Raw genomic sequence first — 54,883 nt, 5'->3', positions numbered from 1 at the left:
TGAGCATGCCGTGCGCGACCACGTTGTCCAGGCCGACCCGCTTCACCATCTCGTCGCTCCAGTGAATCGGGTTGGGGTCGCCGGAGACTCCCGCGTAGTTCACCAGGTCGCCGCGGGTGAGCTGCACGATCCGCGTCGGCAGCTCGTCGCCCTCGGAGACGTCCTCGAAGCGGAGGGCGTGCTTGCTCGGCGCGACCGCCGGGGCGGTGGCGGCGGGAAGGGACTCGCTCACCGGGGCGACCGTGCGCGGGCGGTGGTCCGGCGGCGCGATGCCGCCCTGCATCAGCACGTTGCGCGCGATGTCGCGCAGGTTCGGGTCGATGTCGACGCCGCTGCGACCGGCCAGCGTGGTGTAGGTGGTGAGGACCAGCTCGTCGCGCGAGGTGACGATGTTCTTGGTGACGATCATGTCGGCGCCGCCCGGGGCCTGCCGGAACGAGTGCAGGTAGACGTCGCAGACCAGCTGATCGCCGACCTGGATCGGGCGGTGGAATTCCAGCGTCTGGTCGGCCTGCATGATCTGGCTCAGGTCGTAGCCGGTGACGACCTTCTCGAAAAGCTTGGTCTGGGCCAGGATTCCGACCAGGGAGATGAAGGTCAGCGGCGCCAGCAGGCCGTTGTAGCCGTACTGCTGGGCGAGGTTCTCGTCCCAGTGCACGGGGTGGTAGTCCTGCACGGCGCGGGCGTACTCGCGCACCTTCTCGCGGCCGACCTCGTAGTAGTCGTCCACGCGGTAGTGATGGCCGACCATGGCCGCGGCGTGGGCGGCGGGGTCGAAGGCTTCGTCCGTTTCGATCGCTTCGGCTTCGGTGTTGATTGTCACGGAAGGCTGTCCCTATCTGACCCCGCTACCGGAGTCGGCGGAGCGCTCACTACCGCACTTACACCAAGTGCCGGAGCGGGTGATACCTGCTCCGGCACGATCCCTACGCGGCAGCTTGCACGCGAGGAGAAGTTAGCGAGATTCGCGGTGCGCCCGGTGCGTGCCGCAGTTCGGGCAGAACTTCTTCAGCTCCAGCCGATCCGGGTCGTTCCGGCGGTTCTTCTTGGTGATGTAGTTGCGGTGCTTGCACTGCTCGCAGGCCAAGGTGATCTTTGGCCGGACATCGGTGGACTTCGCGGCCACGATATGCCTTCTTTCCGGTCAACCTAGAGGGTCAATCAGTATGGGTAGCGATGGCCGGACTCGAACCGGCGACACAACGATTATGAGTCGTTTGCTCTACCGCCTGAGCTACACCGCCTTACATGCGCGGTATGCGGAGGCAACGGCCCCGGTCTTGGAGTGCCGAGTCGGTCACCACCGGCAATCCGGCGAGCCCCCTAACGGAATCGAACCGTTGACCTTTTCCTTACCATGGAAACGCTCTGCCGACTGAGCTAAGGGGGCATGACTACAACCGCTCCGAGTCACGATCGCTCGCACCCGGGGCGCCGAAGCCTTGAACGAGGTTACACATACACCCGGCGTTGCTCCAAACCGGCTGTTCAGAGCCGGTTTTCAGAACCGACGGCGGTAGTGGGCCGGAAGCGACGACCCGCAACCCGGAAGCAACTGCCCCCTGCGGACCCCTTGCAAACAAATGACCCCTGTGGACGAAGTCCACAGGGGCCGTGAGGTGGCACGTGAAGGATTCGAACCTCCGAAGCTTTCGCGGCTGATTTACAGTCAGCTCCCTTTGGCCACTCGGGCAACGTGCCGTACCCGCGCTGTTCGAGCGCGCTGAGAAGGATACAACGAACCCGGGTGCGAGATGCAAACCAGCTGGCTACCGGGGTGCCGGGCGACTAACGTCGGCCCGCCGGGGTAGAACTGCTGCGATAGCAACCCAGCCCGTCAGACAGGAGCGCAGTGTGGCCGATTCGTCATTCGATGTCGTCAGCAAGGTCGATCGTCAGGAGGTCGACAACGCGCTGAACCAGGCGGCCAAGGAGCTGAACACCCGCTACGACTTCCGCGGTACCGGCGCGAGTATCGAATGGTCCGGCGAGGAGAAGATCGTGTTGTCGGCCGAGTCGGAGGACCGGGTCAAGGCGGCGCTGGAGGTCTTCAAGGAGAAGCTGATTCGCCGCGACATCTCGCTGAAGGCCTTCGACGCCGGCGACCCGCAGGCGTCCGGAAAGGTGTACAAGATCACAGGAAATCTGGTGCAGGGCATCTCCCCGGACAATGCGAAGAAGATCGCCAAGAAGATTCGCGACGAGGGTCCCAAGGGCGTGAAGGCCCAGATCCAGGGCGAGGAGCTGCGCGTCAGCGGCAAGAAGCGCGACGATCTGCAGGCCGTCATCGCGCTGCTGAAGAACGGCGATTTCGACGTCGCCCTGCAGTTCGTGAACTACCGGTAGTTCCGGGGACCCCCGGCCATCTGCTCCAGGCGGGCGATCCGGTCCGCCATCGGCGGGTGGGTGGAGTACCACCGCGCCATCCGGTCGCCGGTGCGGAACGGGTTGGCGATCATCAGGTGTGACTGGGCGGTGAGCTGCGGCTCCGGCGGCAGGGGGGCCGCCTGGGTGCCGCGCTCGAGCTTGCGCAGGGCCGAGGCCAGCGCGAGCGGGTCACCGGTGAGGGTCGCCCCGTCCTGATCGGCCTGATATTCGCGGGAGCGGGACACGGCCAGCTTGATGAGCGTGGCGGCGATCGGGCCGAGCAGCGAGACCAGCAGCACGCCGATGATGTTGGGGCCCTCCCCGTTACGGTTGCCGCCACCGAAGGCGGTCGCGAAGAAGGCCAGGTTGGCCAGGCCGGAGATGACCGCGGCCAGCGCACCGGCGACCGAGGAGATCAGGATGTCGCGGTTGTAGACGTGCGAGAGCTCGTGCCCGAGCACCGCCCGCAGCTCCCGCTCGTCGAGGATCTGCAGGATGCCGCTGGTGCAGCAGACCGCCGCGTGTCGCGGACTGCGGCCGGTGGCGAAGGCGTTGGGGGCGTTGGTCGGGCTGATGTACAGCCGGGGCATGGGTTGGCGGGCGGCGGTCGCGAGTTCGCGCACGATCCGGTACATGACCGGCGCCTCCAGCTCGGAGACCGGCTGCGCGTGCATGGCCCGCAGCGCGAGCCTGTCGCTGTTGAAGTAGGCGTAGGCATTCATGCCGACGGCCAGCAGAATCGCGAGCAGCAGAATGGCCGGACTGCGGAACATCGCCCCGGCGACCACGATCAGCGCCGACAGACCCACCATCAGCCCGAAGGTTTTCAGTCCGTTCGCATACCCCTGCCCGTGCATCGCACCTGCCTCGCTCGGTTGCATTACACCAGGTCAACGAAGGAAGCGAGACCTGAGTTCCGAGGACTATCCCACGCGTTCGATGGTGTAGCGGACCAGCTGTTCGAGGGCGTCGTTGGCCGGGCCGGGGGGGAGGGCGGACAGTTCGGCGTGGGCGATGTCGGCGTAGCCGTGCAGTTTTTCCTTGGCCAGCACCATGCCGCGGGAGCGGGACAGCAGGTCCAGGGCCTCGGTGACCTCGGCGTCGGTTTGCAGGGGGTGGGCCAGCAGCTTGCGCAGTCGGTCGCCCTCGGCGCCCTCGTCGCGCAGCGCGTACAGCACCGGCAGGGTGTGTACGCCCTCGCGCAGATCGGTGCCGGGGGTCTTGCCCGACTGCTCGGAGACCGAGGAGATATCGATGATGTCGTCGGAGATCTGGAAGGCGGTGCCGACCGCGTCGCCGAGGCGGGCCAGCCGCTCCACGTGCTCGGGGTCCGCGCCGGAGAAGGTGCCGCCGAACCGGCCCGCGGCGGCGATCAGCGAACCGGTCTTCTCCCACACCACCCGCAGGTAGTGCTCGACCGGATCCTGGGATTGCTTGGCGCCCAAGGTCTCTCGCATCTGGCCGGTGACCAGCTCGGCGAAGGTCTCGGCGATGGTGCGCACCGCCTCGTGGCCGAGGGTGGACACCAGGCGGGAGGCGTGCGCGAACAGGTAGTCCCCGGCGAGGATGGCGACGCTGTTGCTCCAGCGCGAGTTCACGCTGACCGCGCCGCGCCGCATCGACGCCTCGTCCATCACGTCGTCGTGGTACAGCGTGGCCAGGTGCACCAGCTCCACCACGGTGCCGGCGGTGACCAGATCGGGGTCGGTCGGGCGCGGGCCGAGCTGTCCGGTGAGGATGGTGAACAGCGGGCGAAATCGCTTGCCTCCGGCCTTCGCCAGGTGCAGCGCCGCCTCCTGCAGGAACTCCTCGCCCTCGGAAAGCTCACTGACCAGCAGCTTCTCGACGTCTTCGAGGCCGTTGCGGACGGTCGCCGCCAGCTCGGGGTCGCCGAGATCCACCCCGGCGACCACCGTGTCGCTGTCGCTCACAGCCGATATGCTCATACCGTCTCCCAATGCCGCGTCCGTCCCCACACCGAAGAACCTAGCGTGTCGACTCCGCGGCTCCCATGAACACCATCACTCTGGGACGAATCAGACACTCGGCGGATGGGGGAATCGACACCCCTCGGACGGGGCTGCCAGTATTGATCTCATGGTTGCATCGGATGGCACCGCGGCGACGGACGCGCTGCCCGCGCGAGTGGACGTGCTGGTGGTGGGCGCGGGACCCGCGGGTTCGGCGGCGGCCGCCTGGGCGGCGCGAGCGGGCCGCGACGTGCTGCTCGTCGATGCGGCGGTCTTCCCCCGCGACAAGACCTGCGGCGACGGGCTGACCCCGCGCGCCACGGCGGAACTGGAACAGCTCGGCCTCGCCGAGTGGGTGCGGGCGCACACGGTCAATCGCGGGCTGCGCATGTGCGGTTTCGGGCGGGAGGTCGAACTGCCCTGGCCCGGGGGTTCGTTCCCCACCTACGGAAGTGCCGTCCCCCGTACCGAACTCGACGACAAGCTGCGCGAGACCGCGATCAAGTCGGGGGCGCGGGCCATCGATGGCGTCCGGGTGCTGGACGTGCTGCGCGACGGCGACCGGGTCACCGGGGTGACCGTACGCACCGACGCCGGGGTGCGCGAGATCGGTTGCCGCGTCCTGATCGTCGCCGACGGGGTGCGCTCGCCGATCGGAAAGCTGCTGGGGCGCACCTGGCATCGCCGCTTCGCCTACGGCGTGGCCGCGCGCGCCTACATCACCTCGGCGCGCAGCGACGACGAGTGGATCACCTCGCACCTGGAGCTGCGCGACGCCGACGGCGGCATGGTGCCGGGCTACGGCTGGGTGTTCCCGCTCGGCAACGGCGAGGTGAACATCGGCGTCGGCTCGCTGGCGACCGAGCGGCGCCCCTCCCATGTCGCGCTGAAACCGCTACTGCAACACTATGTTTCGCTGCGGCGGCCGGAGTGGCAGCTCGAGGGCGAGGCGCGCGCGATCACCTCGGCGCTGCTGCCGATGGGCGGTGCGGTCTCGAATGTGGCCGGGCGCAACTGGGCGCTGGTCGGCGACGCCGCGGGGTGTGTGAATCCGCTCAACGGCGAGGGCATCGACTACGGGCTCGAGGGCGGGCATCTGCTGGCGGACCTGCTCGACGAGCCGGATCTGACCGCGGTGTGGCCGGATCTGCTGCGCGCCCGCTACGGCCGCACCTTCTCGGTCGCGCGCCGGATCGCCGCGCTGGCCACCCATCCGCGCATGGTGCCCACCGGCGGTCCGCCGGTGATGCGGTCGAAGTTCTTGCAGCACACCGCCGTTCGGGTAATGGGCAATCTGGTGACCGACGACGACGCCGATCTGGTCGCCCGCACCTGGCGGGCCGCGGGCCGGACGTCGCTGCGGTTCGACGCGCCGCGGCCGTTCTCCTGATGGACGCGCGGTCGGTGCCCGAGGACCTGCTGCCGCATCTGCGCCGGGCCCGGGATCTGGCCGACCGCCACTACGCCGAACCGCTCGATCTGGACGGGCTGGCCGCCGCGGCGGGGGTGTCGAAGTATCACTTCCTGCGCTGTTTCGCGGCGACCTACGGCCGCACGCCCGCGCTGTATCTGGCCGAGCGCCGCATCGAGCGCGCGCAGGATCTGTTGCGCGCCACCAACATCACGGTCACCGAGGCGTGCGTGCTGGTCGGCTACAGCAGCCTGGGGTCGTTCAGCCGCAAGTTCACCGAGCTGGTGGGCATGTCGCCGTCGGCCTACCAGGCCAAGTTCGCCGCGGACGGGGCGCCGCGGATCCCCGGGTGCTACGTGTTCATGCACGGGCTGTCGGACCGCAGGCGTGCCGAGTAGTTTCGCAATTTTCGAGAAGCACGGCCGGGTCGCCGAGAATTAGCCTCTGCGCATGGCAATCACCAACGTTTCCCTGGTCACCATCTACGTGAACGACCAGGACGAGGCGAAGAACTGGTACATCGACAAGCTCGGGTTCGTGGAGACCACGGACATCACCATGGGCGACAACGGTTTCCGATGGGTAACCGTCGCGCATCCCGAGCATCCGGAACTGGAGGTGACGCTGATGGTGCCGGGCCCGCCGCTGGACGCGCACCTGGCCGAGGCCATCCGGCGCTCGATGGCGAACGGCACGCACGGGGCGCTCGGCCTGGCCACCGACGACTGCCACAAGACCTTCGAGGAACTGACCGCCAAGGGCGTGGAATTCGTGCAGCCGCCCGCGGAACGCCCCTACGGGGTGGAGGCGATCATCCGGGACAACTCCGGGAACTGGCTCGTGATCGTCGAGCAGCACGAGTACGACGGCGGGGCGTTCGGCCCCGGTGCGGATTCGGCCCGCGGGTAGGGCACGCGGAAGCGAGCCCGGGTAGGGCTCGCTTCCGCGGTGCGGTCGGATCAGGCGTCGGCGGTGGCCAGCCAGCTTTCGATGAACTTGCGCTCGCTGTTCACCACGCGGTGCTGCAGTTGCTCGGCGAGCGGTTCGATGGCGGCGCCGACCAGCGGCACCTTGACCTCCACGGTGCCCGCGACCTCGATCTCCGAGCCTTCGGCGGTGGAACGCATCTCGTAGGTGCCGCTCATCTCGGTCGTGATGCCCGTGGTGTTGCCCACGAAGGTGCCGCGGGCGGTGTCGTCCCGCAGCGGACCCCAGTCGTCGGTGCGCTCGAGCACGAGTTCGTTCTTGAGCACCTTGCTCACGACCGCGGGAATCTTGTCCTGGCTGGCCCGTTCGGTCATCCGGATGCGGATGGTGTCGGGGCCTTCGGGGTGCGACAGGTCCAGGGTCGCGGTCTCCGCGCCGGAGAACCTGGCCTGCCAGAGTTCGTCGTTGGTGATCGCCCGGTGAAGCTCTTCTACCGAGACGCTGTATGACACGGTGAAGCTGAATTTTCGGGACATGGGCGCACACGCTATCGGAGCCGTGTCCTAGCCTGGAGCAGTGTCGGAAACCACGCAGTCTGATCGCCGGTCCGGGCGTGCCGGAGACCGCCGCTCGACTCGCTTGCGGCGCACCAGGATCGGGGTCGTGATCGCCGCGGCGACGGTGAGCGTGCTGGCGGTGCTGCTGGTGCTGGCTGCCTGGCGCGACGACCTGCTCATCAGCTCGAACAAGGGCGTGACCAGTGCCGAGGTGCTGTCGGCGGGCCGATTGCGCTCGGCGGTCACCTATGTCACGCCCGATGGTGTCACGCACAATCCGAAGGTGGGCGTGCTCTATCCCACCCGGCTCACCGCCGGCGAACGCATCAATGTCGAGTACAGCAAGAAGGATCCGGAGTTGGTGCGGGTCGCCGGTCGCGACGCCCGGGTGGCGATCATCCCGGCGCTGTCGGTGATCGTGGTGGCGTGGGGGGTGGCGCTACCGGCGCTGTGGCTGATCCGGAGGTTCGAGCGGCGCAGGTGACGCGTCGTGGAGTGTTCGCCGGATCTTCGCGTGGGTGTTACACGGGCTTGGCGGCTCGGCGTGCCGTGGTGCGCACACTCGAATTGTGCGAGTAGCGATAGTCGCGGAGTCGTTTCTGCCGAATATGAACGGCGTCGTGAACTCCGTGCTGCAGGTGCTCGATCACCTGGAGCGGCACGGACACGAGGCACTGGTCATCGCGCCGGATACCCCGCGTGGACTGCCGCCGGCGCCGCGCGAGCACGGACGCTTCCCGGTGGTGCGGGTGCCCGCGGTGATGGTGCCCAGGATCAGTTCGCTGCCGGTGGGGTTGCCGCAGCCGGGCATCACCGCGGCGATCGACGACTTCGATGCCGACGTGGTGCATCTGGCCTCGCCGTTCCTGCTGGGCGCGGGCGGGGTGGCGGCGGCGGTGCGGCTGGATCTGCCCGCGGTGGCGATCTATCAGACCGATGTGGCCGGATTCGCCAAGAGCTACGGGCTGGGCCCGGCGCGCCGGGCCGCGTGGGCCTGGACGCGCCGCATCCACGAGCGCGCCGCGCGCACCCTGGCGCCGTCCACGGCCGCCGCGGAAGACCTTGCGCAGCACGGCATTCCGCGGGTGCACCGGTGGGCGCGCGGGGTCGACATCGGCCGCTTCACCCCGTCCGAGCGGCAGGCCGGGCTGCGGGCGGACTGGTCGCCGCAGGAGAAGCTGATCGTCGGATTCGTCGGGCGGTTGGCCCCGGAGAAGCATGTGGAGCGGCTGGCGGCGCTCGCCGACGATCCGGACATCCAGCTGGTGGTGGTCGGCGACGGCCCGGATCGGGCGCGGCTGGCCCGGCTGCTGCCGACGGCGGTATTCACCGGCGAGCTCGGCGGGGCCGAGCTGGCGCGGGCGTACGCGAGCCTCGACGTGATGGTGCATCCCGGCGAGCACGAGACGTTCTGCCAGGGCGTGCAGGAGGCGCTGGCCTCCGGGCTGCCGGTGATCGGCCCGGACGCCGGTGGTCCGCGCGATCTGATCGCCCACTGCCGCAACGGCTATCTGCTGCCGGTGGATCGCTTCACCGAGCTGCTTCCCAGTGCCGTTGCGGCGCTGCGTGATCCGCAGCTTCGGGCCCGATTCGCCACCGCCGCACGCAAATCCGTGCTGCATCGCACCTGGCCCGCCATCTGCACCGAACTGCTCGGGCACTACGCGGAGGTCATCGGCACCGACCGGGAGAGCCTGTACCGCACCGCATAACCCCCGGCGTCGGATCCCGGCGCGGGGTCAGCGCAGCCCCTGATCGCGGTCGCGATCGAAGTTGTGGTCGAGGCTGCGACCGTTGCCGGGCTGGTCGTCGGGGTCGTTGTCGGGCGGCGGCATGTGGCAGAAGATGCTGCTGGGGTCGTAGATCGGGCACATCGGTGTGCCGGGTTGGGCGGCCGCCGCGCCGGCGCCGATCACGGAACCGGCGAGGACGGTGGCGGCCGATAACGCTGCGAGTCTTTTCATCCGCATGGCGAGACTCCTCTGCCGTGGGCGAATACTCTGCTGCTACCTCATTTTATTCGACCTCGGCCAGGAATTTCGTCATCAGGGTCGCCCATTCGTCGGGCCGTTCGGCGAAGGGGAGGTGGCCGGTGGGGAGTTCGGCGGTGCGGGCGGTGGGGATGCCGGTGGCCACCTCGTATTGGACCGACGGGGGGACGAGCAGGTCGGCGGTGGTGACGACGACCAGGGCGGGCACCTGGATTCGGGCGAGTTCGGCGCGGGTGTCGACGCGGCCGCCGAGGTCGGCCTGGTCGGCGGTGCCGGTGGGGAAGGTGCGCTCGGCCTCCTGGAGCATGGCCGACAGTTCCTGCGGCGCAAAGGTTTCCAGCCGCTCGGCGCTCCAGGCCACGGTTTGCATGAACCGGGCGAGCAGGTCGTGGCGGCCGGAGCGGTACAGCTCGCGCCACAGTTGCAGCAACAGCAGCATGCGGTTGTCGGGGCGGGCGAAGGGCGCGGTCAGGATCAGCGCCCTCACCCGCTCCGGGTAGCGCGTGGCGATGCGCACCGCGACGGAGGTGCCCAGCGAATAGCCGATGACCGCGAAGCGCTCGTGCCCCTCGGCGGCCGCGGCGGCGACCAGTTCGTCGGCCAGCGCGTCGAGTTCCAGGGGCGCGAGCGCCGGGGCGGACTCCCCCGCGCCCGGGTAGTCCGCGCCGATGACGGTGTGCCCTTCGGCCAGCGCGTCCAGGACGGGGCCGTAATTGGGGCGGACGCCGCCGCCCGCGCCGTGTGCGAGCAGGACGGCCGGGCCGCTGCCGAGCACGGTGCGGGCCAGGGTGGGGCGAACAGGCGTGGGGCTCACGGGCACTCCTCGTTTGTTTAGCGGTCGCTACAGAACAGACCATAACACGCTCTGTAGCGATCGCTATACAATCGGTCGGGTGAGCAGAACCGCAGGCAGGCCGCGTGGCTTCGATCGGCAGCAGGCGCTGGAGCAGGCGCTGCGGCTGTTCTGGCGGCACGGCTACGAGGCGACGCCGATCTCGACGCTGGTCGAGACCATCGGCGTGAAGCCGCCGAGCCTGTACGCGGCGTTCGGGGACAAGCGGGCGCTGTTCTCGGCCGCGGTGCGGCACTATCAGCAGACCTACGGCGCGTTCACCGAACGGGCGCTCGCCGAGGAGCCGACCGCCCATGCCGCGCTGCGCAGGCTGCTGTTCGACGCCGCCGCCGATTACGCCGACCCGAGCCATCCGCCCGGCTGCATGATCATTACCGCGGCCACCAACTGCACCCCGGCCGCCGACGACGTGCGGGCCGAACTGCGGGCACTCCGCGAGGCCACCAAAACGGCCTTCCGCGAAAAGATTTCGGCCGATATCGACGCCGGGCGACTGCCCGCGGACACCGACGCCGACGGGCTGGCGAGCTTCTACGCGGCCACCGTGCAGGGCATGTCGGTGCAGGCGTGCGACGGGGCCGACCGGTCCGAACTGAAGCGCATTGCCGAGCACGCCCTGGCCGCCTGGCCGAGATAGTGTCTGGGACGTGGCGAAGACAGAGTCGTTCCGGGCCTCCCTGGACAAGCAACCGCACGAGGTGGCGTCGATGTTCGACGGGGTCGCCGAGCGGTACGACCTCACCAATACCGTGATCTCCGCAGGGCAGGACCGGTACTGGCGCTGGGCGACCCGGCGGGCGCTGGGGCTGCGGCCGGGCGAGCGGGTGCTGGACCTGGCCGCCGGGACCGGGGTGTCGACGCTGGAATTCGGCAAGTCCGGCGCCTACTGCGTCGCCTCCGACTTCTCCAAGGGCATGCTCGAGGCCGGGCGGCACCGCAGGGTGCCGATGGTGGCCGGGGACGCCACCGCGCTGCCGTTCGCGGACGAGGTGTTCGACGCGGTCACCATCTCCTACGGGCTGCGCAATGTCTCCGAATCGGACGCGGCGCTGCGCGAGATGCTCCGGGTGACCAAGCCCGGCGGGCGGCTCGTGGTCGCGGAGTTCTCCACACCGGTGTTCGGGCCGTTCCGCACCGTCTACATGGAGTATCTGATGCGGGCGCTGCCGCGGGTGGCGCGCGCCGTGAGCAGCAATCCGGACGCCTACGTCTATCTGGCCGAATCCATTCGGGCGTGGCCGAATCAGCGGCAGCTGGCGCTGCGCATCGCCGACGCCGGATGGTCGGCGGTGCAGTGGCGCAATCTCACCGGCGGGATCGTCGCGCTGCATCGGGCGTACAAGCTGCAGTAGCGTCCGGTGATATCGATCACTCCTCACAACCGCCGGTCACGGCTGTGCGGAGCTTCGTCACCTGGCGATAACGTTCGGTAAATCCGGTGCAATCGCGGGTCGAGATGATCGGCTCATGCCGGAAACAGTTTCGGGTCGCGGTTCCACGACCACCGCCACGACGTGCTCGTACTGCGGTGTCGGCTGCGGGATCACGGTCGAGACCGGCATCGGCGAGCACGGCGCACCGGTCATCGCGAAGGTGCGCGGCGACAAGCTGCACCCGGTCAATGCCGGACGCCTGTGCACCAAGGGCGCCACCCACGCCGAGCTGATGCGCGCACCCGGCCGGATGACCACCGCCCACCTGCGCCCCGCCCGCGGCCAGGCCCCCACCCCGGTCCCGGTCGACGACGCCGTCCGCGCCGCCGCCGAGCGGTTGCGCGCGATCGTCGAGGAGCACGGACCCGACGCCGTCGCCCTCTACGTTTCGGGGCAGATGTCGCTGGAGTCGCAGTATCTGGCGACCAAGCTGGCCAAGGGCTATCTGCGCACCATCCACATCGAGGCCAACTCCCGGCTGTGCATGGCCAGCGCGGGCACCGGATACAAGCAGTCGCTGGGCGCGGACGGCCCGCCCGGCTCCTACGACGACATCGACCACGCCGACCTGTTCTTCGTGATCGGCGCGAATATGGCCGACTGTCATCCGATCCTGTTCCTGCGCATGGCCGATCGCCGCAAGGCGGGCGCGCGACTGATCGTGGTGGACCCGCGGCGCACCGAAACCGCCACGCACGCCGACCTTTTCCTACAGATCGCGCCCGGCACCGATCTGGCGCTGCTGAACGGGCTGCTGCACCTGCTGCTCGAAAACGGGGACATCGACAAGGATTTCATCGCCGAGCACACCGAGGGCTGGGCGGCCATGCCGGAGTTTTTGGCCGACTATCCCCCGGCCCGGGTCGCCGAGCTCACCGGCCTCGCCGAGGCCGACATCCGCACCGCGGCACGCTGGATCGGCGAGGCGGGCGAGTGGATGTCGCTGTGGACGATGGGTCTCAACCAGTCCACGCACGGCACCTGGAACACCAACGCGCTCTGCAATCTTCATCTGGCGACGGGCGCGATCTGCCGCACCGGCAGCGGGCCGTTCTCGCTGACCGGGCAGCCGAATGCCATGGGCGGCAGGGAGATGGGCTACATGGGGCCGGGCCTGCCCGGGCAGCGCAGCACGCTCTCCCCCGCCGACCGCGCCTTCGTCGAGACCGCCTGGGGCCTCGAGCCCGGCACCATCCGCGCCGAGGCCGGGCCGGGCACCATCGAGATGTTCCGCGGCCTGGCCGAGGGCCGGATCAAGGCGTGCTGGATCATCTGCAGCAATCCCGTTGCCACCGTGGCGAATCGCAAGACGGTCATCGCCGGGCTGGAGGCGGCCGAGCTGGTGATCGTGCAGGACGTCTACACCGAGACCGCCACCACCGCCTACGCCGACGTGCTGCTGCCCGCCACGCTGTGGACGGAATCGGAAGGGGTGATGGTGAATTCGGAGCGCACGGTCTCGCTGCTGGGGCGCGCGGTGGACCCGGTCGGCGAGGCCCGGCCGGACTGGCGGCTGATCGCCGACGTCGCCACCGCCATGGGCTTCGACGGCTTCGACTTCGCCTCCAGCGCCGAGGTTTTCGACGAGATCCGCGGTTTCGCCAATCCGGCCACGGGTTACGACCTGCGCGGCATCGACTACGACGCGTTGCGCGCGGGACCGATGCAGTGGCCGTGCCCCGATTCGGACCGGCGGCGCAACCCGATTCGCTATCGCAACGACGGCGTGAGCCAACACCCGTTCGTCGACGCGGACGGCCATCGGCCCGCACTGGCATTCGCCACTCCCAGTCGACGCGCGGTGTTCTGGCCGCGCCCGCACCTGGCGCCGGACGAGATGCCGGACGACGATTACCCGTTCGTGCTCAATACCGGCCGCCTGCAGCATCAGTGGCACACCATGACCAAGACGGGCCGGATCGACAAGCTCACTCGGCTGGACGGGAAACCGTTCCTGGAGATCCATCCGGGCGATGCCGAGCGGTTGGCGGTGCGCGACGGCGATCAGATCGAGATCGCCTCGCGCCGCGGGCGGGCGGTGCTGCCGGTGCTGGTCAGCGATCGGGTCCTGGTCGGCAACACGTTCGCGCCGTTCCACTGGAACGACGAGCAGGGCGAGTACCTGACCGTGAACGCCGTGACCAACGACGCCGTCGACGCGGATTCGCTGCAGCCGGAATTCAAGGTGTGCGCGGTGGCGCTGCGCCGGGTGGCGGCGGTCCCGGAACCGGAGACCGCGCCGGGCATCGCCCTGCCCACCCGCGCACCCGCGCATCCGTTGGCCACCGTCCTCGGCCTCGATACAGCGACGACACCGACGCTCGGCGAGAGCGAGCGGGTCTACCTCGCCGGATATCTCGCGGCGTTGCAGGCGATTCCGGTGCAGGGCCAGCCGGTGCTGCCGGAGTCGGCCCCGCTGTCGGACCGGGCCCGGTCCTGGGTGAACGGGCTGCTGGCGGGCATGTACTCCCGCGCCGCCGAAACACCCACGGCCCCTGCCGATTCCGGCGCCCGCGCGATCACGGTGCTGTGGGCGTCGCAGACCGGGACCGCCGAGGAGCTGGCCACCACGGTGACCACCCGGCTGGCCGAGGCGGGGTACACGCCGCGGCTGCTGGAGATGAATTCCTGTGAGCTGACCGATCTCATCGGCGACGCCCTGGTCATCACCAGCACGTTCGGCGACGGCGGCCCGCCGGACAACGGCGCGGATTTCTGGGATCGGCTGCACGAGAGCGCGATTCGGCTGGCCGAACTGCGCTACGCGGTCTTCGCCCTCGGCGACTCCTCCTACGACGACTTCTGCGGGTACGGCCGCAAGGTCGACACCGCGCTCGCCGGGCACGGCGCGACTCGGCTGCTGCCGCGGGTGGACAGCGAACCCGATCACGATCCGCTGTCGTCGCACTGGGTCGAGGAGGTGCTGGCGGCGCTCGGCTCCGAATCCGATAGCACCGTCCCGCAATCGTTTTCGCCGCCCCCGCGCCCGCAGGCCGCGGGCCGGACCATGACGCTGTCGCGCCCGTCGGTGCGCGAGCGCACCCGGCAGCAGGCCGCGCAGTTCACCCGGAGCGCACCGCTGGCCGCGCCGCTGATCCGCAACGAACTGCTGACCCGGCCGGGCGCGGCGAAGGAGGTGCGGCAGTTCGGTTTCGACCTGTCCGACAGCGATGCCAGCTACGAGGTCGGCGACTCGCTGGGCGTCTGGCCCACCAATTCCGAAGAGCTGGTGGCGGAATGGCTCGCCGTCACCGGACTGGACGGACAGCGCCTGATCGAAATCGACGATCGCGAGCCGACCTTCGAGCAGGCCCTGCGCACCCACTACGACATCACCAGGGTCAGCCACGATCTGCTGAATTTCATCGCGGCGCACAACCCCAGCCCGCAGCTGGCCAAGCTGCTGCGCCACGACAACAACAACGAGCTGGACCAGTACCTGTGGGACCGGCAGGCCGTCGACGTGCTGCGCGACTTCCCGGTGCGCGCCGATCTCGTCGAATGGCTGGGCGCGCTGAAAAAGCTGCAGCCGCGCCAATACTCGATCTCCTCCAGTCCGCTGGTGAGCCCGCGCGAGGTGCAGCTGACGGTGGGCGTGGTGCGCTACGGCGACCCGGCCGCCCGGCGCGGCGGGGTCTGTTCGACCTATCTCGCCGACCGGGGCCGGGCGGCGGCGGTGCCGGTATTCCTGCAGCGCGCACCGCATTTCCGACCGCCGCTGGACCGGAACGCCCCGATGATCATGGTGGGGCCAGGCACCGGCATCGCGCCGTTTCGCGGCTTCCTGCAGGAGCGGCGCGCGCTGGGCTGCGGCGGCCGCAACTGGCTGTTCTTCGGCGATCAGCACGCCGCCGACAACTTCTACTACCGCGACGAGATCGAGGACATGTTCCGCTCCGGCTTCCTCACCCGGCTGGACCTGGCCTTCTCCCGCGATCAGCGGGAGCGGATCTACGTGCAGCACAAGATGATCGAGCACGGGGCGGAGCTGTGGGCCTGGCTATCGGACGGCGGTCACCTCTACGTCTGCGGCGACGCCACCCGCATGGCCGTCGACGTCGACGATGCCCTGCTGCGGATCGCCCGGGTGCACGGCAGGCTCGACGACGACGGCGCCCGCGCGTTCAAGAAGCAGCTCGTCGCCGAGAAGCGCTACGTCCGCGACGTGTACTGACCTATACCAGCGGCGGATTCAGCCGCGCGAAGTCGGGCAGGCGGTGGTACGGGTAGTGGGGATAGGGCGGGGTGACGGCGCTGGCCCGGTCCAGGCGGGCGATCTGGTCGGCATCCAGGCGCCAGCCCACCGCGCCCAGGTTCTGGCGCAGCTGGTCCTCGTTGCGGGCGCCGACGATGACCGAGGACACCGTGGGGCGCGCGAGCAGCCAGTTGAGGGCGATCTGCGGCACCGATCGCCCGGTCTCGGCGGCGATCTCGTCGAGCACGTCGACCACGTCGTAGAGCAGGTCGTCGGCGACGGGCGGCCCGGCCTCGGCGGTCCGGTGCAGGCGGCTGTCGGCCGGAGGCGGTTGGCCGCGACGGATTCTGCCGGTGAGCCTGCCCCAGCCGAGCGGGCTCCAGACCAGCGCGCCCACGCCCTGATCGTTGCCCAGCGGCATGAGCTCCCACTCGTAGTCGCGGCCGACGAGCGAGTAGTACACCTGATGGGCGACGTAGCGGGGGAAGCCGTATCGGTCCGCCGCCGCCAGCGATTTCATCAGCTGCCAGCCCGCGAAGTTGGAGGCGCCGACGTAGCGGATCTTGCCCGCGCGCACCAGATCGTGCAGGGCCGACAGCACCTCCTCCACCGGGGTGCCCGCGTCGAACGCGTGTAGCTGGAACAGGTCGAGGTAGTCGGTGCCCAGGCGGCGCAGCGACGATTCCACCGCGCCGATCAACCGGCCACGACCCGACCCGGCCTGTTGCGGCCCGGGCCCGGTGGGCAGGGATGCCTTGGTGGACAGCAGGACTCGGTCGCGGCGGCCCCGGATCGCCTCGCCCAGCACCTCTTCCGAGGCGCCGTCCGAATAGACGTCCGCGGTGTCGAACAGGGTGACCCCGGCCTCCAGGGCGATGTCGACCAGCCTGCGGGCCTGCCGCGCATCGGTGTCGCCCCAGGCCGAGAACAGTTCGCCGCGCCCGCCGAAGGTGCCCGCGCCGAAGCTCAGCGCCGGAACCAGCAGACCCGACGAACCCACGCGCCGATACTCCATGACTTACTCCTAATGGGACTGTCGTTTCATTAATAACGCCGAATGTACACTCACGGCACGGTTAACGGAACTGGAGGACCGTTATGGCATCGGACACACCCCCACCGGGCTCGCTGCGGCCGGGCGGCCGGACCGCGCGCGTGCGCGAATCGGTGCTGCGCGTCGCGGGCGACCTGCTGGCCGCGCACGGCGTCGCGCGACTGGACCTGGCCGAGGTGGCGGCGCGGGCCGGGGTCGGCAAGACCACCGTGTACCGCCGCTGGCGCACCCCGGCCGGACTCGTCGCCGACCTGCTGACCGAGATGGCGGAAACCTCACTGCCGCACGCGGATACCGGCTCGCTGCGCGGCGACCTGCGCGCCAACGCCCGCCTGGTCGCCGCGACGCTGACCGATCCCCGGCAGGGTCCGCTGTTCACATCCCTTGTCGCCGCGGCAACCTCGGACCCCGAGGCCGCCGCGGCCCTGCACCGCTTCTACGACACCCGCCTCGCCGAATGGACCCCGTGCATCGAGGCCGCCGCCACCCGCGGCGAAATACCACCCGAAACCGACCCCCGCGCAGTACTTTCCGCGGTCTCCGCACCGCTGTACTACCGCCTGCTGGCCAGCGGCGACCCCATCGACGACGACACCGCCGTCACCGCCGCCGACTCGGCCGTTCTCGCGGCCCGGGCGGGACTGTTCGCGCGGGCCGCGCGCTCCGGTTCGGATCACGCCCGGTGAGACCTGCCGCGGCCCGAGATCGACAATGCACGTGCACCGCCGCGTCGCAACCTACTCGTTAGCGGCGAAAATGGCTGGTGGGGACGAGAATTGGGAGATGAAGGGTGATCGAGTCGAGATTGTCGTGGATACCGGCGGCGCCTGCCGCAGCTATGAGATAGCCGCGACGCGGGCGGGGCGGCGGGTCGAGGTCCGGATCGTGCGCGGCGTGGTGGAGGTCAGCGAGGACACGTGAAGATAACCGGGTAACGTTCGCCGGGGTGCACCTCACCAGATCAAGCTGCAAACGAACTCCGGCACTGCGCACACTACTCAGCTCACCGGAGCAACCATGACGCTCAGCCTCGTCACACAACATCCCGACAATGTCTGCAACTTCCCGCTCAGCCGCGACCGGCGATGCGCGGCGCAAGCCGTACGTGGCGGATTCTGTGCCGACCCAAAGCATTCGGCACGTAACGCATACAACCGACGGCTGAAATGGGCCAAGGATGACAAGGCGAAGGCCGCGCAGGATTCGCGGCCCGCGAGTCGTCCGGTCACTGACGGCACCGCCGAACTTGCCGCACTCCTCACCCAGTTGCATGAGATGGCCGGAGCGGTCGCTGCCTTGATGCAGGACGCACAGACGCTAGCCGCGTCAATCTCCGATCCCGATGCGATCACCCGCGAGATCGCCGACGCCGATATGCGTGTCGCGGAGGCGAAGCTGGCGCAGGCGGCAGCAGAGAGTGCAGCAACAGTTGCGAACAACGAGCGAGACCAGGCGGTAAAGCTTTGTTCAGTCGCAACTGTCGCGGCCGATGAAGCGATCGCCGAACGCGACGCCGCAATGCGCCGTGTCGACGAAATTGCCGCCGACGCCGAGCAGCGCATCGCCGAGCTCACCACCAGCGCCGAGCAGCGCATCGCCGAGGCGTGCGCCCAGCGCGACGCCGCTCGCGAGGAGTCGGTTCAAGCGCTGCACCGCTTGCGGCAAGATGCTGCTGCCGAAGAGGCCCGGATGCGTGATGAGCTGGATACAGCTGTAGCAGCTCGTACTCGCGCAGAAGCGGAGCGCGACAACGCGAACCACCGCGCTGACAAGCTGCATACCGCGCAGATGAACGTGATCACGACCGTGCACGAACAGCGCGCTGCCGACATGGCTGCTCAACGTGAAGACGCCGCGCGTATCCGCACCGAGATGCGCAAAGACCTTGACGCCGCGCGGGCGGAGTTGGCCGAGTTGCGGAAACGTATCCGGTGAGGAGGAGATCGCCGAGCGAGTCATGTCAGGCAGCTACGGAAGACCTCGGATCAAGACATCGAACTGCGGCGCGCTGGGCCAGGGCGGGACCATAGTTCCGGCACGTCGCCATCCCCATCGTGTATATGCACGATATGCGCGAGTGTTTTTCGATTCGACAAGCAACGTTGCCCGCTGCTCCCTCCGGCCCTGTAACAATTCATCGTGCAAGGCCCGCGCGATGCCTCGGCCCTGGTGTTCGAGGCACACCATGATCTCGCTAAGCGCGAATGTGCGAGAACCGGTTTCGACTGTGAATTCGGCTAGGTCGCCGTTCTCCTCCAGCTGCGATATTTCCCACCAGGGCGTATCCGGAGCCAGCGGCCACCCCCATGCCTGACCGGCGGGTTGGCCGTTGACTCGGGCCAATACCAGTTCGAATCCATTCCCGCGGGCCGGGTCGGTGTATGCGTCGAATCTATGCATGAATTCGGTCGGCGAGTCGAACGGGTCGCCGGATGCGATGGCCTCGACGTACGACCGCCTGTAGATGTCCTCGACGACCTCGCGCAACTCACGCGCTTGCGGCGCCGTGTAGTGCTCGAACGCCAGGCTTTCGGAGAGGTGCGCGGTCACGCAGTAATGGCTTTCTGTGTGAGTGCGTCGAATTGGTCGCGGAAATCGCTCCCGGCAGCGAGTTGGTCGACAGCGATTCGGATCGGCTCGAGGACTCGCAGCGTGCGTGTGGAAGCGACCTCTGCCAGGTCGTCCAGGACCGGCAACCCCTCCTCCAATGCGCCGCTGATGTCGCCCGCCTGAGCTCTCGTGGCCGCTGACCAGGCACGTAGGTTCGTGGCGTTGCGGGCACTGCTCAGCTCGTCGGCCGTAGCGCCGTAAAGCTCGACCGAACGGGTCAGGTCTCCGATGTCTCCATAGCCACGAGCTTCGTGGCTACCAACTTCGGAATCGTTCATGAAGCGTAGCCATAGTGGGCATTCATCGATGGGCTCGAATCGAACGGCATGGTCCATCTCACGCCACGCTGTTGCGATTGCGCGAGCGAACGCCGTCCGGTCGCCGAGGACGCCATATGCTTGCGCCTCGCGTACCGCGACAAGGGCGTGGATCCGGCCTGGTGGTCGTCCCCGGAGGAGATCGCGGGCGCGGCTGACGAGTTTGAGAGCGTGGAACGGACTTCCGGTTCCATCGCGGCTGAGAGCGACGGATTGGTTTGCTGAGTTGAGGCAGGCGTGCGCAATAAGATTGTTGTCATCGGCCTCGGTTCCGAGCGCCAGCGCATCGGCATAGCAGCGGCGTGCCAACGGATGTCGGTCGGCGTCGTAGGCAAGCCATCCGGCCAGAACCGCGAGCTCTCCGGCGGCGGAGGTAAAGGCGTTACCGATGGTGGTGTCGTATGCGCAGGTGTCAAGCATAGCCTTCGCTCGGGCCAGTTGATCAACGGCGAAGTTGACGAGCGACGCCCCACCGATACGCCAATCTTCTTGATAGAGCACGTCAACGCCGTTGAGCAACCTTTGGACGTCGGACGTGCCGATCCGCCCCACGTTCCCAGCCAATAATGCTATGGCCGTGCCTGCTGCCAGCTTGCCAAAATCTCGCCGCTTCACGTTCTCGTCGACTTCCCATGAGTATTGGCCGAGCATCGCCGCGCCCGGTCTCAGATCGAGGCCAACGTCGCGAGTCGCCCCGCGCGAACCGATGTGCCCCACCGCCCTTGTGGTGAGGACTGTCTGAAACCGGATCACCGTGTCCGCGTCGGCGGCGGCGAGTACGTCGTAGAGCAACCGGCGACTGGAGGCGTGCATCCTCGTCGTCTGCCCGCACTCCCACCCTCGGAGAGTCCGTGTCGTGACCCCGATCAGGCGTGCAAACTCCGGCCGGCTCAGCCTCATTGCTTCTCGGAGCGCGACAACGTTGTGAGCAGTCCACTCAAGCTCCACCATAGGTCGGCTCTCCTGAGCATGGTCGATGTGACGCTGAAATTACCTGCTTTTACCAGCTTCGGCACTGTTATCGCCCAACCTGCGTCCCGCAGGATCTAAGCAGCTCCCGATACCGGGCAGACACCCCCTACATGGAGAGCACCGCTGACCGGTGGCAATGTCCACCTGTCTCGTCGGCGGCACCCCTGGCATCCCGGAGACTCCACCCAAGAACACAAGACATCCCGAGGTTCCGATGACGAATTGGATCCTGATCGATCTCGCAGCGGTGCTCATCGCCTTCGTGTTGGTCGAGTTGCGCTGGCCACTACAACGACCCCGGCTCAGCCGCCCGACACCTCAATCCCCAGTCGACGAGGCCCCGATGGACAACACCGTTTGGCCGACCGGATACCCGCATGACGCGCCCGACCAGCCGTTCACGATCACGGGCGCACTAATGGCCATGCGACTCCACGACAAATGCCCGGACACCTGCCCGCGGAAAAGCGCAGCAACACAAGCGCTTCGGGACGCACACGTCTCGCCGTCGTTGGGGGTTCGATGACGACTGCCGCAGTGGTGTTCTTGTTCGTGATCGGCATCGGCGCGGCGGGGATCGGCGCAATTCACACCCACATCGCCAGTCACGTTCCGGGCGCACATGCGTGCGACACGCGAACCGGTGTGTCGGTCGCGCAGTTGCAGCGACGGCTTGCCGCTGACAGTCGGCGCGCGCCGATCGGCCACGCCGCTCCGCTTGTGCCGTTCACGGTGCCGCAGGCGCATCGCGCGATGCTCGCCCACCTGGACTGCGATTTCCGGCGCTGCCCGTGCAAGGCGGCGGCGTGGGAGATTGTGCGGCCGAGGATTCGGTCGGCGGTGCCGGGGGTGACGCGGTGAACGCGGCGACGGTCGGTCTGTGGCGGCTGCGTCACCAGTACTGCCGGGACGAGCCACCGCCGATCACCGAACTCGACGAAGCGCGGTTCGTCCTCGGTGAGCACGCGGGCCACGGGCCGGACTGCCGCCAGTATTTCGCGGCGCTGGCTCGCGCGTCGGAGCCGGTCGCGTGAACGACACCGAGCCGCGCGGCCCGATCCGGCCCGAAGACGCTACCGGCGGATGGCAGTTGGTCGCCGATGTCGGCGAGTACTGGCTCGTGCGCCTGCACGGCGTCTACAACCTCGAAATCCGTGCCACCGCCGCATCCTCGTGCGCCCTGCGCGTGCGCCGCGACGACGCGACAGTACGCGAAGCATCCGCGACCGATATCGGCTATCTGAAAGACGTTGCCCAGCAATGGATTCACGAACACTAGATAGTCCAGGAAGGGACGATTGTGGGCTCTCGCTACTTCTTCGACGAGCAAGCCGCCGTCTTGGCCGCGCTGGCCAACTCCCCCGACCCCTGCACCGCCGCCGAACTCGCCCACCTCACCGGCCTACCGGTCGACGGGCGCGCCCGACCATCGGTACCGGCGATCTTGGCCCTCTTGGAGCAGGACAACATGGTGCGCCGAGGACGACCGGCGTGGATGCTCACCAAGGCTGCCCCCGCGAATCCTGCCGCTGGGAAGCATCAGCTTACCGGCACCGAGATCCGTGCGTTGCTGACGATGCGCGACGTGCCGTGGCCGCGTACGTCCCACGGCCTGGCGCGCGCCACCGGCGGCCCGTATGCCCCGATGACCAGGGCCGTGCACTGGCTCGCACGCCACAGACCGCAGTGGGTCGAATCGGTGCCGACATGGCACCTCGACGCGGGCATCCCGATGCCCGGTAAGCCCGCGGCGCGGGAGGGGACATGATGCCCGAGATCGAGTATCCACGACCGAGCTTCGTGCGCTCGATGCTGGTGGGTATGGCGGGAAACCGTGCCCGCGTGGTCCCCGACGATCCCGCCGACACGAGCATGTATCTGTGGGGGTGCGGGGCCACCGGCGAGCACAACATCAATGACCTGCGTACCCGCCGTGTCACCTCCCCAGAAGCCGTGCTCGACATGGCTGATCGGTTCGAGGCGCAGCTGCCCAACCTGTGGGGGTACGGGCTGAGCATCTTCGCCAGCGGCAGCGACTTCGCCGACACCGCGAACATGCCACCCGACGCCATCCGCGCCGCACCGGGTGGTCGTCGCACGTTTCGGATACGCGATCTCGTCTGCGGCGCAGTCGTGTTCGATGCTCGCGGCATGACCCGCGGAGTCGTCATCTGCCCGCCCGACCCTTCCCTGATCGAATGGGACTACGACACCCTCACCCCCGAACCGAGACAGCGGCTGCTGCGCCGATTCTTCGACGGAGCCATCTCGGCGAGCGTCTGGGCCGCCGCGCTCAGCCTGGAGCCAATCATCAACGCAGACATTCTTTCCCAGCTGACACCCAGCGCCTCGGCGTACCGCTACTGGCGCAAGCAACAGCTGCCCGCCGAACACGAGTGATCATGTTCACCACCGCCGTTCTCGGATATGTCGCGCTCACCACCGAAGCACACACCCGCGCTGAAATCGCCGCGATCACCGGCCTCCCGGTCACCGAGGTGGACACCGCCCTGGAGGCGCTCGCGCGGCGCGGTCTGGTCGAGCCGGTCGAGGCATGGGAGGTCACCACCGCCGCCCCCGAGGATCCGAAAACCGCGCGGCCACCAGCGACCGACCTGCAAGCCGACACACTCCGGGTCATGCGGGCCGCGGTCTGGCCGCGCAGTCTCGACGACCTCGCCCGGCGCAGTAACCGGACCCGGGCGTCGATGCTGATCGTCACCCGGGGGTTCGAGCGGCGTCGGCCGCCGTGGGCGCAGCCCGTGCAAGCATGGCAGCGCACGACCATCACCGCACTATCCGCCGACACAGTGACATCCAACCGCACGCAGAGGGGAGTTCAATGTGAGTGACGACCAGCTCGGTTTCGACATCGAGTACGACGAGAAAACGCAAGCGTGGCTGGATTGGGTTGCGCCTGACCACATGGAATCACGGGTGCGGGCATTCCTTGCCGAGGCCGCTCCGGAGGTGGATGCCGATTCGCTATGGTGGAAGCCGCCGCAGTCAACTCAGGCCATGGAAGCGGCACATAAACTGTTCGGCGACTGGGCCGGATTCATCGCACCGGAAAACCGTGAACTCGCCGACGGGTTCATCCGATTCCTGGGTGAATGCTACGTGCGACGTACCGGCATGACATGGACGAACCGCCCCGAATGGGGCGCTCCACTGTATGTCGATTTCGGCCCGGCCGTTCAATACGGCGACGACATCCGGAGCGTAGTGGCCATGTCGGACACTCTCTTTAAAGAGAATTATGGACCGCGCATGGTCGAGTACAACATGACCGATGCTGGCCCGAAGGGGTGACTATGCGCCCCGCGGTCGATGTCGCACCGCGTTTCAACTGATCTAATTTTCTCGTAAACGGGGGTGGGCGCTACCGTGCCCGACGAATACGACGACTTCAGGCGAAATCTGACCAGATATGAACTGGGCCTGTATTTCGAGCTCGGCCGCGCACGCGAGCAGGGTGAAACTCCCGAGCGCGGCTGGGTGCGTCAGTTTACGATAAACACCAGCAAAGGTCCACGTGTGCTGGATTCGGCGCGGACCGAAGGCCGGGGCGCGAAAGGTATAGAGCGGAAATCGGGAAGAGTTAACGAACGGGACTCATTGCGGCAGTTGGAGCGAGAGCGCGCCGGGCTCGAATCCGGCCAAATCGCCTATTCCCGATGGGAATCGGTGGAGGGCGAGAAAGTGCCTCCTGCAGTAGCCAAAGAAATGCAGGACCTGGCCCGCGATTTTCCCGGTCGGTTTCATCACGAGATCGTCTCTCGCGCCGACGCGCTCCGCGCCATGCAACTCGGCCAGTCCCTGGCATCCAAGCAACTCGAACTGGTCCGAGCGTACGAGCTGGATCGCGCCAACCGTGCCCGTCAGCGACTGGAAAATATCCGTGCGATTGTGCAAGCACGGGAGGCCAAGGCACGCGAGGAACGAGGGCAGACGCCGCAGCAGACACGTGAGAAACGGCAGCAGAAGGAACGAGAGGCGGCGCAGCGGGTAGCGCAGGAGTTCACGCCGCCCGGTCAGTCACCGGCGCGGGAGGCCACCGACGCCGCCGACCGCGCGGCGCAGGCCGAACGGGTAGCGCAGCAGGCGCGAGACCTCGCGGCGCAGTGGCAGCAATCCCAGATCCAAGCCTTCAAGGCGAAAGGCATGTCACCCGACCTCATTCGAATCATGGAGCTGATCCACAAAGGTATGCCCGCCCCCGGCGTCCCGCTGCCCGGCGCACCGGAACTGACATCGGAGGTTACGCGGGGTGGGCGGGCAGCCGAGCGCGACCGGATACGAGACCGTGGGCTGGAAAAGGGTGGTCGTTGACCGTCCCGCGTCCGGTCTCGACACGCCGATCGCGTGCGACTCGTAACGGTGGCGGTGCACGGCCGGATGACAGCTGCGACGTGGTTCGCGGACGTTGTATTTACACATTCCAAGGGGGAATCTCTATGCGCCGCACCGTAATAGCAGTATCCGCAACTATCATCGCGCTCTCGATCTCGGCGTGTGCAAGCGCGACCGACTCGACGCCAGCGGTTGCCGCTCCGCGCTACAGCCCGGATGAGCAGGCGGCGCTGACCTCGTTGCACGGCGCTTGCCGCGAGGACGACGACAAGCTGTACGCCGAGGCGAAGAAGGCGAACGAGCTGATGATCGACAGCGGCGTCCGGGACGAGACGACACTCAGCGTGCTTCAGCACCTCCGGCAGTCGATTCCACAAGACTCGCCCGTCATGGGCTGTTCGGAGGTGCTCGCGACGTACGTCACCGTGCGCGCGCACGGGGGCGGCTAGGCGTTGGCCGATCCGCTGAGCAGGATGAGGGCGAGAATTCGCCACAGGAAGTCGGGCATGGTGTCACCTCCTCGAATGAAGGCCGAAATAGCTTGAGGCTCGGGATATTCGCCGTAACCGCGTCGTGAGGGCTTGGCGGCGTGGTCACGGGTGTCCGCGGTTTTCGTAGGCGGCGCGCAGGGCGGCCGACATCTGCGGGGTGGGTTTGGTCGGGTCGAGGAGTTCGTCGATCAGGTGCAACGACTCACGCAGTAGACCCGCTTGCGTTGCGAGGCGGGTGTCTTGGTCGCTGAGTGTGGTTTTCAACGCGGCGATTTCGGCGTCTTGGGCGTCGATCTTGTGTTGCTGTTGCTCGAGCCGCGCCTCGAGCCTCAATGCCATGTTCATGAATCGCTCGGCGGCCGAGGCGTCGTCGCGGCGCTCGGTGGCGCGGTGGCGGCGGCGCGACCGGAGCCATCGCAGGCCCTCGGCCGCGCCGCTGCCGCTGAGCACCATCGCGGCGTCCTGCCAGAGCGCTTGTGGATTCACTCGCTCAACCCCACCTGTGCGGGGCCGGAGTCGGTGTTGGGTTCGAGGGTCGCACCGGCGTGTGTGGCGGGTTCGGCGGCCAGCCAGGGGAGCCACAGGCGCAGTGCGGCGTCGACGGCCGGGATCGCCATGATTCGGGTGATCGCGGCCGAGATCGCCAGCGCCGCACCGGTACCGGCCGCGGTCGCCGGTATGCCCGAGGCGGAGACGATGATCGGCATCGCGGCGGCGATCCCGATCGCCAGTTGGAACACGGTCCGCGCGACCGCGTGCCACGGGTGGCGGACTTGGCTCGGGGCTGCGGGGGTCTGTCGTGGGCTGGTCACTGCCGGGCTCCGGTGTTCGAGGCGGCGTCGGTGTCGGCGGCGTGGGTGCGGGCCAGGGCGGTGACCGTCGTGTGTAGGTCGGCTAGGTTGGCGAGTACTGCGGCGAGTCCGTCGACGATGGTGCGGTGGGTGCCGTCGGGGTTTTGGCCGAGTTGCGGCCATCCGGGGTAGCTCGCGGTGATGTCTACCCCGGTGGGGGTGTCGACACGATCTCGGCCGCCGGTCAGTTGCTGGCGGATGTCTTTGATGTCGGAGACGACGTTGCTCATGTAGGCGGTGAAGTCGTTCATATCCATCGGGGTTTCTCCTGAATCGTGTTGTGGGACAACTGGTGTCGACCATTGGCCGAAGTCGTCGGTCAGTGCTTCGTTGACGTCGCAGGTGATGCCGTCGACGGTGACCTGCTGGATGCGTTGGTGTAGGTGGGCGCGAGGGTCGCGGTTGCTGCCCGACCATGCGTCGGTCTGCCACGCCCACCGCGCGGTGGCGTTGTCGAGGGCGCGGCTGACCGGCCAGTAGCCGCCGTAGATGCCGACATTGCCGGGCCCGAGGACGGAGGCGGCGCCGCGGAGGTAGTCGTCGATCGGGCCCTGTTGGTCGGGGGTGGCGTCGAAGTCGGCGGAGAAGTAGATGGGCCGATCGCCTCGGCCGCCGCACGCGATCACCTGGGCGAGGGCGAGGGTGGCGTCGTAGACCCCGGCCGGGTAGCCGTCGAGCATGCGGTCGGCGGTGGTTTCCCAGTTCGCGACGATGTCGATCCCGGTCGCGCGCAGGGCGTCGGCCTCGGCGGGGGTGAGGAGTTTGCCGGGCAGGCCGGGGCCGCCGTCGGACAGATACCGGACGACGAAGTCGTAGCCTGCGGCCTTGATCGCGTCCGGTGAGGGCCGACCGGCCGCGTAGTCGAGTCCGAGCGTCATGAGGGGGCTGCCTTTCAAACAGGGGTGGGCGTGGTGGTGGGGTGGGGTTATTGGCCGAGGACGAACCACGGGATCCAGGTGCCGACTTTCAGCTGCGAGGCGGGAATCGTTGTCGGGGCCGGGTAGCTGCTGGTCGCGTTGTAGTAGGCGTAGATGTTGCGCGGATAGACACCGGCGGGTTGCGCGGGTTGGCTTTGACGCACGCAGGCCAGGGGCCGCACGGCGGTGCCGATCGTGGGTGCATGCTGCTGGACACCGACGGCGAAGATGTCGCCTTGTGCGGCGGTCACGGTCGGCATGGTGAGCCGCAATTGCGTTCCGGCCGTGCTGATCTGCGATGTCACGTCACCGGAGTTCCACAGCTGCGTGAGATCGCCGGTGGTGGGATCCATTTTGTAGAGGTAGACGTAGAACAGCAGCGGCGCGAGTCCCCATGCGGCGTTGCCGGTGACCATGCCGATCGTGGTGTAGTGCCGGTTGCGGGTCGCCCGGATGAATCCGAGTTCGAGCACATCGGTCGCCGGGGCGTAGGACGGATCGTCGGTTTCCGAACCGGTGGCGGGATTGCCGTTGGTGCCGCCGGAGACATCGGTCCATTCGACGAGTTGCGTGATCGGGAACGTCGGGTCGTCCCCCGGATTGACGTTGACCCACAGCGGAATGTTGGTCGGGATATCGGAATAGTTCGGCTTCGAGTTGACCTGTCCCTGCAACTGGCTGACGGCGGCGTGCACGGCGTTCGGGTCGCTGCTGGCGGTGCCGGTGATCGGGCCCGTCACGCCCTGGGCAACGGTCTTGACACCGGACTGTGCCGCCGCGGCCTGATTGATCGCAGCATTGGCCTGCGTACGCAGGTCGTCGGACCACTGTTGCAGGAATGCGAACGGGTGCACGTCGACGCCGAACACGTTGATGTCGACACCGGCTAGGGCGCTGGCAACGTGGGCGAGCAGCAAGTCTTTCATGGCGGTGCCGACACCGGCCATGAATTGCGGGCTCAACGCCACCGGACTAGACGGGGTCCAGGGTGATGCGGAGCTCGCCGAGGGCTTGCGAGGTGGTCCAGGCGGCCGACCCGTATTGGCGGACCGCGGTGAGCACGATCCGGGCTGCGGTGCCCGGCGGTATCGCTGCGGCGGGGTTGGTGTCGGTCGGGGACATCGCGGCCCCGAAGAACGGGGAAATGCCCAGGTGCACAGGTGATGCCGAGTCTTGGCCGCGGCCGTAGCCGATCAGGGTGCCGGTGGTGGAGATGGTCGCGTCCGGCGTGGCTTGGGGGCCCATGCGGACCTCGGCGTCGATGCGCATCCCGGCCGCGCCGGTCACCTCGAGGTCACCGGAGACCCGCGGCCGGTACCGGTAGGACTGGGCGGGGATGGTGAGCGCGGCGACGATATCGCGTGCGCCCGACGCGGATTCCGACAATGCGGTGAACGCGGTCCCCGGCAGCACATAGGAGGGCGTCACCGGATGGATCGTCGCCCACACGACTTGTTTCCCGGCCGCGGCGTAGACCGGGACCTGACCGTCGGCCGGTGTATTGGCGAAATCGGCGCTGCCGAGGATGTGCCCGGCCGCACCCGTCGCCCCGGCCGCACCCTTGAGCAGGTTCAGGGTCAGGGTGTAGTGCGCGGCTTGGCCGGGGCCGCCGGGGTCGACGAGCGTCAGCTGCGCCGATTGCGTGGGCGGCGGTGTGGCGGCGGGGTCCAGGGTGGTGACCGAGACCGAGTCGATGACCGCGGGCAGGCCGGGCGCGCCTTGGGCCAGCACGGGCAGATTCGCCCACCCGCCTGCGGGGGTGAGGGTGATGGTGCCGACGCCGGTGTTGGCGAGATCGAAGATGTTGGGAATCCACAGGGTTCCGGTCCATGTCGCCGACCCATCCGGGTTCAAAACCAGTGCGGAAGAAGTCAATTCACGATTCCTCAGTTCTGCGCGAGGCTGGCGGCCTTCACGATGTCGAACAGGCTCGACACCCGGCGCATCAGCCGCGCCCACGGTGATTCGAGCGCGGACTGATCGCCGATCTTGGGCAGGATCTGCACCCGGTGCGTGCGGTCGTCGATGAGGGGCGCCTCGGTGCAATAGTCGGTGTAGATCTTGCCTTTACGCACCCACGACACCGGGAACCCGATACCGAAATCCCCGAACTGCCGCCCGAACAGCACCCCACCGAACCGGTACGGATATCCGTCCATGACGACGAGTTGGAAGCTGTGGTAGCCGCGGGTGTCGAACAGGGCGGATTCGAGGATGGTGAGTGCGTCGAGGGTGTAGGCGGCGCTGCCGCCCTGCGCGAAATATTCTGGGCGCCCGAACTTTCCGAGCTTGATCCGCCGCGGCTCGTCCTCGATCTGCATGTAGGCGAGAAACACGTTGTCCAGCAGCCCATCCAGGAGGGTGCTGGAAATCCCGGATGCACCGAACGCCGCCAGCAGCTCCGACAACGCCCATTCGAGTAACAGGTCGATGCCCTTGTTCACCCAGTCCGGGCTTTTGCCGCCGGTGATCACTCGGTAGGCGAGTGGGTGGTGCGCGGCGATGTGGCTTTCCTGGATGCCCGAGCGGGGCCCGTCCTCGTACACCACCCACGGCGGTTTCGCGTCCAGCCCGAGCAGCTGCGCGATGATTCCGGACCCGTACGGGTTGGTGGCGTCGGTGGAATCGCCGTCGGCGAGGTGCTCGCGGCCGAGGAGGGTGAGGATTTCGCCGAGGACGGTGTCGAGCAGGTCGACCGCGGTGCCGATGAGCCCGTCCAGCGCGGTGCCGGTGATCCCGGTGACGGTGCTGTAGTCGCGGACATCGACCACGATGCAGGGCTCGGTGAGGGTGATGCCCCACTCGGCGAGCCCGACCGGCTGCGGATCGGTGGGTAGCCATAGGTCGGCGGTGAGCAACAGCCCGCAGTCTTTGAGGGTCTGGTCGACCGCCGCGGCGACCGTGGTCATCTTGGCGGTAATCGCCGTCCACTTGCTCGTATCCGTGAGCGGGTTCGTCGGCACCACCACAATCGGCACCGCCAACGGGCCCGCATCCAGCAACGACCCGAGGTAGGCGGGCGGGTTGAGGATGTTTCCGGCGAATTCCAGGATCGCGCCGAGCAGCCCGGACTGCCGCAGCACGCACTCGGCGACCATCTCCTTGATATTGGTGACCGCGGGGCCTACGAAAACAGCTTCCTTCGGGATCTGTGCCTCGATCGGCATCCACCACGCCGGGAACACGATCAGCGAATGGAACCAGCAGTAATCGCTGATCAGCTGGATAGTGGTGGTGGCGACGCCGTGCACGAAGTCGTCGGTCGGCACGTCCACGCGCCCGGACCACCGCCACCCCGACGCGAGTTCGATGGTCACCGGGACCACCGTGTAATAGCAGGTCGCCGCCACCTCGGCGAACGGGTCGGAATCCTTGACCACGATCGTCGCCGCGGCGATGGCGTTCTTCTTCGGGGTCAGGGTGACCGAGATGTAGTCGCCGCACTCACCGAGCGGAGAACCGGTGTTGTCGTAGTAGGTAACAAGGAACTGCCGCCCCGCCGGTTCGGCCTGGTCGGCGGCGCGGGCGGCGGCGGCCCGGAACGCCTGCCAGGGGTCGACCCGGGTGAGGTCGATCGGCGGCCCGGTCATTCCGGCCACCGCCGCCACGGAGTCAGCGACGACACCGCCGAAGTGACCCCGGGCGTCGCGCCGGTCACGGTCACCGGGATCCGCACACTCGCCCCCGCCGGTACCGGGGTGGAGAACCTGCCCCGCACCCGCGGATAGATGTTCGCGCCGGTGTTGACCTCCACCACGGTCCGCCGGTTCGGCAACGTCGTGACCCGGGCGAGCTCACCAATGTTGAGCGGCACCGTGATTCGCCGCGGCCCCCCGTTGTCGCCGACGCTGAACACTCCCGGGCCCTGCAGCAGATGCACCGGCCAACCATCCTGGTCACCGCGATTCCACACCGGCAGGAAGTTCGGGGCGGCTTTGCCGGCGGGGTCGGCCAATGTGGTTGTGTCCGAGGCGATGAGCGTGGTCGAGATCGAATCGAACGACACCCAGAACGGGCGGTCGCCGCGGGCCGACCATGCCATCTGCACCGCGGCGGCGTCACCGGCCTTGAGGACATCGCGCGGTTCTTGCAGCAGCCGCAGATTCATCCACCAATGCCCAGTCTCGGCGGTGAACCACCACAGCCGCCCGGTCCGCTTGGGCTCCCAACCCGCCAGCCACCGCCGGAACACGCGACGCCGCGCGATCTGGTCGCGGCCGAAGAACACGAGCGTCATGTCGATCTCGGCGGCGTCGTAGACGGTATCGAGATAGGTCACCCCATCCTCGTGCGCGCCTTGCTGATCCACGTGTTTGAGCGGCCCGTGCAGGCCCTTGATGTCGAGCAACTGCACCCCCTCGGCGACCGGCGGCCGCGGGGCCAGGCCCCCGGAGATCGGCCACCGCGAACCATCGGTGCCGACCCAGGTCACCAGTGAATCTCGGCCCGACAGCAACGATTCCAGTGCGAGCGCGCCAGGCGGATCCGCTGGGGTGAGCACGCGGCCGGTCACCGCGCCAGCGCCCCCGAATAGACATTGAGCTCCCGCACGATCGCCCGGGCATCGGCCTGCCCACCGTCGCTGTGCTGATGCCAGTGCTCGATAGTCAACAGCGGCGCCGAGCGACCGAGATCGGGTGCGACGCGGGGCTGCTCGGCCGGGGCGAGCTTGCCCTGCTGCGGGCTCAACACCGCCAGCTCGGCCGCCCCGGTCTTGTTGTTCACGATCGACAGCCCGGGCGGGATCAAACCACCACCATCGTGCGTGGCGGGCAACTCGCCGGACAATTCCCCGGGGTCGGTGACCTTCAGCTGTTGCGGGATCGCGGTCGCTTGCGGCGGGGCGAGCGGATTCACGAACACCGGGCGGCCCTGCAGTTGCAGGCTCCCCAGCTGTCCCGCGATCTTCAGCAACGGCGACGTGTTCGGGTCCGCCAGCAGAGTGTCTTTCAGCCCGAACGTTTCCAGGAACGCACCGGCGGCGAGACCGCCCGCACGCTCGCCGAGCTGTTCGAACGTCAGCAGACCGCCGGTCGTACTCGCCGAGTGGCTCGCCGCGCCGCGCGGCGACAGCTCGCTGCCGGTCGTGGCCGGTTGGCTGGTGCCCTGTTGCGCTTTCTGTTGATCGTCGGCGGCCTTGGCGCGGTGCGCGGCGGCGGCCTGGCGCGCCTTGTCGGCCGCGTCGTGCGCGGCCTTCGCCTTGGCCTCGTAATCTCTGGCCGCGGCGAGATGCTTGTCGCGCGCTGTGCCCTGCGCGTGGTCGGCGAGTTGCTGGGCGTGGGTGGCCTTGGCCTCGTAGTCGGCCGCGGCTTGGTCGTGCTTGGCCGCGGCGTCATCGGAAGCCTTTGCCGCGGCGAGCGCCTTGCGCGCGCCGTCGGTGTACGCCTGCGCCTTCTCCTGCGGCGTCTTCGTACCCGAGCCGGTCGGGCGCGCCGTGTATGGCGGGTTGAAAACCGTTGGGTCGAGGTGGAATTGAGCGGTGAATTGCGGATCGAACGCCCCTACGGCGTCGGTGCCGTAGCGGATGCGCTCACCGGATTGTCGCGCTTCGATACTGGTGCCGAGGATCGTCGCGGCTATATGGTCGGCGTTCGCGCCGATCGCGAACACGTCGGCCGGGCTCGCGCCCGCCACGACATGCGGCCATTGTCCGGCGAGCATTGATGTCGTATTGCCGAGGCGCGCAGTCGGATTCGTGATGCCTTCGGCGATCTGGATGGCCGCGCTCACCAGGCCCGAGCAGTCGACACCGGTCGCGAGATCGCTGCCGCCCCAGGCGTACATGGTCGCCGCATGCTCACGCACCTGCTGCAGCGCGATCTCGGGGCCGCTGACCGCCTTCTGCATGGTGGTGACACCGGGCACGATGCCGCCGGTCGCGTAGCCGTGCGGCGGCCGGGACGGGTCGGCCTGCTGCACACGGGCCGCGAGGTTCGCGCCGTCGTCACTGACCTGGTAGACATCGCGCAGGTAGCCGATCGCGGCGACGAGATCCGCGACCGGATCGAAAGGGTTGTCCGGCAACGACTTCGACCGATAGCGCTCGAACGTGGTGTCGATGGTCTGCATGAGCCCCTTCGACGGGTGCCCGGCCGCGGCGTTGCTGTCCCATAGATTGACTGCGTTGGGATTCCCACCGCTCTCACGCCCGATGATCGTTTTCAGGCCCGGCGCCCAGCCCGCGCCGACACCGGCGATCCGGATCGCCTGAGCGATCCACCCGTCGACGTCCGGGCTACCGGTGAACGGCACCCCGCCCCCGCCGCCGGTGCTGCTGGTGCTGCGGCCGGTCGACAGCCAGGATTTCGCCTGCCCGATCACGGCCTCGACGAGCTGTCCCGGAATGCCGATCAGCATGTCTCGCCACGGCGAGGTTCCCCCGTCACTGCCGCCGTCGGGTGCGTGCAGCGCCCGGTCGATGACCGGCGTGAACAGAGCACGCACCGCGCCCTCGGGGTCGGTGAACATGCGGGCGGTAAACGTGGCGACGTCGATCGCGTCCCCAACGACGTTCTTCGCCCAGCCGACGATATCGCCGACGATGCCGCCGGAATCGAAATGCGGTACACCCGACAGGAATTGCCGCACCCCCGATACGCCACCCGCGCGGGCTGCGGCGTTGGCGGCGTGGACGTAGTCCGGGCCGACCGCGCGCGTCCATTCCGGCCGCATGATCGCCTCACCCCCGCCGACCGCGACGAGCCGGTCGTCGACCCCGGGCGACCACCCGGACATGACACCGTGCACACCGCCGAGCGCGTAGTGCGGAATCTTGCTCGTATCAACAGCATTCAGGTGACCGAGGTGGAACACGTCGGCAATCCCGTTCCACAGGCGGACGATTCCGTCGTTGTAGACGAGATCGATGATCGCGACCGCGGGCGTGCCGACGATCTTCTCGACGCGACCCCACTGGTCGCCGATCCAGTCGACCGTGTTCTTGAACGCATCCTTGACCAGGCCGAGCGCGTCGCCGATCTTCTGACCGGTCGGCGCGATCACGTGCTCGTGCAACCACACGTAGACCTCGGCCCAGGCACGGACCTCGGTCTTGATCAGCTCGACGACCGGCTTGATCACCGTGTCGTGGAGCCAGGTCGTCACCGCGCCGATGCCGTCCATCGCGGGCTTGATGCCCTTCTCGTAGGCCCACACCGCGATCTCGACCCACGTGCGGTAGTAGTCCACGATGTAGCCGACGATCGGGTGTATCACGTCGTCCCAGATGACATGCCAGACCTCTTTCACGCCGTCGCGGAACCAGGTGAAGTGATTCCAGGCGTAGACCACGGCCGCGACGACCGCAGTAAGCCCGGCAACCACCAGGCCCACCGGATTCGCGTCCATCGCCGCGTCCAGCAACCACGCCGCGGCAGCGGCCCCCTTCTGCGCGACGGTGGTCGCGATGACCGCACCCTCGACCGCGACGAAACTCGCGACGACCCGCGCGTTCTGCGCCACCCACAGCCCCGCGGTTTCGACCGCCGCCGCGGCGGCACCGGCCTTGGTCGCGACGAACGCGCGGATCGCCTGTGCCCGCATGAGCGTCCACGCTCCGGCCGACCGCGCCCCTTGCGCGGCCCACGCCGCCGCCGACTCGGCCGCTTCGGTGACCGCCGAAATCTTCGTGGCGGCACAGTCTTTCGCGGCTTGCACGCGGAACTGCCCCGTCCAGTTCCAATAGTCGCGGGTCAGTGACGCCGCGGCCGACGCGCCGTCGCTGATCGCGGAGAATCCGGCACCCGCGAGTCTGGCGTCCGTGGTGATGCCCTCGACGCCGGTCTTGATCAGGGCGAAGGTGCCCGAAGCGACTTTCCAGGCGGCCCAGCCCGCGGCGATACCGCCGATGGTCATGATCAGGTCGTCGCCGAGCCGCTTGTGCGTCTGCAGCCAGCTCGCGCCCTCACGCAGCCAATCGAGCATCCTCGTAGCGGCCGGGAGCAGGTCGGTACCGATCGCGATGGCGGTCGCGCCGATACTCGCCTTGGTCTCGGCGAGCTTCTGATTGAAATTGCCCTGTACCTCGGCCCAACCCTTGACGTTTCCCGGGCCTTCCGCGTGCGCGGCGTCGACATCGCGGCGCGCAGCCTGCACGTCGGCGAAGTTACCGCCGACACGCCCGCCGGTATCGCCCTCGTCGCCGCCGACGAGATTGCCTGCGACACGGGCGGTTTCCTGGTTGCCCATCGCCGCAATAAGCATTTGGTTGTAGGTGAGATCGGTGTTCTTCGCCGAGGTCAACGTCGCGTTGAGCCCTGTCGCCTTCTTGTCCAGCGCGGCCCAGTGATCGAGCAGGTTCGCCTGTTCGGGCGCAAGCTCCTTCAGCGCCTTGTGGTAGTCGCCGACGGTCATCGACCCGTCATGGAAGCTGGTCGCGATGTCGCGCAGATTCTTCGGCATCACCGCGAACGCGCGGCCCGCGTCCTCGGCGGCGAGTTTGTCTTGGTTGAAGGCGTCGACGAGCACCTTGTGATCGGGGCCCAAGTGGCCGATGATCGCCTGCGAAATGTCGTTCATCGTGCCCGACAAACCCTCGGCCGACAGTTTGCCGCTCAGGTCTTGGGCGCTGATACCGACGTTGGCCAGGGCTTGGCGCATGGACTCCGACGGCTTCTGCAGCGTCGTGAGCGCGCGATTCAGATTCTGCGTCGCACGGTCGGCCGAGATGCCGTGCAACGTCATCGTGGCGACGTCGGCGTACAGATCCGACATCGGGATATGCGCTTGGTGGGCGGCCTCCTCGACGGATCCGATCGACGCCGAGAAATCCGCGAAGGTGGTTTTCCCGTGCGACACCGCGGCGATCATCTGCGACACCTGATCGGCCGCCGCGCTCGCGGGCAACTGAAAATCCTTCAACGAGGTGGTGAGCGCGTCGACGACATCGTGCAACGGCGCACCCTCCTGCGCCGCGCCCTGAGCGGCGGCCTTGATGACGGTGAGCCCGTCGACGCCGTGGAACGACGCCGACTCGACCGTGTACATCGCCTTCGACAGTTCGGCCGCCGAGTAGCCGGTCTGCCCGGCCAGATCCAACACGCCCCGTGACACCGCCGCGAGCGCGTCTTTCGACTCGCCCGCGGTGGTGACGAGCCGAGTCTGCGTCTCCTGGAAGTTCGCGGCCTGCTTGACCGCGTCGCCCATCGCGACCCCGAGCGCGCCGACACCGGTCACCGCGGCAGTCTTCAACGCCAGACCCAACGTCCCGGCCGAGGCGGTGGCCTGCTCGCGGCGCGCGGTGAGCGCGTCCTGTGCGCGCTGTTCGGCCGCCAACGCGGTGGTCACATCGTTGGTGGCGGCGATGGTGGCGCGTTTGGCGCGTTCGAGTTTCTCCTCGGCCACAATGTATTTCGCCGAGTCGGTCGCGTATTTCTGCCGGGCTTCGGCGAGTCGGGTCTCGGCGACGCGGGCGCGGCCCGCGGCATCGGCCTCGGCGTCTTTGGCCTTGACCACCCGCACCGACGCGGTTTCCAGGGCCGAGGTCGCCGCGTTCACCTGCGTCGTCATCGACGCCGTCACCGCGGCGCTGTCGCCGAGCACCTTACGTTTGAAAGCGTCGGCGAACCCGGTCCCCGCCTGCTCGCCCGCACGCGCCGCCTTGCCGACCACCTCAGCCGCTGCGGCTTCGAGCCCGACGATGCGGGACACGATGTCGAAATAGACCGGAGTCATGCGGGGCCGAGTGCCTCCTCAATAGGTCGGGTGGGGTCGATGTCGGTCATGCGCAGCTCGCCGCGCAGCATGCGCTCGAGCACCGCGGGGCCGAGAGCACGGTGGTGCGCGCGGCGGTGTTCGGCGGCTTCACGTGCGGTGGTTTCGTGCGGTAGTTCCGGTGGGGTGACCAGGGCGACATGGTGCTCGGCGCCGTGCGCGTTGCGGTAGTCGCGGCGATAGTCCTGCAACTCGTTGATGAGCCGGGCGGTGAGGTTTTCCTGCAACGTCCACGCGGTCGACCGCGCCCGCTTATAGCGGCTGTCGCCGGGCAGTTCGTCGACGAGCACCAGCAGCTCGCGTGGGGTCATTTCACCGGTGCGCAGCGGTGAGATGGTGCGCCAGAATTCGGCGACGCGGCGGCCGGGGTAGAAGTGCTGCAGATCGGCCTCGATCTGGCGTGGGGCCGACCGCAGCCGTGCTACGGCTTCGCCGATTTTGGGACATCCAGCCCAAGGCTCAGATGCCGCCACGCGATCATCACATCCCCGGCCTGGCCGCCGGCGGCGCGGAACCGGTAGTAGGCGTCCGGGTCGGTATCGGTGTTCAAGATGGTCTTGGCGATCTCGACGAAGTCCAACGGCTTGGCCAGCTCGGTGTTCTTGTCATCGCTCAACAGGAGCGCGTGCGGGACCGTGAACACCTCGGTCCCGGGACCGCCCGGCTGAAACGAAATCCCGCGCGCCACACCGAGACTCTCCAAGCCTTGTGCGCGGAACGCCGCTAGATCGGTGACCGTCTCCCCGAGCGCCACCGGCTCTGGCGCCGCAGGCGGTGCGGGTGCCGGTACCGGTGCGGGTGCTGGAAACTGTTCGGGCACAGGGCCGCTCGGGATCATGGCCGGAATCGGTTCAGACATTGCGGACTTCTTTCTCGGCAGGCGGGGCCGGGGTTCGTTAGGAGGTGGTCACCGAGTTGGAGGCGGCCGACTGGTTCGAGGCCGATCCGTTGGAGCCGATTGCCTGCACCTTGAACGTGTGCGCGCCGCTGGTCAGCCCGGACACGGTCAGCACCGGGGATGCCGCGGTGCCGCCGACGGCGACGCTGCCAGTCGCGACCGGGGTCACGGTGGCGTCGACGAACACGCTGTAGGTAAACGGGCCGTTCTTCGAGGCAGGTGCGGTGAACGCTAGCGTCGCGATACCGGCTGCACCCGCGGTCGCGGTCGGTGTGCCCGGGGTGGCGGTGGTGCCGCCGCGGGCCCGCCAGCCCGGGCCATCGCGCAGGGTACGCACCGCGAATCCGGAGACCGAGTCGAGCATCGCGTCGAAGGTGAGTTTGCCCTGCGCCTCGGTTTTGGCGTTCATGTTGAGTTTGTCGGGCTTGGCCATGATCGCGTCGGAGTAGATCCGCGCCCACGCCGAAATGCCTTGCGGCGTCATGTAGATGGACCCGAACACCAGCTGCCGATGAACCGGGAAGGTCACCACCGGCTTGGTGTACTGGTAGCCGATGCCGCCCATCGGCAGCATGGACGCGAAGGGGATATTCGACTCCAGCGCTTCGATATAGGGTGTCCGCTCGATCGCGGTGAACATGGCCGCTTCGCTGTCCTCGGTGAAGTCGGTGAGCAACTTCTGCCGCGTCTGCCACGCCTTGACATCGGCGGTGGTCAGGGTAGGAGTGAATTCCAGGCCGTTCTCGTCGAAATACCCCAGCCCGGTGAAGCCGTCGGTGGTGAGCAGGGTCGGCGACCAGTTGCCGTCGGACGCGAACGGGGTCCAGGTGGTCAGCGGCTTGGTCGCGTCGTAGTCACGGGCGAGGCAGAAACCGAACTGGCCCTTGAACACATTCCCCACGTCACCGCCGAACACGGTGTCCCACGTGGTACCCGCGGCCATCTTCACATCGGCCATTACTGAATCTCCTTACAGGGGTTGGGCGTCGACGGACGACTCGATCTCGTATTCGGCGATGAACCGGTGGACGGTGTCGTCCTGGTAATCGAGGTCGCCGAAACCGTGGATGGTGGCGACATCCGAGATCGGGACGCCGTCGACGTAGCTGTGCCGCAACCGCATCATGTGGTCGTGCACACGCCGGGTGAAATCGGCACCGGCCGAGTAGTCGCTGTGGAACACCTCGACATCGACCAAGTGGCGTGACCACAGGTAGTTGTCGCCGCCGGACGCGATGACGGTGATCAGCACGAACGGCCACACCGGCCGCAATTTCGTTCCCGCACTACCGATCCCGTCCACCCGCAGCAGGTACGTGGTCAGCAAAGTGCGGAGGTTGGCGAAATGCCGCCCCTCCGGCCTCACGACCGGGTGCCTCGCAGATATCCCGCGGTGCGGCGCAGGATAGCGCGCTTCGCCATGTGCGTGGTGCCGTACTCGAGCATGTGCGCTTTCCAGTCCCGCGCGATCACGCGGCCCCGCCACGCGCCGTGCTCGAACAGCACCAGGCCCTCGATGCTGTCGCGGTAGTCGCCCGGCTCGTCGACGTACCCGGCGGTGATGCGGTGTGGTTTCCCGGTTTTGTTCACCGGCGCAATGGTTTTCGCGTATTTCTCGCCGCGTTTGGCTTCGGCGAGCAATGCCTCGCGCATTATCGGTGACGCGGGCCCGGCCTGGGTGGCGAGTTTGGTCAGTTCAGCGAGTACGCCCATCACTTCCATGGCCATCGGTCAGCCTTCCTCTCTACTGGCGGGGTTGGTGCTGTCCAGCGACGAGCGGGCGGTGACCGCGATGTGATCGATGGCGCCGGTGCGGATGGCGGGTACCGGGCGCGGTGGCCCGTGCACTTCGAACTTGATGCCCTGCCAGGTGACCGCCGACAGGTAGTCGACCGGGGTGCCGGGCGGGAGCATGCCGCGGCCGTCCAGGCGCGTGATCGTCACGGCGGACTCGGTTTCCAGCGACGCGGTCACCTCGAAATCGCAACCCGCCACGGTCACCGCGATATCGGTCACCTGTTCGCGGCCGTAAGCGTCGAGCACCGGGCGGCCGGTGGCGTCGACGACCGGGATCCGCCGATGCAACACGAGCGTGTGGGTACCGAGCGCGAAAACCATTCAGCAGTCCCCCAGTTCGATGCCGAACAGACGGATCGGGTCCGGGCCTCGTGTGCGTGAGCCCATCGCGTACCGTGGGCCGGTCGGCTGGAACAGGCCGAGCAAATTCAGGTGGTACTCGGAGAACACCAGCGTGTGTGCGAGTTCCTCGACGGTCGCGGTCCGGGCGGTCGTCCACTCGTCCGAGCGGCTGCCGCGGGTGATCTTTCCCGAGGGTGCGCCCTCGAACACGTCGCGCTGCAACGCATCCCGTACCACCTCGACCGACACGATGCGCGCGGCCGGGCTCACCGGGTCGATGCCCGGCAGCTTCCCGTAGATCCACACCGCGGCGGCCTGCAGCAGCAGGCCCGCGTAGGCGGCCTGCTCCGGGGTGAGGGCGCGCCATGTCGATTGCACGTCGGCCACCGACGCGAACGGCGGCGGCCCCGCCGCAGTCACCTCGATGCCTCGTTCAGTGGCCGAGCGCCTTCAGGGCTTCTTTGGTCATCGCTTCGGCGGCGGCCCGGTCGAGACCGTGCGCAGCCACCGCGTAGTCCACCCACACGTCTTTCGGCGCCACTTGCGGCGGCCGTACCGCCTCCGCGGCCGGGGCGGCGGGCGTGGCCGGGGCGGGTGGGACGACGCCCGGGGGCACCGGTTCCTCGATCTCCTCGACCTGTTCCTGACCGAGCAGGTGCGCGCGCTCGAGGGGCGACAGCCACGAGATCACGGCCCCGTAGTAGTGGTGGTGAGTGCGGTCGGCCTCGTCGTGGGCGAGGACGAGCGGCGCGGTCACGCGGTAGCGGGTGTGCTGGCTCATGCGTCGACTCCCGTGATCGCCCACGCGGCGCGGGGTTCCAGGATGATCGGGACCGTGATGCGGCGGCAGCGGATCCGCCACGCGTCGGTGCGTTCTTCGCGCATGGTCTTGACCTGGATACCGTCCGCGCCGGGGTCGTCGCTGGCGACGTATCCGGGGGCGGGCACGCGCTCGTCGACGAACGCGCCGAACACCTTGGCGTCCAGCAGGAACGCGGTCCCGGTGGTCGGCAGATTCGGGCTTGTCACAAAGGTGAACCCGCCGATGCGGCGCATGAACGGCGAATCCCATCCGGCCGCCACGTTGCTGTCCCGCACGCCGGGGACCTCGCGCGGCAGCAGGTTGGCGAGTCTGTCGTCGGAGACGATGTTGGCGAACGTGGTCAGTCCCACGAGCACCGTGTCGGGCATGTACCCCTGCTTCAAGGCGAGGATGTTCGCGAACGCACGCATCAAGTCCCGCAGAATGGCGGGCGTAGCACCGGTTCCGGCCCACGACGCGAGCGCGGCCGTGGTCTGGGTGATCGCCGACGCCACGGCCGACAGCGCGATCGAATCCACCTTGAGCACATGCGAATTCGCGAGTTTCGTGAATTTGCGGTTGACGACGTCGTATCTCTGGCGGGAGATCGACTCGTCGGAGATCTCCGAATCCTGGCCCCACTTCACCGTATTCGCCATGCTGGCGGGCCCGGTGCCGGTCGTGGTCACCGGATACTCGCCACCCGGGGGCACCGGCTGCGGGGTGTTGTCGGCATAGATGCTCTCGGTCTGCTCGTAGCCGACGCTGCCGGACTCGGTCCACAACTGCGAGGTGAGGATCTTGTTCGACACGAACATCTGGTCACTGATGGTGCGCAGGGACCGCAGCACCCACAGCGGATCGTTGAGAAACCGGTTGATCGAGAGGACGTCACCGGACAGTGTCGGCGGTGACGGCGGGAAGGTGGTGTTTCCGGACACGGGGACTCTCTTTTCTGGAATCAGGGGCTCATGCGAGGCGCAGCGCGACGGTCACCTTGCCGCCCGCGGCGGCGGTGAGCGCCTGGCCGACGACGTGGGTGTAGTTGGTGTCCGACCCGATCGCCGACACCGCACCCGACGCCGCGGCCACCACCGGGTCACCGGCGTTGATCGTCCCGGAGGCGGCGAGTACGTGAATACCGTTGCGGTAGACCATGATCTGATTACCCCCGAGGGGGTCGTCGACGGCGGCCACACCGAACGCCATCCCCGCCGCCGACGACGCTGCCACGGTGTTGTTGCCGGACACCACGAGCAGTTGACCGGCGGTCACCGCGGCGCTCGTCACGTACGGCACCTTGGCAGCTGGGTGGTACAGGGGCAGAAAGTCGCTCATCGGTCCGAGTCCTTCCAGGGTGAGCCGGTGATCTTCGCGAACGACGTCGCGAGTTCGGCGGCCTCGTGGTCGATGTCGGGCTCACCGGCATGCCCGACCTCGGTCAGCGGCACCGCCACACCGGGCGGAAGCTCGGCGAGCAGCGCCTCGGTGCCCTCGGGGTCGGCGGCGTGCAGCTTCGCGAAATGCGGCTGCTGCGCCTTGGCGATCCGGCCTGTGCGGACCGCGTCGGCGAGCACGGTGTCGCGATGCTGTGCCTGCTGCCGCGCGAACGCTTGCGCGCCCTGGGCGGCTTGGGCGGCGAGTTGCTCGTATTGTGTGGCGTCGACCAGGCGCAGATTCAGCCGCTTCGCCGACGCGGCGATCTGCTGCAGGGTCGGCTCGGCCGGGGCGTCCGGCGCTGCGTCTTCTGCAGGGGCGGTGGTGCTGTCGAGTTCGGCGGTCACTGCCGCCAGGATCGTTGCCTCGTCGGCGTCGTCGGGGAGCCCGAAACGCTCGCGGAGGCCCTCCATCAGGGTGGACATAGGTCCTTCCTTTCGTGTGACCTCCGCCCGTGCGAAGGGACGGCGGTGCAGCCGCGGCGCGGGCGCCGCACCACGGCCGTGGTAGTTGAAGACGCTGAGGTCGAACACGCGGGCTTTCCCGGTCCCGGCGGCGGTGGTGTCTTTGCGGGGTGCTTCGACGCGGTCGGCGAGCCCTGCGGTGACGGCTTCGTTGGCGCTGTACCAGGTTTCGGCGCGCATGAGGTCGCGCCACTCGCCGGCCGCGCCTCCGGCCTTGGCGGCGTAGATGTCCGCGAGGGTGCTGCTGGTGCGGTCGAGTTGCTCGGCGAGGGCCCGCAGGTCCTCGGCGGTGCCGACCGCGAGTCCCCATGCGTCGTGGATCATGAGTTCGGCGCCGGGCCGCATCACCACCTCGTCGCCTGCGAGGGCGATGAACGAGGCGGCCGACGCGGCGAGCCCGTCGACGACGGTCGTCACCATAGCGTCGTGCCCGGCGATCGAGTGCATGATCGCGAGCCCGTCGAACACATTGCCGCCGGGTGAGTTGATACGCACCACGATCTCGGGACCGTCCAGCGCGGCGAGGTCGCGGACGAACTGCTCGGCGCTCACCCCGGACGAGTCGATCTCGTCGTAGATGAACACCTCCGGGACCGCGGCGTCGGTGCTGGCGTTGATGCGATACCACGACCGGGCCGCGGGGCCGCCGCGGAGATCGCGCAACCGGGTGCGGGCATTCACTGCTGGGCCTCGTCGCTGGTGTCGTCCAGCGGGACGAGCGGCGCCGGTGGCATGTTCTTCTGTGTCGGCGACGGGTCCGGCGTGCCCGGCTCTTTCTGCGGCAGCCCGTACATGTCGCGTACCGCCTGCTCGAGGCGCCGGTCGGGGAACACCGCCCCGGCCTGGATGAGTAGGGCGAGTGCTTGCGCGGTGGCGTCGTGGCGGGAGCCGATCTCGTCGAACACGATCCGTGGTGCGGGTTCGTCGGGCCCGAAATTCAGGTCGACGAGCTTCTCCACGACGTAGGCGGTCGCGGTGTCGGCGATCAGCTGCGCCTCGGTCTGCAGGCTCATCACGAAGAAATCGGCGAATGTCGACCCCAATGCCCAGGAGCCCGTTTGCGTTCCGAGGTTCAGAAAGTGCGCCAGCAGCGCGCGGGCGATCTGCTCGTCGTGGTAGCGGATGACCGGATCCGCGTCGGGCAGCGCGCCCTCGACACCCTGCAACCGCAGTTTCGCCCCGTTCGGCAGCGCCGCCCCCGAGCTGTCCCCGGCACGGTAGTCGTTGGCCATGCGCTGGCCCTCGTCGAGATCGGCTTGTTTATCGAGGGGGCCCGCGTAGTAGACCGGGATCCCCATCCCGTTACGTTCGATCGTCTGCGCCTGCACCCGCAGCATGCGATCTTTCAATCGCCAGTTCTTGTACGCGGCCCGCAGCACCGACTTGCCGAGCCAGTCGCCGCCCTCGCGCTCGTTGATGTAGGGCACGATCCGTTTGGCCGGGATCGTCGCCCCGCCACCGGCGATAGCGCCGATCACCACGGCCTCGAAACCACCGGTCATGGTGCCCATCGCGTACTGCGCGATACTCACCAACTCCCCACTGGGCGCGACCACCAGATTCGAGATCGACCGCGGCAACCGCGGCGCGAGCTTCGCCAGGTGCGCGTAGCCGTGGTCGTCGAGCTGGTAGATCTGCTCGAAGAAGCTGTGCCCGTACGGCAGGCACAACAACGCGAGCCGCACATGATCGGCCCACGAAAAACTGTTGCGCACACGCCGTGTCGGCTGCCGCGACTCGTCGTCGGCCCCGACGATCGGCAGATGCAGATCACCGGCGACGAACTCGGCCACCTCATCACGGGCGCCGTTGGGGTCCACCCGCCAGCTCGTGCGGCGCACCGGCAGTGTGATCGCTCGATGCACCGAAGCGACCTGCGCGTCTTGGCGCAGCATCCGGTCATACACCTGCACCGACAACGGCCACCGCAACTCGGGTGTCGTCTCGGTGTTCTGTAGCCAGATGTCGCCGGGATAGGAGACGGCATAACCGATTTCGCGGGTCGCTACCCTGCCCCGCACCGGGGATGTCTTCTCGGCCACGTCGTCACCTCCATTCAGAACCCGACCACCGCGAGGTTCGCCTCACCGTGGTGCCGACCCCCCGGGCTCGCCGCCGCGCGGTGTACGAGCTGCTGTACAGGCGCGGTGCGCGTACCGAAGGTGATCAGTCCCCACAGCGCCAACGTCGCGGCCACCACCGGGGAAATCACGTTGACGCCCTTGCGATCCCACGCCCAGCCACCGCCGGGCAGGTCGCGTTTCACCGCGCCCTCGACCGCCTCCGCGAGCACCGGATCACCGGTGTGAGCGAGCAGCCCGGCCATCGCTTTGTCGTAGAAGTCGCCGGTCGCCTGCGCCATCTGCGCGGTCCCGGTGAGTGTCGCCTCGACACCGGCCGCGAGCAGATCACCGGTCAGCGAGGCCGCGGGCGATGCCGCGTCGATGACCAGCACGCACGGATCCAGCCGCGCCACCACCGACACCAGATAACCCACCGTGCCCGGGGCACGCGGCCCGTGATAGCCGAGCTCGACATGCACCCGGCCCGCGGTCGTCCACACCGCCGCCACGATCGACACCACACGCCGATCCGGCGTCATATCCACCGCGATTGCTCGCGGCCCCGTCAGCGTCGGCGCCGGATCGGCCATGCCGCCCCACACCTCGGCGGGGATCAGCGCGGGCCGGTGCTCGGTGCGCACCGGCCACACGCCGCGGCCGAGCGCCTCGACACCGAACGCGATCAGCCCGGCCTTGGTTGTCGCCTTGCGCAAGGGTTTCTGCATTTTCGCCGCGGTCTGGATGATCCCGTAGGAGGGGTTCGCGTACTCCCAGGTCGTCACGGCGTCATGCGGTAGGTGCTCGGGAGCCATGTACTCGGCGAAGTAGACGCCCTCGGCACGGGCCAGCCCGGCCGCGCGCATATCGGCGAGCACGAAACCCTTCGGATGCTGCTCGGCGTTCACCGCGGACGACGTGTAGATCGTCTGCGGATCCGGGGCGGCCATCTGCGCGTAATCGACCGCGGACGTCGCGGACAGATCCAGGTTGTATGCCTCGTCGTAGACGAGCAGATCGAGCTTGGTGATACCGCGGCCGACATCGGCGGACCGCGTCGAGGTGACCATCTGCGCGCCGTTGGTCAACTTGATGGTGCCGCGCCCCTGCGACAGCGTCGGCGCGGACGCGAACCGCCGCCGCAGGCTCGCACTCGCGCCGATCAACGCCACCAGGCGGGTATGCAACTCTTTACCGGTGTCCCACCGCTGCACCGTGTAGAGGATCTTCTCGCCGAGCACGCACAGCCCATACAGGCAGCGCAGCAACAGGATCTCCGACTTGCCGTTCTGGCGAGGACAGATCAGCACGGCGTCGGGATGGGTCCACGCGCCCTCCGGATTGCGGCGCAGCAGGCACCGCAGATTGCCGCGCTGCCACGGCATGATCGGCTGCGGCGAGAGCCGCCCGGCGAGCGCAATCGCTTTGTGCCCGTGCGTATCGTCCCCGGGCCACAACGAAACATGATGCGGGCGTTGACGTCCCGAAAGCGTCGGGAACACCACCGGATCCGGCGCCGAAAACAGCTCGGCCAGATCAGAGTCCAGCGAGTACATCACCCTCGTCCGGCTCGTAGCCGCCGCGCTGGCGGCGAATCTCGGCGAGCAGCTGCCGCAGCGTCCCGGCCTGCTGCCGCGCCTCCTGCAACGCGGCATCGACGCGGATTTCCAGGGTGCCGTCACGGCCAGTGCTCAACCGAGTCCATACGTCGACGGCACCGGTCAGGATGCTGTTCAATTGCTCCAGGCGGTCCCCCACTCGCGCCGCTTCGATGATCAACACGGTGATTTCGTAGCCATCCGTGGGCAATTCCAGTGCGCGACACAGCTTTTCGCCTGTTTTGCCGAGGATTTCCGCCATTGCACGTACCATTTCGTCCCGTACAAAAAATTCTTGACTAGTGATGGGGCGTCAGGAGGGCCACCCTCCGGATTTTTCCCGGCGAATCGGACACCGGTCCGGGACGAGAGTCCCCACGACCGGCCACGAAATCCGGACACGGTCACCACTCCAGCAAGCACCAGCAACCCCGATCATCCCGGTTCGAGACGGCATCGACGGGTTGCCCGGTGATCGCCGGGCGCAGGTGGTCACGGCTACCGTCGCCGCGCGAGCCGTTGCATGTCGCGTGCAGCAGCCGGTCGGTCACCGTGCCGCCGACCGCTCGGGCGGTGGAGTGATCGCCCTGCAGCTGCCGTTGATCGAAGTTGCGGGCGGGGTCTCGATACATCGGCATGCCGCACCACCAGCACGGCGAGCCGTCCGGCAAACTCCGCAGCAGCGCGGCGACCGCCTGCTGATGAACCCACCCGAGACCGCGCTGCGTCGTTGTCCGCCGCGCGGTCCGAGTGGGCATCTCCTGCCTACCGGCTCGACGCGCCGCCCGTGCTGCCGCTGGCGGTACCGGTGTCGGCACCGCTGACCTTGCCGGTGGTGTCGGTACCGGGGCTCGTAATGGGCTGCTGCACAGGCACCGCCGGCGCGGCGGCACCCGTGCCAGCGGCCGGGCTCGTGCTCGTCGGCGCGGGCGTGACCGGCTGCTGCGGTGCGACGACAGGCGTCGACGCGGGCGCGGTGGCGCTACTCGACGCGGTGGCGTGTGCCGCGGCGGCGGTGGCCGCGATCTTGCTGGTGATATCGTCCAGCGGCGCAAGATCATCCAGGGTGAGCGTGGCGCCGTGGGCGATCTGCGTCTTGAGTGCGGCGATCTGCGCCTGCTGATCGGTGATCTGCGAAACCTGTTGCGTATTCAAGGCAACGATCTTAGTGTTGGACTCGACCAGCGAGGCGATATCGGCCTTGAGCTGAGTTTCGATGTCGGGCATAGCTTCTCCCAGAATCTCCAGAACGCGCGCGTTCTGCTCGATGATGTAGCCCGCCCAAATCGGGATCGGACCGGTATGGATGGTGGCGAGATCGCCACCGGTGAGGAACTCCTCGAACTGCTCGAGGACGAAACGACGGCCCGTCACGCCTGCCGCTGCTCTCTGGTGTCGAGCAGTTCGTCGAGCTTGCCGAGCATCGCGTCGACCGCCTGCGACGTATGCAGCGCCACCTCGGCGTTCTTGCTGTCCTGGCGGCGCTGCGCGAGCAGGATCAACGGCGCCGCATACGCGGCCTGCGTCGAGAACGCGAGATTGAGCAGGATGAACGGATACGGATCCCAGCGCAGACCGAACGCGGTGAGATTCAACCCGATCCACCCGGTGACGATGACCGTCTGACCGAACAGGAAAGGCCACGAACCCATTCCGCGCACACCGGCGTCGGCGGCGCGTTCACCGACGGTCAGCTGATCACCGGTGCGGACGGCCGGATGCCGCCACCAGTGTGCGCGATGGGCGTCGACGATCACGGGCTAGACGAATACCGTGATCACGGCGACGAGCACCTTGGCGATATCGAGCAAGATGGTGCCCCACGGGGCCGTACCCAGCGACGCAGACAACGACGACAACATGAACTTTGCTCCTATGCAGCGAAACCCGAAGTCGCGGGAGCGAATTCAGGCAGGTGACGGGATACGGCCTGTCGGCCGTAGCGCGGATCGGACTCGAACCGGTGACCTCTGAGATATGGGGCCAGCGAGCTACCGAACTGCTCTACCGCGCTCGTGCGCCCGGGATCGGGCATGAAAAAGCCCGGTCCGTCGTGCTCGGATCGGGCTGCGGGGATAGACATCCCACTGCTGGACAGTGTTGCACGCCGTCGCAGTCTTGTCACGACAACCGCGGGCAAAGATCGCCCGGGACTACGCCCGCCCCAGGTGCGGACTGGTGTTCCCGGCGGATTCCGCATGTTCGGCCAATCGTTGTGCGGCAATCTGTGCATAGGCGTCGACGGCTTCGATGCCGAGAAACTCTCGGCCTTCAGCCACCGCTGCGACCCCAGTGGTTCCGCTGCCGGTGAACGGATCCAGGATGCGCCCGCCCGGGCGGACCGTCCGCACCAGTTGCCGCATCAGCTCGACCGGTTTCGCGGTCAGGTGATGGCGGTGCTTACCGGTGGGGTTGGCGATCGAGTACACCCCGGGCAGGAACGGCGGCCGGTGATCGGAGTCGAGTTGCCCGTGCGAGGCCCACACGATGTACTCGGATTCGTTCTTGAACCCCGGGTTCGGGCGCGCATTGGGCTTACGCCACACCACGATTCCGCGCCACCGCCAACCCGCTACCTGTACCGCGTCCGACAACGCGGGCAGCTGCCGCCAATCGGTGAACACCAGCGCCTGACCACCAGGGCGCACCAGCCGTAGCGCTTCAGTCAGCCAGAACGACGACCACAACGCGAAACTGCGCTGATCACGCTGATCAGGAAAATCCGGCACCGCATGAGCCGCTACCGAGCCGCTGTCGGCGTACTTCTGCACCGCTGTGCGGCTGGTGCGATCCCGGGCCGTGACACCGCCATGCAATACGGCGGATCGGTAATCAAGGCATCGAAGGTCGCGTCGGGAAGCTCGCGCATGATGGTCAGCGCCTCGCCATGAATGACCTGATCGGTGGCGAGCACGGGGCGTGGATGCGTACAGACGTTGTCGGCGTGGCCCGTCATCGGTGGCGTCACCGCCTTTCTTGTACCACCAAACAGCAAGGCCCGGTCCGCATTCGGACCGGGCCTTGCTGACAGCTATTGCGTTGTCATTGCAGTGTTGCATGCGGTAGCGATCTTGTCACGAATCCCTCCACCCGGCGCGCAAGCTTCAGCGTGACCTGCTGGCCGGTGTGGGGTTCGTGCGTCGTTTTCGCGCGTCGTCGAGCCGATACAGGGGTTTACCCGCAGCGGAGTGCGCCACCGCACGCAGCTGGCCGCGGTGCACCCACGACACGATCGTGCCTCGCGGCACGGGCTCGCCGAGCTCGCGCAACACACGCACAAGATCAGGGATCTCGAACATTCGGCCACCGATCCGGGCGAGCAGTTGCTGTTCGAGCCGGACGACATCGTGCCGGACCCCGCAGGCCGGGCAATTGACGAACAACTCGCCCGCCTCGGCGTACAACGGCCTCTCACACTCGCGCGGACGGTGAGAACTGGCCTGCCCGATGATCGTCGGGCACGGGCCGCGGTAGACGAGCTGCGGCGGCGGGTTGATCACCACGAGCGCGGCGTGCACGGCGTGCGTGATCTCGGCGTGAATCTGCCCGGCGGCCTCGTCCAGGCGCACCGCCATGATGTTGTCGGCGAGCCAGCGCGCGGCGTCGCTGCCGTCGCCGACCGGCCCCGCGATACCTCGTGATTCAGCGAGATGCCTTGCCCACGTGGTGATCCCGTTCGTCAGCGTCGCGTGCAGCTCGGCCGCGGCCGGGTGGAACGGCAACGGCGCGACCGGTCGCGAACCGGATCGCAGTCCACGCGACACCCGGTCTTGCCGTAGCTCGGTGACGGCGAGTTCGTCGAGTAGCCATGGGACGCCGTCGAGCGCCGCGGCGAGTTCCTCGGCGCAACTGGCGCACAGGAATTCGGCGCAGGGGCGTGCGCAGCGGCGGTTACGGCACTCGCTCACTGGTCACCGGCCGGTGGCGGGGAGATGGTGACCACGACCGACCCGTCGGCGCGCTGCAGGATGTGCATCCAGGGGTAGATGTTGGCCCGGATGTGGGCGAGCAACTTGCCGACCATCGCCAGTCGCCGCTGTGGCGGGACCTTGCTGCTGATCAGTTCGAGGCGGCGTAGCAGATCGTCGCTGGGCGGGCCGCCGGGCCGCGGCGCGAAACCGTCCGGCGCGGGCAGGTTCTCGGGGTTCACAGCAGGCCCCTTTCGGTGAGCATGACGAGCAGCCCCTCGGCGATCAGCGGCGCGGACGAGTAGGCGCGCACATGCTGCGCGGCTTGTTGGGTGAGCAGGAATGTCGCGAGCGATTCGTGATCGTGCTCGCCGTCGGCGGCGAGGTGGTTCGCGACCGCCTTCGCCCATGCCTTCGCGGCGAGTTCGTTGGAACCGAGCAGGTTCACGCCTTCGCGGACGAGTGCGCCGTCGCGATACAGGTTGGCTCGGCGGCACCACGCCACGATTGTGGCCTCGATCGGATCCGGTTCGGGCACCTGGATTCCGATCATCGGTCCGCCTCGGTGAGGTCGGTCAGCGTGATGTGCACGCCGGGTGTCTCGCCGGTCTCGGCGAGTCGTTTGCCTGCGCAGAGCCGGATCACCTGGGCGTCGTCGGCGAACGCGATGCCGGTCAGCGCGTCGAGGATCGCGCGGGCAAGCTTGTCGGTGTCCGGGCGCCGGATCGCGGCCGGGGTGCGCGTCTTCGGCACGGATTTCGGGCGCCGCAGCACGAATTCGAGGACGACGGCGACGGGCCCGGCGAGCTGCGGCCAATGCTCGTCGTGCACTGCCAGGGCGACACGCTCCCGCCACGGGCCGACGGCTTTCGACGACTCGATCATGCGGCCGTTGCCGACGTGCCGCTTGCTGCCCTGCGGCGCGGGCGAGCCAGGCACGAAACAGGTGCAAGATCCAGTCATTCAGCTCTCGCTTCCCCGGCACGCTGGGTGATGGCGACCTTGATGCGTCTCGGGTGCGCGAGGTGGGTCTCATAGCGGCGGCCGTCGGGCATCAGCCGATTGCAGGGATCACCTACCAGCGCCGCGCATTCCGATTCGGGGCAGGGCACGGTCGCGTAGGCGAGCTGCTGCTCGGCAGCCTCGTTCTGGCCGAGGCGGCGTTCACCGGGCTGCAATCGGATGATGGTGTCATTCATCGGGTTTCGTCTCCTCGGTGGTGTCGAGCATGTGGGTGATGAGCGCGCGCCATGCGGCGGGCAGCTCGCCGGGCTTGTGGTTGCACCGGACGACCGGCGGGTCGGCGTCGCGTAGCTCGGCGGGCGGGGTACGCCACCCGGCCTCGTCGCACAGGGCGCAGTCGGCGATGTCGGCGCGTTTGTGGTCGGCGGCGACGCGGCGGCGTTCGGCGCGGTCGCGCTGCCACTCGTGGTGTGCCTGCCGGGCGGTCTGGCAGGCACGGCAGGGGTCCGGGGTGCCGCCGGGATGCCGGTCACACCACTGCGACGGCTCACCCGGCCCGGTCTGCGCAGGGGCGACGGGACCGGTTTCATGGCCCGGGTGAAATGTGGATGGGGGGTCGTCCGGCGGCGGGAGCGGTTCGGGCACGTGCCGTACCCCTGTGACGGAACCCCCCGAGGTCTGCTGTCTGCTGTCTGCGGTCTGCTGGTAGGAAACGGACCGATCCGCGTCACCAATTGCCGAGGTAATCCGGTCCGTGGTCGGGATCGGTGAAACGGACCGATCCGCATCGGTATTCGCGACCGGTTCGGCATCACCGATCAGGTTGGTGATGCGGTACCCGTTTTGATCGGCATTCGGATTGGTAATGCCGTTGGTGATCGGGGCGATGCGCGGCGTCTCGCCGACCGGCACCGGATCGGTGATCCGGTGGGTGTAGCCGACGGTGTCGAGATCGGGCAGCGACAGCAGCCGGGACAGCTGCACTGCCGACATCGAGTGCGACCACGACGAATACTCGGGGTGTTCGTGGCGGTCGCGTTTCAGCTCGGTGACCACCGCGGCGCGCAGTGTGCGCGACGCCAGCGCCCCGTACGCCTTCACCACGGCAAGAGCAAGTTTCGGGTTGCGCAGCAGCTCGTCGGAACGGATGAGACTGCGGACAAGCGCCTCCTCGGTGTCCGGGTCGAACAGCACGAACCGCGCTGCCTCCAGTTCGGCCGCGGCGGCGTGAATCTGCGGCCGGGTCCAGCCGCGGGCACGTGGACGCAGCCGGGCCGGGCGCCAGTCCACGCACCCGCAGTAGCTCAGCCCCGGGTCGGTGGTGAGCACGTAGTACAGGTGCTGCGCCGCTGGGGTGAGGTCGAGATAGGGCTCGTCCTCCCAGATACTCAGTCGGATACGCGCGAACTCACGGGCCATTCGCCGGACACCCCTTCAAGATCAAGACCGGGCTGCTGGAGTCGTGTGCGCAGCGACAACTCGAGGTAGTCGCAACTCAGGTCGACCCCGATGAATCTGCGGCCATGACGAGCCGCGGCGAGCCCGGTGGTACCCGAGCCGCAGAACGGATCGAGCACAGTGCCGCCGGGCTTGCACCCGGCCCGTACGCATCGCTCGGCCAGGGCAAGCGCCATCACCGCGAAATGCGCGCCTGGGAACGGATGCGTGCCGATCGACCACACATCACCCGGATTCCGGCCACGGAGATGCACAGCCTGTGCCGGGTCGAGCGTGTTCGGAGAACCAATCCCCTGCTGCGAGAGGTCCGGCGCACTGCACCCTCGTGCCGCACGTGCGATGCTCGTTTCCGCGTGGTTCTCGCGGACCGAGTCCAGGTCGAACCAATACCGTCGCCTCTTCGAGAACATGAAGACCAGCTCGTAGCGGCTGCTCAGTCGATCGGTCACGCTCTCCGGCATCGCGTTCGGTTTGTGCCACGTGATCGCGTTCCGCAAAATCCAGCCGTCCGCCTGCAAGGCGAATGCGACGCGCCAGGGGATACCGAGCAGATTTTTGTGCGGGACCGCAGCCTTTTTCGTGGCTTTCGACTGTTCGACGACAACGGAACCCAAGCGGGACGTGGCGCCCGGCGGCCCGGAGGGTGACGAACTGTAGGAGTCGCCGAGGTTGAGCCACAACGTCCCATCGCCGGTGAGCACTCGCCGCAGTTCGCCAAACAGTGCGCGCAGCCGCTCGACGTACTCGGCCGGCGTTGCCTCGCGCCCGTACTGTCCCGGCATCCCGTAGTCGCGGAGCCCGTAATACGGCGGTGAGGTCACGATGCGATCGGCCGAGGCCGTCGGTAGTTCCTGTGCCACTGCCAGCGCGTCACCCTGATACAGCGTCACCGAGTCGTCAGCGAAATGCGGCTCGACCATCGCCGTCTCCGGTACCGAACTGGGCTGCGATGAACGCACGAGCGTGAGCGAGGCCGTCTGCCGAATCCAGCGCGCCGGAACCGATTGCGGCGAGGACGTTCGCCGCCCGTTGCTGCTCGACGAGTTCGCCGAGCTTGCCGACCAGCGCGAGCAACGCGTGCGCGGTTGCGGCGCTGCTGATCTCAAGTTCGGTCAAGATGCCGATCTCGCGGGGCAACGTGGACAGTGCCTCGAATGCTTTGGCCTCGTGGTAACTGCTCATCACGCGGTCTCGTTTCCCTCGGCCGGGGTGGCGTCGATGGGTAGCTGCTCGGATTCGGCTGCCGCGTCCGGTTTCTCGACCGAATCGGCGGCGGCTTCTTCGAGGATGTCGGCGGCGCTGGGTGTCACGCGCTGGGAGGGCACGCGGATCGGTGGCGCGGTGTCGGGCTCGGATTCGAGATCCTCGCGGGTGTAGGCGATGCCGAGCAGCACATCGGGCGCGAGGCGGCGGCACACCTCGGCTGCGGCCTTGGCGTAAAGCATCGCTTGCGGATCGCTGAGGTACTTCTCGTTCCCGATCAGCTTGCCGTTCGTGTTGGTCTTGTACTTGCCGGTCTTCTCATCCAGCGTCGGCACGTATCCGGCGGTGCGGGCGCGCTCGATCGTCCACGTGCTGTGTTCCTCTTCGCCGCCGGGTGAGCACCCCGCGACCGTGACCGCGGTGTCACTGCTGTCGACGGTGTGGATCCGGTAGCCGCGGGCCTTCAGCAACGCGACCATGGTCCGCGCGTAGACCGACGGTTGCCCGTGGACCGGGAACACCTGCTGCACGCTCTGGATCGGGTTCAGGCCGAGCTCGGCGCCGTACAGGATCGCCGCCGCCGCGTCCTCGGCCTTGCCGCGGTAGACCGCGGGCACCAGCGCGGTTTTCACCATGGCCTCGGCGAGCGTGTAGGCGGTCTGCATCATCTCGGCGTGCGCCTGCAGCATCGCCAGCGCGGCCGACGCCGTACCGGCCGGGGCAAGGGTCGACGGCGTGTAGTCGGCACCGGCGGAGACGAGTTCGGTGGTCATCGGGCGTATTCCTCCTGCTTGTGCAGCCATGCGGGCATATCGAGTTGATGGATGTCGGCGCCGTAGCCGGGCCAGTGGTCGGCGGCGCGGCAGCGGGCGAACAGATCCAGCGCTGCGCGGTTGCGGCGGCGACCGCGGTCGAGCCACTCGGGCGTGAGTTCGACGACCGACACCAGATGCGGCGGCTTCTTCGCGACGAC

The 54,883-nt window shown here is 67.9% G+C and carries 68 protein-coding genes and 4 tRNA genes (2 of these 72 cut by a window edge); 21 read left to right on the top strand and 51 right to left on the bottom strand.

Features of this window, described 5'->3' with window-relative positions; all coding sequences use genetic code 11:
* From HPY32_RS23980 to HPY32_RS23960, 5 genes are all read right to left on the bottom strand, one after another.
* Positions 1-823 carry the 5' portion of a fused (3R)-hydroxyacyl-ACP dehydratase subunits HadA/HadB gene (locus HPY32_RS23980; protein ID WP_067594184.1) on the bottom strand. Its footprint begins 242 nt before the window's first position, so the window shows 823 of its 1,065 coding nt (coding positions 1-823); its start codon is at positions 821-823; its stop codon lies beyond the left edge, outside the window.
* A 132-nt stretch (positions 824-955) separates the two neighbouring features.
* The gene (gene rpmG / locus HPY32_RS23975) at positions 956-1,126 is read right to left on the bottom strand and encodes a 50S ribosomal protein L33 (protein ID WP_011211653.1); all 171 of its coding nucleotides are present in this window, start codon (positions 1,124-1,126) and stop codon (positions 956-958) included.
* Between the two features lie 45 nt (positions 1,127-1,171).
* Positions 1,172-1,244: transfer RNA gene (locus tag HPY32_RS23970), tRNA-Met, on the bottom strand.
* Between the two features lie 73 nt (positions 1,245-1,317).
* Positions 1,318-1,390 (bottom strand) — tRNA-Thr (locus HPY32_RS23965).
* 230 nt (positions 1,391-1,620) lie between these two features.
* Positions 1,621-1,701: transfer RNA gene (locus tag HPY32_RS23960), tRNA-Tyr, on the bottom strand.
* Between the two features lie 153 nt (positions 1,702-1,854).
* Here HPY32_RS23960 and HPY32_RS23955 point away from each other — a divergent pair.
* On the top strand, positions 1,855-2,346 hold the full coding sequence (locus tag HPY32_RS23955) for a YajQ family cyclic di-GMP-binding protein (RefSeq protein WP_067594186.1): 492 nt from the start codon (positions 1,855-1,857) through the stop codon (positions 2,344-2,346).
* Here HPY32_RS23955 and htpX read toward each other — a convergent pair.
* Positions 2,337-3,224 carry a zinc metalloprotease HtpX gene (htpX, locus tag HPY32_RS23950; RefSeq protein ID WP_067594188.1) on the bottom strand — a complete coding sequence of 296 codons (888 nt, stop codon included), beginning with the start codon at positions 3,222-3,224 and terminating at the stop codon, positions 2,337-2,339. The genes HPY32_RS23955 and htpX overlap by 10 nt on opposite strands.
* 66 nt (positions 3,225-3,290) lie before the next feature.
* A complete protein-coding gene (locus tag HPY32_RS23945) occupies positions 3,291-4,313 on the bottom strand; it encodes a polyprenyl synthetase family protein (RefSeq protein ID WP_067594190.1) in 1,023 nt (340 codons plus the stop codon).
* A 151-nt stretch (positions 4,314-4,464) separates the two neighbouring features.
* Between HPY32_RS23945 and HPY32_RS23940 the strand changes: the two genes are divergently transcribed.
* From HPY32_RS23940 to HPY32_RS23930, 3 genes are read left to right on the top strand one after another with little or no spacing between them, the layout of a single operon-like run.
* Positions 4,465-5,727 carry a geranylgeranyl reductase family protein gene (locus HPY32_RS23940; RefSeq protein ID WP_067594193.1) on the top strand — a complete coding sequence of 421 codons (1,263 nt, stop codon included), beginning with the start codon at positions 4,465-4,467 and terminating at the stop codon, positions 5,725-5,727.
* Positions 5,727-6,146: a helix-turn-helix domain-containing protein gene (locus tag HPY32_RS23935; protein WP_067594199.1), complete on the top strand. Its 420-nt coding sequence runs from the start codon at positions 5,727-5,729 to the stop codon at positions 6,144-6,146. The genes HPY32_RS23940 and HPY32_RS23935 overlap by 1 nt, the downstream gene beginning before the upstream one ends.
* Positions 6,147-6,198: 52 nt before the next feature.
* The gene (locus tag HPY32_RS23930; RefSeq protein WP_067594201.1) at positions 6,199-6,657 is read left to right on the top strand and encodes a VOC family protein; all 459 of its coding nucleotides are present in this window, start codon (positions 6,199-6,201) and stop codon (positions 6,655-6,657) included.
* Between the two features lie 50 nt (positions 6,658-6,707).
* Here the strand turns inward: HPY32_RS23930 and HPY32_RS23925 are convergent, their stop codons facing one another.
* Positions 6,708-7,211 carry a DUF2505 domain-containing protein gene (locus tag HPY32_RS23925; protein WP_067594203.1) on the bottom strand — a complete coding sequence of 168 codons (504 nt, stop codon included), beginning with the start codon at positions 7,209-7,211 and terminating at the stop codon, positions 6,708-6,710.
* Positions 7,212-7,314: 103 nt separating this feature from the next.
* Here HPY32_RS23925 and HPY32_RS23920 point away from each other — a divergent pair, with 103 nt between their 5' ends.
* Both HPY32_RS23920 and HPY32_RS23915 read left to right on the top strand, forming a co-directional pair.
* Positions 7,315-7,716, top strand: coding sequence for a DUF3592 domain-containing protein (locus tag HPY32_RS23920; protein WP_067594205.1), 402 nt, complete (start codon positions 7,315-7,317; stop codon positions 7,714-7,716).
* An 85-nt stretch (positions 7,717-7,801) separates the two neighbouring features.
* Positions 7,802-8,944, top strand: a complete 1,143-nt coding sequence (locus HPY32_RS23915; RefSeq protein ID WP_171983035.1) for a glycosyltransferase family 4 protein — start codon at positions 7,802-7,804, stop codon at positions 8,942-8,944.
* 27 nt (positions 8,945-8,971) lie between these two features.
* Here the strand turns inward: HPY32_RS23915 and HPY32_RS23910 are convergent, their stop codons facing one another.
* Positions 8,972-9,202: a hypothetical protein gene (locus HPY32_RS23910; RefSeq protein WP_156674702.1), complete on the bottom strand. Its 231-nt coding sequence runs from the start codon at positions 9,200-9,202 to the stop codon at positions 8,972-8,974.
* A gap of 46 nt (positions 9,203-9,248) precedes the next feature.
* A complete protein-coding gene (locus tag HPY32_RS23905; protein WP_082871936.1) occupies positions 9,249-10,037 on the bottom strand; it encodes an alpha/beta fold hydrolase in 789 nt (262 codons plus the stop codon).
* Positions 10,038-10,116: 79 nt separating this feature from the next.
* On the opposite strand from HPY32_RS23905, the gene HPY32_RS23900 reads away from it, so the two are divergent.
* The 3 genes from HPY32_RS23900 to HPY32_RS23890 all read left to right on the top strand — a co-directional run bounded on the left by HPY32_RS23900 (position 10,117) and on the right by HPY32_RS23890 (position 15,683).
* Positions 10,117-10,713 carry a TetR/AcrR family transcriptional regulator gene (locus tag HPY32_RS23900; RefSeq protein ID WP_082871745.1) on the top strand — a complete coding sequence of 199 codons (597 nt, stop codon included), beginning with the start codon at positions 10,117-10,119 and terminating at the stop codon, positions 10,711-10,713.
* A 10-nt stretch (positions 10,714-10,723) separates the two neighbouring features.
* Positions 10,724-11,428 (top strand): demethylmenaquinone methyltransferase, encoded by a 705-nt coding sequence (locus HPY32_RS23895; protein WP_067594211.1) that lies wholly within the window; start codon positions 10,724-10,726, stop codon positions 11,426-11,428.
* A 115-nt stretch (positions 11,429-11,543) separates the two neighbouring features.
* Positions 11,544-15,683 carry a bifunctional nitrate reductase/sulfite reductase flavoprotein subunit alpha gene (locus HPY32_RS23890; RefSeq protein ID WP_067594213.1) on the top strand — a complete coding sequence of 1,380 codons (4,140 nt, stop codon included), beginning with the start codon at positions 11,544-11,546 and terminating at the stop codon, positions 15,681-15,683.
* A 1-nt stretch (position 15,684) separates the two neighbouring features.
* On the opposite strand, the gene HPY32_RS23885 is transcribed toward HPY32_RS23890, so the two are convergent.
* The gene (locus tag HPY32_RS23885; RefSeq protein WP_067594217.1) at positions 15,685-16,719 is read right to left on the bottom strand and encodes an aldo/keto reductase; all 1,035 of its coding nucleotides are present in this window, start codon (positions 16,717-16,719) and stop codon (positions 15,685-15,687) included.
* 83 nt (positions 16,720-16,802) lie between these two features.
* Here HPY32_RS23885 and HPY32_RS23880 point away from each other — a divergent pair, with 83 nt between their 5' ends.
* From HPY32_RS23880 to HPY32_RS23870, 3 genes are all read left to right on the top strand, one after another.
* Complete coding sequence (locus tag HPY32_RS23880; RefSeq protein WP_067594230.1) at positions 16,803-17,444, top strand: TetR/AcrR family transcriptional regulator; 642 nt, start codon at positions 16,803-16,805, stop codon at positions 17,442-17,444.
* A gap of 97 nt (positions 17,445-17,541) precedes the next feature.
* A complete protein-coding gene (locus HPY32_RS23875) occupies positions 17,542-17,679 on the top strand; it encodes a DUF8836 family protein (protein ID WP_156674703.1) in 138 nt (45 codons plus the stop codon).
* A gap of 96 nt (positions 17,680-17,775) precedes the next feature.
* On the top strand, positions 17,776-18,693 hold the full coding sequence (locus tag HPY32_RS23870; protein WP_156674704.1) for a hypothetical protein: 918 nt from the start codon (positions 17,776-17,778) through the stop codon (positions 18,691-18,693).
* Between the two features lie 33 nt (positions 18,694-18,726).
* Here HPY32_RS23870 and HPY32_RS23865 read toward each other — a convergent pair whose 3' ends face one another.
* Positions 18,727-19,308 carry a GNAT family N-acetyltransferase gene (locus tag HPY32_RS23865; RefSeq protein ID WP_067594235.1) on the bottom strand — a complete coding sequence of 194 codons (582 nt, stop codon included), beginning with the start codon at positions 19,306-19,308 and terminating at the stop codon, positions 18,727-18,729.
* The gene (locus HPY32_RS23860) at positions 19,305-20,636 is read right to left on the bottom strand and encodes a helix-turn-helix domain-containing protein (protein ID WP_067594237.1); all 1,332 of its coding nucleotides are present in this window, start codon (positions 20,634-20,636) and stop codon (positions 19,305-19,307) included. The genes HPY32_RS23865 and HPY32_RS23860 overlap by 4 nt, the downstream gene beginning before the upstream one ends.
* 543 nt (positions 20,637-21,179) lie before the next feature.
* On the opposite strand from HPY32_RS23860, the gene HPY32_RS23855 reads away from it, so the two are divergent.
* From HPY32_RS23855 to HPY32_RS23815, 9 genes are all read left to right on the top strand, one after another.
* Positions 21,180-21,518 (top strand): hypothetical protein, encoded by a 339-nt coding sequence (locus tag HPY32_RS23855; protein WP_156674706.1) that lies wholly within the window; start codon positions 21,180-21,182, stop codon positions 21,516-21,518.
* The gene (locus tag HPY32_RS23850) at positions 21,515-21,691 is read left to right on the top strand and encodes a hypothetical protein (protein ID WP_156674707.1); all 177 of its coding nucleotides are present in this window, start codon (positions 21,515-21,517) and stop codon (positions 21,689-21,691) included. Before HPY32_RS23855 ends, HPY32_RS23850 begins: the two co-directional genes overlap by 4 nt.
* Positions 21,688-21,936 carry a hypothetical protein gene (locus tag HPY32_RS23845; protein WP_067594242.1) on the top strand — a complete coding sequence of 83 codons (249 nt, stop codon included), beginning with the start codon at positions 21,688-21,690 and terminating at the stop codon, positions 21,934-21,936. Before HPY32_RS23850 ends, HPY32_RS23845 begins: the two co-directional genes overlap by 4 nt.
* A gap of 21 nt (positions 21,937-21,957) precedes the next feature.
* Positions 21,958-22,425: a helix-turn-helix domain-containing protein gene (locus HPY32_RS23840; RefSeq protein ID WP_067594244.1), complete on the top strand. Its 468-nt coding sequence runs from the start codon at positions 21,958-21,960 to the stop codon at positions 22,423-22,425.
* Positions 22,422-23,057, top strand: coding sequence for a hypothetical protein (locus HPY32_RS23835; protein WP_067594246.1), 636 nt, complete (start codon positions 22,422-22,424; stop codon positions 23,055-23,057). The genes HPY32_RS23840 and HPY32_RS23835 overlap by 4 nt, the downstream gene beginning before the upstream one ends.
* 2 nt (positions 23,058-23,059) lie before the next feature.
* Positions 23,060-23,509, top strand: coding sequence for a helix-turn-helix domain-containing protein (locus HPY32_RS23830; RefSeq protein WP_156674708.1), 450 nt, complete (start codon positions 23,060-23,062; stop codon positions 23,507-23,509).
* Positions 23,502-23,969 (top strand): hypothetical protein, encoded by a 468-nt coding sequence (locus HPY32_RS23825; protein WP_067594259.1) that lies wholly within the window; start codon positions 23,502-23,504, stop codon positions 23,967-23,969. The genes HPY32_RS23830 and HPY32_RS23825 overlap by 8 nt, the downstream gene beginning before the upstream one ends.
* Before the next feature lie 75 nt (positions 23,970-24,044).
* The gene (locus HPY32_RS23820) at positions 24,045-24,989 is read left to right on the top strand and encodes a hypothetical protein (protein ID WP_156674709.1); all 945 of its coding nucleotides are present in this window, start codon (positions 24,045-24,047) and stop codon (positions 24,987-24,989) included.
* Between the two features lie 125 nt (positions 24,990-25,114).
* Entirely contained in the window at positions 25,115-25,459 is a 345-nt protein-coding gene (locus HPY32_RS23815; protein WP_067594263.1) for a hypothetical protein, read from the top strand.
* 144 nt (positions 25,460-25,603) lie between these two features.
* Here the strand turns inward: HPY32_RS23815 and HPY32_RS23810 are convergent, their stop codons facing one another.
* From HPY32_RS23810 to HPY32_RS23630, 38 genes are all read right to left on the bottom strand, one after another.
* Positions 25,604-25,987 (bottom strand): hypothetical protein, encoded by a 384-nt coding sequence (locus HPY32_RS23810; RefSeq protein ID WP_067594270.1) that lies wholly within the window; start codon positions 25,985-25,987, stop codon positions 25,604-25,606.
* Positions 25,984-26,313 carry a hypothetical protein gene (locus HPY32_RS23805; RefSeq protein ID WP_156674710.1) on the bottom strand — a complete coding sequence of 110 codons (330 nt, stop codon included), beginning with the start codon at positions 26,311-26,313 and terminating at the stop codon, positions 25,984-25,986. Before HPY32_RS23805 ends, HPY32_RS23810 begins: the two co-directional genes overlap by 4 nt.
* Complete coding sequence (locus HPY32_RS23800) at positions 26,310-27,230, bottom strand: DUF1906 domain-containing protein (RefSeq protein WP_067594274.1); 921 nt, start codon at positions 27,228-27,230, stop codon at positions 26,310-26,312. The genes HPY32_RS23805 and HPY32_RS23800 overlap by 4 nt, the downstream gene beginning before the upstream one ends.
* 47 nt (positions 27,231-27,277) lie before the next feature.
* On the bottom strand, positions 27,278-28,231 hold the full coding sequence (locus HPY32_RS23795; protein ID WP_156674711.1) for a hypothetical protein: 954 nt from the start codon (positions 28,229-28,231) through the stop codon (positions 27,278-27,280).
* Positions 28,232-28,241: 10 nt separating this feature from the next.
* Entirely contained in the window at positions 28,242-29,144 is a 903-nt protein-coding gene (locus HPY32_RS23790; RefSeq protein ID WP_156674712.1) for a hypothetical protein, read from the bottom strand.
* An 11-nt stretch (positions 29,145-29,155) separates the two neighbouring features.
* Positions 29,156-30,859: a Gp37-like protein gene (locus HPY32_RS23785; RefSeq protein WP_156674713.1), complete on the bottom strand. Its 1,704-nt coding sequence runs from the start codon at positions 30,857-30,859 to the stop codon at positions 29,156-29,158.
* The gene (locus tag HPY32_RS23780) at positions 30,856-31,782 is read right to left on the bottom strand and encodes a hypothetical protein (RefSeq protein ID WP_067594291.1); all 927 of its coding nucleotides are present in this window, start codon (positions 31,780-31,782) and stop codon (positions 30,856-30,858) included. Before HPY32_RS23780 ends, HPY32_RS23785 begins: the two co-directional genes overlap by 4 nt.
* Positions 31,779-36,941 carry a phage tail tape measure protein gene (locus tag HPY32_RS43980; protein WP_067594294.1) on the bottom strand — a complete coding sequence of 1,721 codons (5,163 nt, stop codon included), beginning with the start codon at positions 36,939-36,941 and terminating at the stop codon, positions 31,779-31,781. The genes HPY32_RS23780 and HPY32_RS43980 overlap by 4 nt, the downstream gene beginning before the upstream one ends.
* Positions 36,938-37,453, bottom strand: a complete 516-nt coding sequence (locus HPY32_RS23770) for a hypothetical protein (RefSeq protein ID WP_171983034.1) — start codon at positions 37,451-37,453, stop codon at positions 36,938-36,940. The genes HPY32_RS43980 and HPY32_RS23770 overlap by 4 nt, the downstream gene beginning before the upstream one ends.
* Entirely contained in the window at positions 37,402-37,839 is a 438-nt protein-coding gene (locus HPY32_RS23765; RefSeq protein WP_216676362.1) for a hypothetical protein, read from the bottom strand. The genes HPY32_RS23770 and HPY32_RS23765 overlap by 52 nt, the downstream gene beginning before the upstream one ends.
* Positions 37,840-37,876: 37 nt before the next feature.
* Positions 37,877-38,836, bottom strand: a complete 960-nt coding sequence (locus HPY32_RS23760; RefSeq protein WP_067594301.1) for a hypothetical protein — start codon at positions 38,834-38,836, stop codon at positions 37,877-37,879.
* A 12-nt stretch (positions 38,837-38,848) separates the two neighbouring features.
* Positions 38,849-39,205, bottom strand: coding sequence for a hypothetical protein (locus HPY32_RS23755; RefSeq protein ID WP_067594308.1), 357 nt, complete (start codon positions 39,203-39,205; stop codon positions 38,849-38,851).
* Positions 39,206-39,240: 35 nt separating this feature from the next.
* Entirely contained in the window at positions 39,241-39,606 is a 366-nt protein-coding gene (locus HPY32_RS23750; RefSeq protein WP_156674714.1) for a hypothetical protein, read from the bottom strand.
* Positions 39,607-39,609: 3 nt separating this feature from the next.
* Positions 39,610-39,996, bottom strand: coding sequence for a hypothetical protein (locus HPY32_RS23745; RefSeq protein ID WP_067594314.1), 387 nt, complete (start codon positions 39,994-39,996; stop codon positions 39,610-39,612).
* On the bottom strand, positions 39,997-40,437 hold the full coding sequence (locus HPY32_RS23740) for a hypothetical protein (protein ID WP_067594317.1): 441 nt from the start codon (positions 40,435-40,437) through the stop codon (positions 39,997-39,999).
* 13 nt (positions 40,438-40,450) lie between these two features.
* Positions 40,451-40,798 carry a hypothetical protein gene (locus HPY32_RS23735; protein ID WP_067594321.1) on the bottom strand — a complete coding sequence of 116 codons (348 nt, stop codon included), beginning with the start codon at positions 40,796-40,798 and terminating at the stop codon, positions 40,451-40,453.
* Entirely contained in the window at positions 40,795-41,760 is a 966-nt protein-coding gene (locus tag HPY32_RS23730; RefSeq protein WP_171983033.1) for a phage major capsid protein, read from the bottom strand. The genes HPY32_RS23735 and HPY32_RS23730 overlap by 4 nt, the downstream gene beginning before the upstream one ends.
* Positions 41,761-41,788: 28 nt before the next feature.
* Positions 41,789-42,157, bottom strand: coding sequence for a capsid cement protein (locus tag HPY32_RS23725; protein ID WP_067594327.1), 369 nt, complete (start codon positions 42,155-42,157; stop codon positions 41,789-41,791).
* A complete protein-coding gene (locus HPY32_RS23720; protein ID WP_067594331.1) occupies positions 42,154-43,401 on the bottom strand; it encodes a head maturation protease, ClpP-related in 1,248 nt (415 codons plus the stop codon). The genes HPY32_RS23725 and HPY32_RS23720 overlap by 4 nt, the downstream gene beginning before the upstream one ends.
* Positions 43,398-44,762: a phage portal protein family protein gene (locus tag HPY32_RS46230; protein ID WP_231951885.1), complete on the bottom strand. Its 1,365-nt coding sequence runs from the start codon at positions 44,760-44,762 to the stop codon at positions 43,398-43,400. The genes HPY32_RS23720 and HPY32_RS46230 overlap by 4 nt, the downstream gene beginning before the upstream one ends.
* A 14-nt stretch (positions 44,763-44,776) precedes the next feature.
* Positions 44,777-46,339 (bottom strand): terminase large subunit domain-containing protein, encoded by a 1,563-nt coding sequence (locus tag HPY32_RS23710; protein WP_171983032.1) that lies wholly within the window; start codon positions 46,337-46,339, stop codon positions 44,777-44,779.
* Positions 46,317-46,640 carry a hypothetical protein gene (locus HPY32_RS23705; RefSeq protein ID WP_067594337.1) on the bottom strand — a complete coding sequence of 108 codons (324 nt, stop codon included), beginning with the start codon at positions 46,638-46,640 and terminating at the stop codon, positions 46,317-46,319. The genes HPY32_RS23710 and HPY32_RS23705 overlap by 23 nt, the downstream gene beginning before the upstream one ends.
* A gap of 142 nt (positions 46,641-46,782) precedes the next feature.
* A complete protein-coding gene (locus HPY32_RS23700) occupies positions 46,783-47,136 on the bottom strand; it encodes a hypothetical protein (protein WP_067594340.1) in 354 nt (117 codons plus the stop codon).
* Between the two features lie 7 nt (positions 47,137-47,143).
* Positions 47,144-47,752 (bottom strand): hypothetical protein, encoded by a 609-nt coding sequence (locus tag HPY32_RS23695; protein ID WP_067594342.1) that lies wholly within the window; start codon positions 47,750-47,752, stop codon positions 47,144-47,146.
* Positions 47,749-48,135, bottom strand: a complete 387-nt coding sequence (locus tag HPY32_RS46590; RefSeq protein ID WP_373686660.1) for a DUF1003 domain-containing protein — start codon at positions 48,133-48,135, stop codon at positions 47,749-47,751. The genes HPY32_RS23695 and HPY32_RS46590 overlap by 4 nt, the downstream gene beginning before the upstream one ends.
* A gap of 183 nt (positions 48,136-48,318) precedes the next feature.
* Positions 48,319-48,392: transfer RNA gene (locus HPY32_RS23685), tRNA-Met, on the bottom strand.
* A 139-nt stretch (positions 48,393-48,531) separates the two neighbouring features.
* Positions 48,532-49,107, bottom strand: coding sequence for a DNA-methyltransferase (locus tag HPY32_RS46225; RefSeq protein ID WP_197696598.1), 576 nt, complete (start codon positions 49,105-49,107; stop codon positions 48,532-48,534).
* An 11-nt stretch (positions 49,108-49,118) separates the two neighbouring features.
* Positions 49,119-49,346, bottom strand: a complete 228-nt coding sequence (locus HPY32_RS46220) for a site-specific DNA-methyltransferase (protein ID WP_197696599.1) — start codon at positions 49,344-49,346, stop codon at positions 49,119-49,121.
* Positions 49,347-49,482: 136 nt separating this feature from the next.
* On the bottom strand, positions 49,483-50,286 hold the full coding sequence (locus HPY32_RS23675; protein WP_067594345.1) for a hypothetical protein: 804 nt from the start codon (positions 50,284-50,286) through the stop codon (positions 49,483-49,485).
* Complete coding sequence (locus HPY32_RS23670; RefSeq protein ID WP_067594348.1) at positions 50,283-50,528, bottom strand: hypothetical protein; 246 nt, start codon at positions 50,526-50,528, stop codon at positions 50,283-50,285. Before HPY32_RS23670 ends, HPY32_RS23675 begins: the two co-directional genes overlap by 4 nt.
* Complete coding sequence (locus HPY32_RS23665; RefSeq protein WP_067594351.1) at positions 50,525-50,839, bottom strand: hypothetical protein; 315 nt, start codon at positions 50,837-50,839, stop codon at positions 50,525-50,527. Before HPY32_RS23665 ends, HPY32_RS23670 begins: the two co-directional genes overlap by 4 nt.
* A complete protein-coding gene (locus tag HPY32_RS23660; RefSeq protein WP_067594354.1) occupies positions 50,836-51,249 on the bottom strand; it encodes a RusA family crossover junction endodeoxyribonuclease in 414 nt (137 codons plus the stop codon). Before HPY32_RS23660 ends, HPY32_RS23665 begins: the two co-directional genes overlap by 4 nt.
* Entirely contained in the window at positions 51,246-51,485 is a 240-nt protein-coding gene (locus HPY32_RS23655) for a zinc finger domain-containing protein (protein WP_067594357.1), read from the bottom strand. Before HPY32_RS23655 ends, HPY32_RS23660 begins: the two co-directional genes overlap by 4 nt.
* Complete coding sequence (locus HPY32_RS23650; protein ID WP_067594360.1) at positions 51,478-52,668, bottom strand: hypothetical protein; 1,191 nt, start codon at positions 52,666-52,668, stop codon at positions 51,478-51,480. The genes HPY32_RS23655 and HPY32_RS23650 overlap by 8 nt, the downstream gene beginning before the upstream one ends.
* On the bottom strand, positions 52,638-53,627 hold the full coding sequence (locus tag HPY32_RS23645) for a DNA-methyltransferase (protein WP_067594363.1): 990 nt from the start codon (positions 53,625-53,627) through the stop codon (positions 52,638-52,640). The genes HPY32_RS23650 and HPY32_RS23645 overlap by 31 nt, the downstream gene beginning before the upstream one ends.
* Positions 53,605-53,889 carry a hypothetical protein gene (locus HPY32_RS23640; protein WP_067594366.1) on the bottom strand — a complete coding sequence of 95 codons (285 nt, stop codon included), beginning with the start codon at positions 53,887-53,889 and terminating at the stop codon, positions 53,605-53,607. The genes HPY32_RS23645 and HPY32_RS23640 overlap by 23 nt, the downstream gene beginning before the upstream one ends.
* The gene (locus tag HPY32_RS23635; protein WP_067594368.1) at positions 53,889-54,683 is read right to left on the bottom strand and encodes a hypothetical protein; all 795 of its coding nucleotides are present in this window, start codon (positions 54,681-54,683) and stop codon (positions 53,889-53,891) included. The genes HPY32_RS23640 and HPY32_RS23635 overlap by 1 nt, the downstream gene beginning before the upstream one ends.
* Positions 54,680-54,883: the 3' portion of a PD-(D/E)XK nuclease-like domain-containing protein gene (locus HPY32_RS23630; RefSeq protein ID WP_067596226.1), read on the bottom strand. It continues 600 nt past the right edge of the window; only the last 204 of its 804 coding nucleotides appear in the window; the start codon falls outside the window, past its right edge — the gene reads right to left on this strand; its stop codon occupies positions 54,680-54,682. Before HPY32_RS23630 ends, HPY32_RS23635 begins: the two co-directional genes overlap by 4 nt.

The sequence above is a fragment of the Nocardia terpenica genome, assembly GCF_013186535.1.
Classification (GTDB): domain Bacteria; phylum Actinomycetota; class Actinomycetes; order Mycobacteriales; family Mycobacteriaceae; genus Nocardia; species Nocardia terpenica.
The sequence above is the reverse complement of the archived record's forward strand: the minus strand, read 5'-3'. Positions and strand labels throughout refer to the sequence as shown.

Coding starts and splice junctions, on each gene's coding strand:
- HPY32_RS23785 (WP_156674713.1), bottom strand. CDS start 30,859: ATGACCGGGCCGCCGATCGACCTCACCCGGGTCGACCCCTGGCAGGCG.
- HPY32_RS23945 (WP_067594190.1), bottom strand. CDS start 4,313: ATGAGCATATCGGCTGTGAGCGACAGCGACACGGTGGTCGCCGGGGTG.
- HPY32_RS23645 (WP_067594363.1), bottom strand. CDS start 53,627: ATGGTCGAGCCGCATTTCGCTGACGACTCGGTGACGCTGTATCAGGGT.
- HPY32_RS23660 (WP_067594354.1), bottom strand. CDS start 51,249: ATGACTGGATCTTGCACCTGTTTCGTGCCTGGCTCGCCCGCGCCGCAG.
- HPY32_RS23665 (WP_067594351.1), bottom strand. CDS start 50,839: ATGATCGGAATCCAGGTGCCCGAACCGGATCCGATCGAGGCCACAATC.
- HPY32_RS23880 (WP_067594230.1), top strand. CDS start 16,803: ATGGCATCGGACACACCCCCACCGGGCTCGCTGCGGCCGGGCGGCCGG.
- HPY32_RS23930 (WP_067594201.1), top strand. CDS start 6,199: ATGGCAATCACCAACGTTTCCCTGGTCACCATCTACGTGAACGACCAG.
- HPY32_RS23750 (WP_156674714.1), bottom strand. CDS start 39,606: ATGGCCATGGAAGTGATGGGCGTACTCGCTGAACTGACCAAACTCGCC.
- HPY32_RS23835 (WP_067594246.1), top strand. CDS start 22,422: ATGATGCCCGAGATCGAGTATCCACGACCGAGCTTCGTGCGCTCGATG.
- HPY32_RS23875 (WP_156674703.1), top strand. CDS start 17,542: ATGAAGGGTGATCGAGTCGAGATTGTCGTGGATACCGGCGGCGCCTGC.
- HPY32_RS23940 (WP_067594193.1), top strand. CDS start 4,465: ATGGTTGCATCGGATGGCACCGCGGCGACGGACGCGCTGCCCGCGCGA.
- HPY32_RS23925 (WP_067594203.1), bottom strand. CDS start 7,211: ATGTCCCGAAAATTCAGCTTCACCGTGTCATACAGCGTCTCGGTAGAA.
- HPY32_RS23830 (WP_156674708.1), top strand. CDS start 23,060: ATGTTCACCACCGCCGTTCTCGGATATGTCGCGCTCACCACCGAAGCA.
- HPY32_RS23705 (WP_067594337.1), bottom strand. CDS start 46,640: ATGGCGGAAATCCTCGGCAAAACAGGCGAAAAGCTGTGTCGCGCACTG.
- HPY32_RS23640 (WP_067594366.1), bottom strand. CDS start 53,889: ATGAGCAGTTACCACGAGGCCAAAGCATTCGAGGCACTGTCCACGTTG.
- HPY32_RS23765 (WP_216676362.1), bottom strand. CDS start 37,839: ATGTCTGAACCGATTCCGGCCATGATCCCGAGCGGCCCTGTGCCCGAA.
- HPY32_RS23700 (WP_067594340.1), bottom strand. CDS start 47,136: ATGCCCACTCGGACCGCGCGGCGGACAACGACGCAGCGCGGTCTCGGG.
- htpX (WP_067594188.1), bottom strand. CDS start 3,224: ATGCACGGGCAGGGGTATGCGAACGGACTGAAAACCTTCGGGCTGATG.
- HPY32_RS23735 (WP_067594321.1), bottom strand. CDS start 40,798: ATGAGCCAGCACACCCGCTACCGCGTGACCGCGCCGCTCGTCCTCGCC.
- HPY32_RS23650 (WP_067594360.1), bottom strand. CDS start 52,668: ATGGCCCGTGAGTTCGCGCGTATCCGACTGAGTATCTGGGAGGACGAG.
- HPY32_RS23855 (WP_156674706.1), top strand. CDS start 21,180: ATGACGACTGCCGCAGTGGTGTTCTTGTTCGTGATCGGCATCGGCGCG.
- HPY32_RS23745 (WP_067594314.1), bottom strand. CDS start 39,996: ATGGTTTTCGCGCTCGGTACCCACACGCTCGTGTTGCATCGGCGGATC.
- HPY32_RS23860 (WP_067594237.1), bottom strand. CDS start 20,636: ATGGTGGAGCTTGAGTGGACTGCTCACAACGTTGTCGCGCTCCGAGAA.
- HPY32_RS23910 (WP_156674702.1), bottom strand. CDS start 9,202: ATGCGGATGAAAAGACTCGCAGCGTTATCGGCCGCCACCGTCCTCGCC.
- HPY32_RS23800 (WP_067594274.1), bottom strand. CDS start 27,230: ATGACGCTCGGACTCGACTACGCGGCCGGTCGGCCCTCACCGGACGCG.
- HPY32_RS43980 (WP_067594294.1), bottom strand. CDS start 36,941: ATGACTCCGGTCTATTTCGACATCGTGTCCCGCATCGTCGGGCTCGAA.
- HPY32_RS23725 (WP_067594327.1), bottom strand. CDS start 42,157: ATGAGCGACTTTCTGCCCCTGTACCACCCAGCTGCCAAGGTGCCGTAC.
- HPY32_RS23815 (WP_067594263.1), top strand. CDS start 25,115: ATGCGCCGCACCGTAATAGCAGTATCCGCAACTATCATCGCGCTCTCG.
- HPY32_RS23885 (WP_067594217.1), bottom strand. CDS start 16,719: ATGGAGTATCGGCGCGTGGGTTCGTCGGGTCTGCTGGTTCCGGCGCTG.
- HPY32_RS23870 (WP_156674704.1), top strand. CDS start 17,776: ATGACGCTCAGCCTCGTCACACAACATCCCGACAATGTCTGCAACTTC.
- HPY32_RS23890 (WP_067594213.1), top strand. CDS start 11,544: ATGCCGGAAACAGTTTCGGGTCGCGGTTCCACGACCACCGCCACGACG.
- HPY32_RS23935 (WP_067594199.1), top strand. CDS start 5,727: ATGGACGCGCGGTCGGTGCCCGAGGACCTGCTGCCGCATCTGCGCCGG.
- HPY32_RS23760 (WP_067594301.1), bottom strand. CDS start 38,836: ATGGCCGATGTGAAGATGGCCGCGGGTACCACGTGGGACACCGTGTTC.
- HPY32_RS23635 (WP_067594368.1), bottom strand. CDS start 54,683: ATGACCACCGAACTCGTCTCCGCCGGTGCCGACTACACGCCGTCGACC.
- HPY32_RS23655 (WP_067594357.1), bottom strand. CDS start 51,485: ATGAATGACACCATCATCCGATTGCAGCCCGGTGAACGCCGCCTCGGC.